This window comes from Sphingobacterium bovistauri (genome assembly GCF_020295405.1).
Taxonomy (GTDB): domain Bacteria; phylum Bacteroidota; class Bacteroidia; order Sphingobacteriales; family Sphingobacteriaceae; genus Sphingobacterium; species Sphingobacterium bovistauri.
This window is the reverse complement of the sequence record NZ_JADEYP010000016.1, coordinates 1-57671: the sequence shown is the minus strand read 5'-3', so window position 1 is coordinate 57671 and position 57671 is coordinate 1. Positions and strand designations below refer to the sequence as shown.

Genomic DNA, 57671 nt, shown 5'->3' with positions numbered 1-57671 from the left:
AGCATAATTAAGACGATAAATCAACATTGGTGTGCCATTTCTCTTACTGAAATAAGTAAAAATACGTTCTCTACCTAATGTACTTTGTGCATATTCACCTATAGGTTCTGGTGTAACCGATTCGTCTACACCTCCACTTGTTACTGGAACAAAAGGCAATACATTGCCTGATGATAAAGCTACAATTCTTGAATCTTTGAATTTTTCAGCCACACGACCTGGCAAATAAGAATTCATCGCCCATGTAAAATCTTCCTTTCCTGTAGCACCAAATTTAAACCCTGCCAAATAAATAACATTCTTTACTTCGGGCAACTGTTGTAATGCATCATCATCTAATAAATCACAAGCAATAGTTTCTACCCCTATATTATCTAAGTATGATCTCCCTTCAACATCTGAGAACCTTGAAACTCCGTACACTTTACGTTGTATACCAAGCTCGTTCAAACCATCCATCAACAGCTTTGCCATACTAGGCCCCATTTTACCTCCTATTCCTAGAAATATAAAATCACCATCTATATTTTTTAAGTCTTCCAAAAATGCACTAGAAGGTCTAGTGTATTTTAGCTCTAATTCGTTCAAAAATTTATTCTCCATAATTACTTCAAAAACATATCGTAAACATTACTAAACATCAAGATAAATATCACAGCAAGCCCCAATGCCCCTATCACTTTATAAAAAGTATTGTTCGCATGCTCTCCCATTATCTTTTTACTATTCGCTATTACAAAAATTGATATTCCGATAAAAGGCACTAAGAAAATAGTTACACTTTGTGCCAACACAATCAGCTCTAATGGTAATCTACCAAATGAAATTGCGACGATACATCCCAAAACCATAACGATAGAAATAAGTATTTTTACCTTTTTAGAATTTAGACTACTACTATACCCTAATGCATCTCCCAACAATGCTCCGCCAACTGTAGCATTTCCAACTAACGATGAAAATGATGCGCCAAATAGTCCAATAAAAAACAAAGAGCTTGCATATGAACCAAATAAAGGCTCCAAAGCTTTTCCCATCTCAGCTGCACTACCTACATGGATTCCCTTTGGATTCAATACAGCAGCAGCACAAATAAGTACTGACGCACTCATAAATCCCAATATTGCTACACCTGTAAATGCACCACGCTCTGAACTTTTAACATCTACAGACTGTTGACTCATTTTTTTTCGCTCTTGAATCAAATACGTTTGATAAAATGCGCCTACAAGAGAGAAGCATGATGCTGTAAACGCTATAATTAAACCGATAGAACCATCAGGAATACTTGGCACAAATCCAGTTAAAAAGTCTGCGAAATTAATATCTGTCAAAAATAAAGTTGCTATAAAACAACCCAACATTAACAACACCAATCCGATCATTAATTTCTCCATCACTTTATAAAATGAAGGAAAGAATAACAGTGCTATACCTAACACAGTAAAAGTCACAATCCAAATTGACATTGGTGTGCCTGTTGCCTCACCTATTGCGATACCTACACCAATACTATTTCCTGCTTGAAAAGATGTAGCGACCAAAAATATACCAATCCCTATTGCAAGGCCAATACCTTTACTAAAGTGCTCCTTAATTAAGGTTAATAATGATTTATCTTGCGTAGCACCAATTCTTGAACACATTGCTGTATAAGCACCCATAAAAAATAGAGCTACTATAACAATCCATAACAAAGAATAATAATAATCCGCCCCCATTTTGGAGGTAATAGTCATCTTACTGGGGCCAAAAACCAAAGCGGCTGTTATTATCCCAGGGCCTAATACATTTATGATTTTTTTCATTTCAAATTAATTCTTGGTTGTATTTTTTCTATTTATCATTACCTCTGTTTCTCCTATTGCTGATTGGGAGTTGCCAAAACTTGATCTCACATAGCTAGTAATTTTTGCGATATCTATATCCGACAAAAATTGAAATGATGGCATAGCTTGGTCATATTTTACTCCAGATACTTCAATTTCACCTGTTAATCCATATAGAATTGTATGAATTAACTTTTCTTTATTTCCAACAGTTTCTGTTTTTATAAGTGGTGGAAAAGTTCCGGAAATTCCTTTTCCATCTTCTTTGTGACACGATGCACAATACATATTATACAAGGTTTTTCCATCCTTTACTTGTGCAATATCCTCTACATACTCGTTCAAATAGGATTGTGGTGTAAAATTTACTTTTTCGATTTTTAGAATTTTATCATCACCCACCAATGGAAATCCCTTTTGTGGATTCCAATCCTTATTACTTGTTGCTATGTAAATATTCCCTTTACTATCTGTTGTAACCGCTCTTATCCTGCCATAATAGTCTTTCAAAAACACCTGCTCACCATTTATTTTAGTTTGTGATTGATCAAGTTTAAGTACGCGTAAACTTTGATTTTTTAGACTAACTAACAATAAACTATTATTCCATTCTGGAATAACACTATGACCATAATACTTGAGTCCAGCTGGTGCTATGACAGGTGTCCATGCCTTTATTGGTTCTGTACGTGGACTTTTGGACACAATCAACTTCTCCTTTTCCGTATCATGATAACCTTCAATATCAATCCAACCGTAATTATTCAAAGGTCTAACCCAATTGATTTCATCCTCAATAGCATCTCCGTGTTCTGAAGTCATCAAATTTCCTTTGGAGGTAATTGTCATTCCTTGAATGTTTCTGAACCCCCAGGCATAGACATAAGAATTCGAAATCGGATTATCTGGTGGAATTTGACCATCATCCGTCATACGCAATACTTTTCCATTTAAGGTCGTCGAATCTTGCGCATGCGTCAATGAATGTGCGTCACCTGTAGCCCAATACAAATAGCCTTTTGAATCAAAAATAAGTCTCGAACCATTATGTCCATTCGCTCCTTCGATTTTTAAAAGAGGTTTATTACTTATAATTTTCTTATCCTTATATTCTAATTTCGTAAGTTCTGCATATACACTATCTCCTTCCTTGATGGTATAACAAACATAAATAAAGGGCTTCTGATCAAAATCAGGATGCAACGCCATGCCCAATAACCCCGCTGTTCGGCGGTGAAAAACATTGGGCACATTGTACACCTTATTTATAGCGTTAGTGTTTAGGTCTATTTCTGATATTCCACCTTTGATCTCCGCAACAAAAATAGAATTGGTACTTTCGTTGAATTGAATATCCCAAGGCACCTCCAAGCCTTCTTGAACTTTAGATACACCTAAATAAGAATCTTCACCAATTTTGATATAATCAATAAAATCTTGATTTTTTGCTCCATCACAAGCTATTGCACTCACTAATAACCCTACAATAACTATATACAATCTACTTCTTCTCACGATGTTTAATGGTATTAGTATCCCTCTGGTGTATAACTCCACAAATCAGTTCCAATTCTAAAATAAACTTTATTATTCTTTCCTAAAATCATCAAACTAGGATCCTTTTTCAACATTTTTAATTCATCATTTTTGATATCATAACTATAAAAATGGTCAGATAATGTAAAATAAATCAATCCATTAGGATGTGAAACTGCAAGACCATTTCGCCAAATATGACTAGGGTATTGATTGTATTTGTATACTTCTTTCTTGAATACAACTTTGCGAGTGTGAATATCATACTTTACTAATGTTCCATCTGCAAAAGCCCACAAACCATTATCTGGTCCCTTGAAAAGTCCAGTAATCGACCAATGGTTATCAATAGAGTCTGTCCAAAGTACTTTTTGATTGATTGGATCCCATTCAAATATCTTACCGCGCTTCTCTACGGGAATCGCACCTAATCCTCCTGATATTGAAGTACCACCAATAATTTTACCATCTATTTCTATCAGTGATAGTACAGAATGATTCGGAATTATATTCTCATATGTTATGTATTTATCGGTTTTCACATCCAAATGTGTGATAGCACCTCCCAATCGTCCATACCCTGGTACTGTACCAAATAAGACCTCTTTACCATTTGCTAATGGTAACACAGCGAATGGTCTATCTTGATTTTTAATAGCTCCTATAAATTTCGGACTTCCTGTTCTCAAATTCCAAGGCTTGGTTACATCATATGCGAATAACTCCGCATGAGTATAGTTGCCGAAATAAATAGTGTTTCCTAAACTTGCCATTCCTTCGCTTTGGTGTAAGCCCATATAATCTTCGTGTTTACCTGTCACGGGATCAAAAGTACCATGATTACCTGCTAAGTACCCACCACTCCAAACTTTATTATCTGGTCCCCACATAATTGATTGAATACTTATTGGTGCTTTAGGTACGTCTAGTGTAATTTCTTTTTCAATAGCTCCAGTTCTAACATTAATGGTGTACACTTTGTGTGAAGCCGTTACAACATTATAATGACCGTTTTTGTCTATATATCCTGCTCTGCCACGACCTTCTATTTTAGCAATTTCTTTAGGTTCCAATTTGCTATTTCCAAAATCTAACACATACACCTTACCTGCTGCAGTATAGTATACTTCATTAGATTTATTCCTTTTAGCTATTGATTTAACTTCAATTGTCGAAAATCGCTTTTCGTACTCTTTGGTTTTTAAGTTATAAATTACTGTTTCTAGCTTATTGGCACTATTAAACCAACCAATAATTCGATCTCCTCCTTTGACATCAGCTATATGCTCCATATCATAAAGAAATTCATGATACTTATCTTGATCTGCTAATAATTGTGTTTTTGATTTGGATTTCAAATCAATTTCTACTAATCCGGCATGTGATCCGACACCAGCATATACTTTATCTGTCTTTGCGTCAAACACAACACTACGCACATAATTTTCCCCAGCTTGAACAGCGCCATTGGCTATATCTTTGAAACCTGTCTTTGGATCATATTCATATACTTGACAATCTGGATATGTACCACCATAAATTTTTCCATTTTTACCGGCTACTAAATCCCAAACCACCTTTTGATTTGGAAGTACTAATCCTAAATCTTTAGCTTCTTTATCTCCTAAATTATAAGCATACATTTTACCATTTCCAGAGATATAAACGGTATTATCGGTAGAAACCTCCATATCCCAAGACCCGTCTGTACCATTCAATGCGGAATTAACGATTAATTTTTGAGACGCCAATTCATAACCAACTAATCGTGCCGGAACACCACGTACTACTGTGAAAACATATTCTTTCCCTGCTTTATCTTGTAGAAAATGACTTCCTTGTATTGCAGCTGCAAAAACTTGAGGACCGTGGTTTGCAAATTGAGCCTTCGCCGTATACGAAAAACCGACCGTTAGTGCTAGTATGATATATTTTTTAAACATAAAATATTATGGTTAGTAATTTAAATCTTCTTTTGTCTGTCTTTTTATAATTATTTCAACTAAATCATCATAAGCCTTTCTTACTTCCGGGTCAGTAGATTTAAACATTCTTAACCATGCCCCTCCTCCTTCATAATAAGCTATTGGTTTTGTATCCCAAGACTTAGCATTTTGAAATGCCTCTATATAATCATAAAAACGCTTTCGATATTCGGGGTCTGTAATCTTGTCATCAAATTCCATCTCTAGCCCCATCTGATAACGGTTACTGTTATCAATTGCTTTCGCAAATAATGTCTTAGGCCTATCTAATTTGAAAAAGTAATTTGGCTGCTGATATGCTATATCAAAACCAGCTTCCTTCCATGTCTCAGCACCCAGTGCATACATATAAGGAATCCAATAAAACTTCAATCCTTTGCTTCTGATATAATTACCTATTTCAAATAAAATATTATCCGAATTCTTTTGTGTCTCTGCAACCCAGTAAAATCCATCTAGAGTTACATTATTGAAATTTTGCTTTTTCCATACTGCCAATACATAATCAATGTACCATTTACAAGCAGCAATCCTATCTGCATTATTTTTGAAATTTAACTTTTTAGAATCAGCTAACCCCCAATTTTCAAAATCCTTTATCGGTTCTGGGAGCGTTAGAACTACTTTTCTATCTCTTTTGGGTATTTCTTTACGCTTATATAATTTGCCCAACGCATTATTAAGTGCTGAAACACCTTTTCCCTTCTCAAAATTTCTTGCCAATAGCCACATCCATTCATTTTTACCCGCAGGTTTACCTCCGTATCCTTCGGCATACATTGACCCTCTATTATCTTTAAATTCAATAAATAAAAAGCCATCGTACAACCAATTTCTTTTTCCTTGATACATTAAAGATATGTATGGAGTTAATTCCTCTTCTGTATAATCTAGTCTATGTGTCCCCCCTTGATATAGAAGTACCAAATCAGAAACATAATTAGTTTTAACCGGGTATTTACCAGCAGTATTAACAGAGTCATTAGATGTAAGACTAGGGTTTGGCAGTTGTTCTTTCACAGAACAACTAACCATTCCCAAATATGCTATGACAATATACTTTAACACTGTTAATATTTAACCGGTATAATTGCTAATGGTGCATAAAATGTATCTATCGCCGCTGTATCAGGCTTAAACAAAGTTTTATATTCCATATTGATATTGTTTTCTACTCGCGTAAAAGAACTTTCAGCTTCTGTGGCAGGCCTAATAGGTAACCGTGGTAAACTTCCGGTAGCAGCTGTAGTCACATAAAAAACTTGCATGCCAATTGTTGTTGCATCTCTAACTCCCCAGCTAATCTTTACCCCTTGATTTGATGGTGTAAATGTAACTGATTGTACGCGCCTATTAATCAACGTAGACTCATAACTTGCCCCATATGAATTAGAACTTACATTTGCGGCTAAAGAACGAGATCCATCCGTATGATAATGCACAACATCAAAACTATATGAGCCCTCACGTAATGGTATTATCGTATTAATAGTATCAATACCTGCGGTACGATTAATAACTACTTCAGTAGAATCTGATTTATTACGCCAATAAATTTTAGCTTTTACAATATTTTGATCGGATAAAATACGCCATTGTAGTTTTATACGCTCTCGACCTGGAAAAGCTTTAAGATCTTCAGGTTTTGCGGCATATCTAATTTCTCCTGAGGCTAAATGCTTCTTATAATCATCTGATTTTACGCAACTTACAAACAGAAGAATAATTGATAAGCACGAATAATTTAATATCTTTTTCATAATTAATAACCCTCCTAATTACTTCCCCAAAATGTGATTTCGTGCAATGCAAAGTTTGCAGTACCCGACCAATTAGACAATACTTTTAAACGAATATATCTTACTGGACCTACATCAGTTTGTAGATTTAACATATCTCCATCCAACCAATAACGTTTATCCGCCTCTGTTGCAGGAGATATTCCTGCACCTGCACCTGATGGTTTAAATTGCTCATGTTCACCAAGCTTCACCCAACCATCCCAACTTCCATTGGCTGGAGGTGGACCAGAATGACCCCATATTTCATACTTTTTAGGATTTCTGTCCATGAATCGATAATAATTATTCAATCTAAATCTCGAAAGATGATATTGAGCACCTAAATCAACCGTAATGTGTTGTGGAAGAGACGCTGAATTAGAGGTAACAAAATATCTCGAATAAAATGATGATGAATAAGGGTTATCATAACTAACTAGTACAACATCATCCCACAAAAAATGCCACTGAACATAACTTAAGCCTGGCCAAATAGGTGTATCACCAGGCAAAAGAACTGCCTTGAACTTAGACTTAGGAATTAGTTCTTCAAATAAAGGAGTTATATTAGCGTATAATGTATCCGAGATGTTACCAAATCGATCTTTTACAAAAATGCCAAATCTATTTTCTTCTGACTTCATTCCACGGAAAGAATGACTTAAATTAATTCTTGTTGAATATTCTGCACCATATTGTACAAAATCCCCCAATGAATCATTGTGCATTATCACTACACCCAAACGTGCTTCTGTACTATTATCATTCCATTTTACATTCACACCACCAAAATCTGGAGCTAATCTCAATGATTCAAAAACCTGTTGATAAGGAGGTTTCAGACATCTAAATGTTGTTTCGACACTTTCCGATTTTTGGTTACTTTTATTAACAGCATATACTTTTACAGTATAAGTATCTTCATTCGGTAAACCTAGCACTTCAATCGTAGTTGTATATTGAGAGGATACAAATTCTTTTACGACCCCGCTAGGATAAGTTACTTCAGCAAGAACGTATAACAACGATTTACTATTTGGTAAAGTATACGTAATATTCCCCCCACCAGGTGTAGGTTCTATTGTCACATTTTCAACAGGAGCAATTGGTCCAGCATCCTGCTCCACAGGAGTATGTTTTTCCTCTGAGCATCCAATTACAAAAGAACTTGTTGCAATCAGAAATACTAGATATATTAAAATCTTTTTCATATTATAATAATTTAATATTGTTTCTACCATCCTGGGTTTTGGACTAAATTTGGATTTGTTAACAAGTTAGACTCTCTAATAGGCCAAAAATAATCTCTCGGCGCATTGAATGTCATATTGTGTATAGTGCGGACACGGTAATAATCACCTTCCGTACTTCCATTAATATCCCATCCTCGAATTGGTTGATTCTGCAATGTTTCCGCTGTTTTCCATCTTCTCAAATCCCAAATTCTATGACCTTCAAAAGCCAATTCTATACCACGCTCTTGCATAATAATAGATCTTAATCCTTCTTTAGTATTAGGCTTATTCGGATTATTAGAATAATTGGTCCAAGACTCTTTAACGCCGAATAGTCCAGCACGTTCACGTACGATATTCAAGTATTGTATTGCTTCATCTCGTCTATCTGTTTCATTACATGCTTCAGCGAATAACAAATACAAATCTGCTAAACGCATTTCAGGTCTTGGATACTTCTCCGTAGTATATTTCAATGTACCGGTACCAATTTGTACGTACCTCCAATTTACTAACTTTTTAGCCCAATAACCTGTCACGTTATAGTAATCACCTCTTAACTTTCCTCCTATTTGACCATTTTTACCTTGAACATATAACACGGATTGTTCGTCTGTATTTCCTGGCGCATTTGACATAAACCACTTAGCCCCATCAAATGCTACTGAACCATAAAATCTATTTTCACGATTAAAATTTAGAACAGCTGTTCTACGATTAGGAACAATATTAAACCGATCTGCATTTGTCGCTGTTTTAAGTTCAAATCTATTGGTATAGTCATATGTAATATCCTCATTAATAGGAACTCCTTTATCTGAATAGAACAATTCTGCCATGCGCATAGTTACAGACAAATAAGATGTCCAATCTGTAGGTACAGTAATTCGGGTATCTATCTGACCTGCCATATTTGCATTTTGAATATCTCCAATTACATTTTCATTATGATTCGTTAATCCCCAAATTAACTCTGTATTCCACTTTTCAGTAATTGCACCACGAGTATTCATTTGGTAAGTTGTCGAATCAGACAATCTATAACCAAAATTATTGAAGTAATATAATTCATGTCCTCCCAACTGAGCAGCTTCTATAGCTTCCTTGCCTGCGACATATGCCCTTTCCCATTTTGTCTGGTCAAAACTGGGATTGAATAATTGAATTCCACTTTTATCTTTGAAGTTTGCATAATCAGGATTCCCATTAAACAATGGACTAGCCGCCATTACCCATAGTTTAGTTTTTAGAGTTAAAGCTGCGGTCCTACTTACACGTCCAGCTTCGGTCGTCATATTTACTATTGAATTAGGTAAATTCTGTGCTGATCGATCAAGTAAACCTGATATGTAATTTACGACTTCATCTACTGGTTGACGTTTTACGCGCATCTCTTCTGGTGATGCTCCAATAGGAAGTGCTGTATCCATAATTGGAATAGGCCCATACATGCGCAGTAAACAAAAATGAAAATATGCTTTAAGAAATTCAACCTCACCAATCCAACGCTCACGCTCTTCAAGTTTCAAATCCAAGACTTTCGTCTCATCTTTGATATTATCCAAAAATATATTACACTCTCTTATCGCTTGCCAAAAATCACTTCCATGTTTATCACCATCCCAAAAGTTTACAAATGGTCTGGTTACATTTTGCTTACCAAGTGCTATCATCCATGGAGAATCAAGCTCAGGATTTGACAAATTATTATATGTCCAAAATTCATCTCCGCCAGTGAACATAATATTAGCAACTGCAGCACCTGAATGTCCTTGACTAAATGTATAAGAATAGCATTTGTGTAAAAACTTTTCTGCTTCTAATCTATTTGTAAAAGCGTGATCTATAGTTACCACACCATCTGGTACTACATCTAGATAGTTTTTACAACTCCCAGTTAAGAAGAGTATACTAGCTATTGCAATTGAATTAAACCCTCGTTTAGTTAATTTATTAATTTTCATAACCTTATCTCTTAAAAACCAACACTAACACCAACATTAAAAACGCGCTGAATAGGATAACCTAATCCATTACCTCCCATTTCAACATCCCATAATTTGAATCTGCTCCAAGACAATAAATTAGCTCCATTAGCGTAAACTCGTAAATTACTTACCTTGTATTTGTTCAACAACTTGTCAGAGAAATTGTACCCCAACTCTATAGACTTAAGCCTCAAAAAAGCACCATCTCTCATCCACCATGTAGAGGTTTGTGTGTTATTTGTTACTAAATCAGTAGATAACCTTGGAAAGAATGCATAAACATCTTTATTTGATTCCGACCAATGAGAATCAGCTATCACTTGTAATAAACCATTCTGCGTACCTGTGTATGCTGTATTGACATCATTAGCAAATGGAGTAATATTAGTTGGGTTGATAAAGAATGAAGAACCTAAAGATCCTTGAAAAAAGGAACTTAAATCAAAATTATTGTAGCCAAATGTGAATCCAAAACCATAAATAGCTTCCGGTGTTGTAGGTTTTCCGATTGGCACTCGATCCAAAGTAGTGATAACACCATCACCATTTACATCTCTGTATTTAATATCACCACCTAAATACGATCCAAACTGAGTTGGAGAGTTCGCTACCTCATAATCATCAATAAACAAGCGCTCAGCAATATATCCCAAAGTTTGACTTATAGGTGTACCTTTTCTTGTCAAATGGCTATTTTCAGGTAGGTAGTCTGGCTCCTCGAATTCTTCATAAATAGTAGTTGCATAGGTGAAATTACCACGAAGTGTTAAAAACATATCATTTTGAAAAGATTTTGTATAATCTGTTGCAACCTCAAATCCCTGTGCCTTAGCTTTACCAACATTCGCCTGAATAGCCGCTGTTAGACCAATTTCACTTGGAATATAGGATCTAGTCATCAAAATATTTGTTCTTAACTCTCTATATACGTCAAACTCTATATTCCAATTATTATTGACACCTAATTCAAAGCCAAGATTAGATTTATACGATTTTTCCCAGGTGATATCTTTGTTCTCATAGCGTGTTACTGCCACCCCTGGCCTTGTGTAATCATAATTATATCCAAAGGAATATCCTGTAGAGTTCAAATTCACATTTGATAAAAAGAAAAACCTATTTTCATCATTTCCAATTTGATCATTACCAACCAAACCATAAGTACCCCTTAATTTCAATTTATTTATTGTAGATGATAATGAGTTGAAGAATGGCTCATTATGAATATTCCATGCTAATCCTACCGAAGGGAAAAAACCATACTTTTGATCATCCCAAAAACGCTCTGACCCATTATATCCGAAATTAAATTCTGCTAAATAACGGGAATCATACCCATATGTAAATCTACCTGAGATCCCTTGATTACGCTTTGGCAGCGAATTCTGAAGGCTTCCCGCATTAGCAGTTTGGTAATGTGAAGCTAAATAAATCAATGTAGCACCCAAATTGTTTTTTCCAATTTCAGTGTTATAATTTAGTGCAGCCTCAACATAATTAAACTTATCTACAATTTTTTTACCCTCTGAATAATTAAGGTATTCGGTACCTACTCCTTCATTTAATAATTGTAATCCAGTATATCCTAATTCACGATCTATTACTGCAGCATAATAAAATGGATTATATCGTCTAGTCAATGCATGCTCTGAATTTCTACGTGTATACCCCATAATACGACCAGTAAGTCCTTTCACTAAAAATTCAAGATCTTGTTTTATTTCTCCTTGAACTGTCACATATGAGCGCTCATTCAATTGATAGCCTGAAACAGCATTTGCATAAGGGTTATTGTAAAACGAATTATCATTTCTGCGTGCATTACCAAAAGAAACATGCTTGGCCAATGGATTCATTTCTTTTGGAAAATAAGCAGGAAATACTACAGGATTGGACCATATAGCTTGGTTAAATATAGCACTACCTCCACCAATAGGACCATTATATTCGTAAAATTGACCCTGTGTACGTACAGCAGCATCTGTTGTTGGTGACAATTTGAAATTGACATTAGAACGCATTTCATAATTAGAAGCTTTCACATTACTATTAAAATTTTGTGTTTCCACCTTTCTAATTACACCATTATCAATGTTTGCTGTGCCTGATATGTAATATTGTGCTTTAGCGCCACCTCCACTGATATTTCCATTATAGCGCATATTGTTCGTGTAATCGCGAACTAACATATCTATCCAATTGTTATTAGGATACAAATAAGGGTCACGCCCCAACTCGGTCATATCAATCTTACTTTGAGCATACGGTTCATCGTAATCACGTGTTCGAGCCCCTTCATTCGCTAGCGTCATATAAGTAATATTATCAGCTAACTTGAAATTTTTCGTATTTCCAGATATTGAGTTTTCAACTCTAACATTGAATTTTGTAGGTCCCTCTTTGCCTTTCTTTGTTGTAACCAAAATAACACCATTAGCTCCCCTTGCACCATAAAGCGCAGCGGCTGAGGCATCCTTCAATATAGAAAAGCCTTCAATATCATCAGGCTGTATACGTGCTAATTCATTCGATGAGATCTCCATACCATTTAATAAAATTAGTGGATCAACCTTCCCTGTTCCAAAACTAGTAACTCCACGAATAAAAAACTGAGCATTGTCTTGACCTGGCTCACCTGAACGTTGATAAGCAATAACCCCAGCTACTCGACCAGCTAACATTGTGGTTAAGTTTGAAGTAGGACCTTTTAATTCCTTTGGATTAACACTAGTAATTGAACCTACTAAAGTTTCTTTCTTTTGTTGTCCAAAAGCGACCACTACGACTTCCCCAATTTCGTTAGGATCTTCTTTTAACACTATTTTCAAATAATCTACCTCTCCAACAACTATATCTTCAGAAAGATATCCCGTAAACGTAACCGTTAATACGAAGTTTTTAGCTAAAGTGGGAAAACTAAATTCTCCTTTAGCATTAGTTTGAGTACTTACAGATGAACCTTTTATTGTGAGCGTCGCTCCGACCAAAGGAACACCTAGTGAGTCCTGCACCACTCCCTTAACACTTGATTGCTGAATTTCTGTAGCAAAATTTTTAGCCTCTGTTAACGTTACCGAAAAGACAGCTAAAAAAAGAACTAAGAAAATCTTACATCCTTGCTTAGGGAAATGACTTAAATCTAAAAATAGATTTTGTTTCATAATCTAGGATTTTATAGGATTAAAAATTAATTTTATATACGTTTTTCATAGGTGAAATACGTAAACATAATGCAAGCTAGAAAAAAATATTTTGATATCAAAATATTTTTAATTTTCATAAAAAGCATAATTCTCTTTAGTCAAAATATCAATTGGCATAGATTTAAACTCAATACTTCCCTCCTTTAAGAGAAAATAACGGTACAAATGATTTAGCGCCATATATCCTTGCTTATCTGGACGTTGACAGATTAGAAAATCAACATAGCCTTTAGACAAATAATCTACATTAGCACTTAGAAAATCGAATCCAATAATGTAAGGCTTGTTTAACTCTTGATGTTCATAGAAAAATTTAGCTACAACCGAAACACGAGAATTCGTAACAAACACTATATCTGGTTCAATTTCAAAATTCAGCCTCAACAATTCTGGTTCTATTTCATCATAATTATTAAATGGAATGTCTTTTACCTTCATGAGGTAAGATTTACCCATAGCATTTAAATAGTTTTTATAACCATCAATTTTAGTATTCAAATACTTATAATTCTCCAATCCCTTTGCAACATTAAGTATTAGCACTTTAGAACTATCTTTAACAAGATAGGAAGTAAGATTCCCAGCTAACTTCCCTGTACTATACAAATCTGGACCAATATAGCCCATCGAAGAGTATCCTGGAATATCGGAATTGATGAAAATTGTATGAATATTTCTTGATCTGCATTCCTGAACAAATATTTTAGTTTCTTCAATGAAGATTGGAGCTATAATAACAGCATTAAATTTTTTACTTAATATCTTTTCTGTAGCATCTAGAAAAGTATCTTCTTGCTCCTGATCAAATAAAAATACTTCAATGACAATTCCAAAAGAGCTGAATTCTGAAATCCCCTTATTTATACCGTCTAAACATAGCTGCCAATATCCTGTCTCCAAAGAAGTTCGTGGGATTAATACGGCAAAGCTCAAATTATTCTTAACAGACAATGATCGAGCATAAAGGTTTGGTTGATAATTATTTTCTTTGATTATCTGTTTAATTTTTTCTCTTGTACTATCAGAGACATCCTTGCGATTGTTCAATACCCGATCGACCGTAGCAATAGAAACATTTGCAATCCGTGCAATATCTTTAATACCAAATTTTTTCTTTTCCTCGTGGTCACTCATAATTATTAGCCTACCAAAATATTTAACTACTAATGTATTAATAAATATTCATAACGTATAATTTCAATATTGATTAAAACAAAAGTTGCTTTCAGCATTTATTCTTTGCATTAGCTCTATAAACAAAGAAAGGGAACTCTCACGAGTTCCCTTTATATCTAACAAATTGATAGCGGTTTAAAAACTAAATTATTTTACTGCGTCAATAACTGCTTTGAAAGCATCTGGGTTATTCATTGCTAAGTCAGCTAATACCTTACGGTTTAAGCCAATGCTTTTAGCATTTAATTTACCAATCAATTGAGAATATGAAATTCCGTGTTGACGAGCACCAGCATTGATACGTTGAATCCATAAAGCTCTAAACTCGCGTTTTTTAGTTTTACGATCGCGGTAAGCGTATTGTAAACCTTTTTCTACTGTATTTTTAGCAATAGTATATACTTTGCTACGTGAACCGAAATAGCCTTTAGCTAATTTCAAAATTCTTTTTCTTCTTCTTCTCGAAGCTACTGCGTTAACCGAACGTGGCATATTTTTAAAAATTAAATTTGGTATGAGGCGCTGTGTATTTCAACAAGCTTACAACCTAATACCCGGTTATAAAATATTGTTAATTTTGCTGAAAACGATTATTTACCAATCGCTAACATGCGTTTTACGTTACCTGTATCTCCGTCAGAAACTAAAGCTGCGTGAGTCAAGTTACGTTTTTGTTTTGTAGTTTTCTTAGTCAAGATGTGGCTTTTGTAAGCACTTTTTCTCTTGATTTTACCTGTTCCAGTCAATTTGAAACGTTTCTTAGCGCTGGAATTGGTTTTTACTTTTGGCATAATACTTATTATTTTATATCAATCTGTTAGAATATCTTTTTATTTCTTAGTTCCTTTAGGAGCTAATGTCAAAAACATACGCTTACCTTCCAATTTTGGCAACAATTCAACTTTACCATAATCTTCTAGCGCTTGCGCAAAACGTAACAACAAGATTTCTCCTTGCTCTTTGAATACGATAGCACGACCTTTGAAATGTACGTATGCACGTACTTTTTCACCTGCCTCTAAGAAGCGCATCGCATGCTTAAGTTTGAAATCAAAATCATGCTCACTTGTATTAGGTCCGAAACGAATCTCCTTAATAATAGTTTGCTTGGCATTTGCCTTGATTTCCTTTTGTTTTTTCTTTTGTTCGTAAATGAATTTACTATAATCCACGATTTTACAAACAGGCGGCACAGCATTTGGCGAAATCTCTACTAAATCTAACTCCAACTCATCAGCCATTTCCAATGCCTTACGCGTAGGATATACCCCTGGCTCAACATTATCACCCACTAAACGTACTTCAGGCACACGAATAAACTCGTTAATACGGTGCTCTGGTTCTTTCTTTTTCATCGGTGGTCTTGGACCACTAGGTCTTTTTAATGCCAAATGTTTAAATTTTTAAACGGTTATTTCTTTTATTAATAAATCTCTAAATTCGTCTGCTGTCATAGACCCCAAGTCTACTGACCCATGTTTGCGAACAGAAACTGTGCCACTTTCCATCTCTTTTTCCCCTACAATCAGCATGTAAGGCAATTTTTTAACTTCTGCGTCACGAATTTTGCGTCCTACCTTCTCGTCTCTAAGATCGATCAGACCGCGAATATCGGAATTATTTAGCGAATCTAAAAGATTTTGAGCATATTCTTCATATTTTTCTGACACTGGTAAGACTATAAATTGCTCAGGCGCAAGCCATAATGGGAATTGCCCAGCACAGTGCTCAATTAATACTGCAACAAAACGCTCCATCGAACCAAAAGGTGCACGGTGAATCATCACAGGACGGTGTTTTTGATTGTCTGAACCTGTGTATTCTAGCTCAAAACGCTCAGGCAAATTGTAATCAACTTGAATAGTTCCTAACTGCCATTTACGTCCCAAGGCATCTTTAACCATGAAATCCAATTTCGGACCATAAAATGCAGCTTCACCATATTCCACAACAGTTGGCAAACCTTTTTCAGCAGTCGCTTCGATAATTGAATTTTCAGCTAATGCCCAATTTTCATCACTACCAATATATTTAGTTTTGTTTTCTGGATCTCTCAACGATACTTGTGCAGTATATTCTTGGAATCCCAATGCACCAAAAACGTATAAAACTAAATCAATTACTTTCTTAAATTCTTCTTTAACTTGATCTGGACGACAGAATAAGTGAGCATCATCTTGTGTAAACCCACGTACACGAGTCAATCCATGCAATTCACCTGATTGTTCATAACGATATACTGTACCAAATTCCGCAAAACGAACAGGTAAATCTTTATACGAACGAGGTTTTGTTTTATATATCTCACAGTGGTGAGGACAGTTCATTGGTTTTAACAAGAACTCTTCACCTTCTACAGGTGTATGAATTGGTTGAAAGGAATCCGCACCATATTTTTCATAGTGACCAGAAGTGATATATAGTTGCTTATGTCCAATATGCGGTGTCATCACTGGCTCGTAACCAGCTTTTAACTGTGCCTTTTGTAAAAAATCTTGTAACTTTTGACGCAACGCAGTTCCTTTTGGCAACCATAATGGTAAACCTGCCCCTACTTTTTCAGAAAAAGCAAACAACTCCAATTCCTTACCCAACTTACGGTGATCACGTTTTTTTGCTTCTTCGATGAATTTCAAATAATCTGTCAATTCAGAAGCTTTAGGGAATGTCACCCCATAGATACGAGTCAACTGTTTACGCGACTCATCCCCTCTCCAATACGCACCCGCTACATTTGTTAATTTGATAGCTTTGATGAATCCTGTATTTGGAATATGTGGACCACGGCACAAATCCGTGAAATTTCCTTGTGAGTAAAATGTGATTGAGCCATCTTCTAGATCTTTGATCAAATCCAATTTGTACTCATCTCCCTTTTCTGTGAAATACGCTAATGCGTCAGCTTTGGATACCGATTTGCGGTCGAAAACTTCTTTTTGCTTTGCCAGTTCCAACATCTTGTCTTCGATTTGTTTGAAATCATCAGACGAGAATTCTCTATCACCAAAGTCTACATCGTAGTAAAAACCTGTTTCAATATTTGGACCAATACCAAATTTGATACCTGGATAAAGTGCTTCTAATGCTTCGGCTAGTAAGTGCGCTGATGAATGCCAAAAAGTGGATTTACCTTTATCATCATTCCAAGTCAACAATTTCACCGCTGAATCTTGTTCAATCGCACGAGAAGCATCCCACACTTCACCGTTTACTTCTGCAGCTAATACATTTCTAGCTAATCCTTCAGAAATAGACAACGCGATTTGCATTGCTGTTGTCCCTTTTTCAAACTGACGAACCGAACCGTCAGGTAATGTAATGTTAATCATCAACAATTATGATTTAAAATTTTGAATTTATCTAAGCTAAACCTTAGCTACAATGCGTACAAATACATTGCATACCTACTAAAATTAGCGAAGTGCAAATTTACTAATATTTTAATCAAATAGAGAAGGATATGAAAAATGAAAAGGTTCTGACCAGCAATTGTAATAATAAGAGTACCTTTGATGTGAAAATACAGAATACATGCATAAAAGAAATAAGCACTTACATGGATATGATTTGAAAAAGCTCAAAGCAACCTACAAAGGATTGAGCAGTCATATCATACAATTGAATGAAAAAGATACTATCGACTTTTCGAATCCAAAATCTGTTTTGGAATTAAATAAAGCACTATTAATTGCTGATTATAAATTAAAATATTGGCAACCTACGCCGAATAGTCTTTGCCCAGCTGTACCAGGAAGAGCCGATTATATACACCATTTAGCAGATTTACTAGCGACGACTAATCAAGGTGTAATTCCGACAGGTAAGGATGTTAAAATATTAGATATAGGAACTGGTTCAAGCATTGTATATCCAGTCATAGGCGCACAAGAATACAATTGGGATTTCGTAGGTACTGAAATAGACCGTAGCTCTGTACAACAGGCGGAGGTTAATGTGAACAAGAACATTTGGTTGAAGAAAAAAATCAAATTGCGTTACCAAGATGAGCGTGAAAGAATTCTAGACGGAATTATGTTTCCAGAAGACAAATTTGATGCAATCATGTGTAACCCCCCTTTTTTCACATCCAGAGAAGACAATTGGTCAAAAAGCACTAAGAAATTTCAAAATCTAAAAAAAGGAGCTGAATTACCAACTGTGCAAAATTTCGCTGGACACCCCAACGAACTGTGGTGCCCCGGAGGAGAAAAAGCATTTATCACTCAATTGATATATGACAGTCAGAAATACAAAAAACAAATTAAGTGGACGACATCTTTAGTATCAAGCAAAGATCATTTAAAACCACTAATAGCAGTATTAGAATACCATAAGGCTGCTCAAATCGAAATCATCGATATGGAACAAGGGCAAAAGAAAATGAGAATCCTTGCTTGGCGTTGGGAATAAAACGAAAAAGCTTTCAGACAAACTCTGAAAGCTTTTTTATTTTCTGATTTATATTATTCATAACATCCTATTGTAAATCCGCAAAAGAAGATTTATTTCACAACGCATATTTCTTCAATTATTTTAAAAAAGCTCCTTCGTAAACTTAACCCGTATACGGGACTGGAACCCTTCTATAGTCTTGAAGATTTCTTTGAGTGTAACCTGTTCGATTTTTGTTAAACTCGTTGGGTCAATAAAATTGTCAGGCTCTGTATTATCCTGTATAATGTGATTAGCCTGCCTTTGCAGACGCAAAGCCATAAGATAATAATAAGAATGAAGGAGTTCCTGAGTCGCTGATTCTGTAAATACACCGATTTTTTGGAGTGCCTTCAACCTTTCTCCGGTATTCACGCTGAATATACGGTGCTTTAGCGCATACACCCGTACCAGATCCACGATAGGCGTCATCGCTTTCTTAATATCAAACACTTCCCGATCTCCCACATTGATAGTACGTATTTTCTTAAGGAAAGATGTCAGAGGTGGTTGGTACTGCAAAGCATTCTTTGCCATCTGGAAAAACAGTTTTTCCATGGGCTGTTTTAATTTTTCATCCAGAAACTCATGAAGTTCATCCATGATTGACGGATCTCCATATATGTAACGGCAGTCAAAGAAAGTAGAAAATTTAATAGTCGACTCAGGTATAGATTCTTGTAGCCACTGCTCATAGTTATTTTTCCAATGAGACAGGGAATGCGTCCATTTGGGGTTTTTCGCCATAAAACCACCCGTACAGAAACTAAACCCAACAAAATCAAGATGCCCAGAGACCATATCGGCAAACTTAAGAAAGTATTCTCTAACTTCCTCACGATGCTCGTTCGCCTTATCTTCATAGATAATCGCGTTATCTTGGTCTGTTTTTAAAGTTTGCTCTTTTCGCCCTTCGCTCCCCAGCACCATAAAGACAAATTTGGCTGGAGGCTTACCTATATCAGCTATTACGCTATCTATTATCTTTATCAAGATGGTGTCTGCTATCGATGTGATAATCTGATTCACGATCTCTGCATTCACTCCTCTCCCAATCAACTGCTTGATCATGTGGGGTACATTCTCCCATTTCCCTTTTAGTTCATCTACGGATAATGCCAATTTTACAGATTGAATAAATACCAATGGCGACTGTGCCTGCTCACTCAGTAGACGGTTTCGGCTAATAATCCCCTCAAGAAGTCCTTTGTTCTCCACCAGGAGGTAGCGTGTCTTTGACCGAAACATCATTAATATCGCTTCATATACATACGCCTGATTATCGATGGTCACTACAGGTATGTCCATGATTTCCCTCGCGGAAATGTTGTTATCCATTCCTGAATGAGCAACGATTTTGTCTCGCAAGGTAATATCGGTAATAAATCCTACAGCCTGTAAAGATGCATCCCTAACGATAATACAACTTCTTTTATGATCCGCCATAAGTATAGCAACCTGCCATGCCGGGGTGTTTTCTTCACAATACAATATATCTTTGGCATCTACACTTTCTATCCGCCTCGAATACAACTGTTCGGATGCAATATAGCTTTGTTCGAAGGTAGGGGGAGCTTTAGTAAAATGAGCAAAATCGTCATTCAACATCAGCCGTCCATACTCGGCAGTGAAGTATTGAAAAAAAGCATCGTTAGACTGACAAAGTCCAGCAAAATATTTACGTTTTAACGAAAGAACAACGGTACCCTTAGTAGCAATGACCGTACGCAACGATTTCTTTCTATTCAAAAGTATGGAAATACCCCCATAGCAAAATCCCGCTTCATGTGATTCGGGCAATCGTTTATTCTGCTCATTATCGTAAAAAAATGATTCGTATACTCCCTTAACAATAACATCAACACCTTTCATTTTAGTGACTTCTTGTTGATATATCAATGTGTCCTTACTATATTTTGTTTCGGTAAAAAGATCCGCAAAGTCATCGAGCACTTCAGGAGACAACAAATTGAATGGGGGATTATTTTTTAGGAATTCAACTCTGTTCATCGTAAAATATTGATTAGAAAACTACTTTAATATGATCGTCATCTTTCTTTCGTTAATCTGCTCCAAAATGGATTGCTCGTTAATATATCCACTTTTGGATAATTCAAAAAAACATTCTGCAGTAGCCAATGTATCGCAAAGGGCATCATGATAATTTTGGAGCGTTTTATAGAAAAGTATCGCGTATAATTGAGACAAAGTAAGAGATCTCCCTTTCGCTGTACCCGCAAGATACCTTGTCGCCATCAGAGTACAGAATGCTGGAATTTGGTCCAGATTATACTTTATTGCTGCTCGCTCCAACTCGAATTTGAGCAAATTAAGGTCAAATTTCAAAAAGTGACAAACTAATAAGGGATCATACATCTGCAAATCCATGAGTAGCCGATTCAGTACATCTTTACGTGAAGAACCGTGTTGCTGCCTAAACACATCCGTAATCTTATGTATTTTTAGTGCAGAAGAAGTGCTTTTAAAATCTCGCTCGTCAATATAAAGTTTCTCCCGCTTGATTTCATCTCCATCAATGGTATAGATTACCCATGAAATCTGAACTAAATAAGGCCAGTCACGGCAGTCGACTGAAGATACATCCCAACTTACTGGTTCTCCAGAAGCTTCTGTATCCAAAAACATATAATGCGATTTTATCATTTATTCAGCCTCAGATTAATCGACAAGGCAATCGTTCCACAAGATTTAACCTTATAAAAAAGAAAACAAGCAATCTATTGAACTTTAGAAATAAAACATACCCCTCTTACACACAAATGACCACTTATTAAGAACAAACTTAAATAAAGTTGATGGTATCATCAATATTATTTACTTTGTCCTCAGGCTATAAGACTGATGCATAAAAATTAAAAGCAATCAGAATTTGGACTGAAAGCTTTTTGTTTCATGTAGCACTTTTATAATTATTTTCGTTTTCACTACACACTATTCAAAACTAAAATTATGCGCACCCTATTTTTACTCACCTTAAGTGTATTACTTTTTGGCTGCAAAAAGGCAAACGAAAACAGTTCAAACAATCCATGCCATCAAGAGATGAAAGAGCGATTTAAAACTGAACTTAAATGCACCGAAAGAGGCGTAATGGAAGTGAATTTGTATTCAGGTATTTATGATGGAAAACAGATTTATTTTGCAATGACAATGTGTCCCGCCTGCAATACTATGCCACCTCAATTTGGATATAACTGCGAGGGTACAAAAATTAACATTTCAACCTTCAACACGAAAGTTTCAGAAATAAAAGAAATTTATAATAGCTGTACGAATAGTTTCGTAAATGAATAAAAGCAAAAAAGCCTTTAGAAATCTAAAGGCTTTAATTTTGCTCTTCCTCTTGGGCTCGAACCAAGGACCCTCTGATTAACAGTCAGATGCTCTAACCAGCTGAGCTAAGGAAGAATTTGAAACTTTACAGTTTCTGGTTAAATCATGATGTCAAGTTTTCACACTTGAAAGTCCTTACGACATTGGACTTTTTTTTGCTCTCCCTCTTGGGCTCGAACCAAGGACCCTCTGATTAACAGTCAGATGCTCTAACCAGCTGAGCTAAGGAAGAATTCAACCTACTTCGTTTCCGTTTCGGTGATGCAATTATCGGAAGTTTTTGAGAGTTCTGCAAACATTTTTTTAAGGTTTTTTACAACTCACTCATTCCCAACAAGAATATTTTACAACAAAACGCCTTTTAAAAGCAATGTAGCAAAGGTAAAGTAAATAATCAAGCCTGTCACATCTACTAAAGTTGATACAAACGGTGCAGATGAGCTCGCTGGATCCGCACCTAGCTTTCTTAATAAAAACGGAAGCATAGAGCCTGTCAAAGATCCCCATAGTACAACCCCAATTAGTGAGAAGCTAATTACTAATCCGATCAGAACCCAATATTCGCCATAGGTATCAGCAAACATTTGCCAGGTAGCAATTCGAATAAAACCTAACGCACCAAGTATCAAACCTAAAATAAATCCAGTCAAAATCTCTCTGCGCATCACGCGCCACCAATCTCCTAATGTAACCTCTCCCATAGCCATTGCCTGTATAATCAATGTCGACGCCTGTGAGCCACTATTCCCTCCACTTGACATAATCAATGGCATCAACGCAAACAACACAATAGCGCTCGCCAATTGGCTTTCAAAATGCCCAATTACCGTCGCCGTCAACAATTGACCTAAGAACAACACAACCAGCCAGCCAGCCCGTTTTTTGACAAGATGCATTATCGACACATCAAGATAAGGCTCATCCAAAGCCTCTGTACCCCCAAAGCGCTGCATATCCTCTGTGTACTCCTCATTCGCGACCCAAAGGATATCATCTATCGTCACAATACCCAACATGATTCCCTGTTCGTCTACTACGGGTAGAGCCACACGGTTATTCATACGGAAGATCGTCACGGCTTCTTCCTGCGGATCATTCGCGTTTAAAGATATCATCCGATTATCAATCAACGAGCCTACCTGAGTATCTGGTGATGCTAATAAAATATCCTTGATACGAATATCATCTATTAGCTTTCCATCAGTGTCAATCACATACAATACATCGATCGTTTCTGAACCACTTCCATAGCGACGAATATGATCTAGTATTCGAGTCATAGTCCAATGCTCTTTGACTGTAATATAATCCGGAGTCATTAAACGACCTACACTATCCTCAGGATACCCAAGTAATGACAAAGCTTCTTTGCGTTCATCAGGCGTCAATAAGGTAATCAGTCTTTTTACGACATCACCCTTCAAATCTCCAAAAAAAGATGTGCGGTCATCGGGAGGCATTGTGTTCAATATCTCTCTGACTTTGTTCGCTGAAATTTTTTTGAAAATACGCTCTTGCGTAGGAAAGTCTAAAATCCGAAATACATTGACCGCTCGGTTTAGGTCTAGGGTTTCAATAAAGAGAGGGCCATGTTCCGGAAGCTCATCAATCAACTCCTCAACATCAGAAATATTTAACTCATTTAAATAATCCGCCAACCCTTGATGATTACCATCTTCGATTAGCTGTTCGAGTGTTACAACATGCATTTCCAATTCTTCCATTTTTCTCCTCCGATTATAATTTCCCTACATTGGTATCTCACTTTAGTTTGATGCAAAAGTCGTCTTTTTATTGCAAAAAATATAATATTTTTTCATGTATTCAGCAAGTTTAATAATTAAAAAAAATAAACATTATGTCATAATCAAAAACACTAAATTAACCAAACCTAAAAGTCGCTATCCTGCCAGTTTAAAACAATCCCTTTGAAATAAACATTTGCAGAATTAAGATGTAGCTGCATTTATTTATTTGACCTTAGCAGATCTATATTCAAACCATAAAAAACAATCAGTTTAATTGATTACACGTATGAGAAAAATCACAAGCCAACAATAACTACAGTCCCTCATACGATATACGTAAATTGTAAAATTTCAAAAAAATAATGTACTTTAGTGAATGTAATTCCAATGGTTAAAAACAAAGGTCAAAAACAATAAAAACCTAATAAAAATTCAATTTAATAATCTAATAGAAATTTATTAAAATAATTATAAAACAGAAACTTACATAACCAAACTAAACAATCAGATTAAATAAAATTAGTTATTATTACTAAATAAATTAGCAAAACATCAGTATGAAGCTAAAAACAAAAAACAAAAACCTATTTTTCAACACATTAATATTAATCATATCAACATTTAATTCAAATATAATTTTTGCACAAATATTCGACAACTCTCAAGCACATTACAAAGTAAAATGGCATCAGATAGATACTGATAATTTTAGGTTAATATTCCCTTCAACATTCAAAACTTCTGCTCCTTCCCTATCACAACAAATCGAAAACTACATTAAATATAGTCAGAAAAGTTTAACAGATAATCCTAGAAAAATAAGTATAATAGTCCAACAAAATCATATTCTTCAAAATGGATTTGTACAGTTAGCTCCTCGTAAATCTGAAATATTTTCGACGCCATCAGGGATAGCGGACAATCAAGAATGGTTACCAAATTTAGCTCTCCACGAACTTCAGCACGTTACTCAATTTGACAAATTGACAGGCAACATAAAGCGTCCATTTGGCGAATTATTAGCCTTAGGTTTCTTCGGAATTAACCTTCCCTCTTGGTATTATGAGGGGGATGCAACTCTTCATGAAACACTATTTTCCAATGGAGGCAGAGGCAGATTAAGCTCGTGGAACATGGAACTACGAACTAATATTTTATCTAAAAAACACTACAGTTTTAGTAAATATATACACGGATCATTCAAAGATATTGTACCCAGCTATTATACTATTGGCTATTTTATGAATAGTGAAATGTATGAAAAAGACAATAAAATAAATGCGAATATCTATGAAGAAATGAATGGAAAATTACTTAGGCCATTCAATTTTCAACGTGCCTTAAAAAAATATTACGGCACAAAACCTAATCAATTGTTTGAAAATACCATAGCAAAACTAGATCAAAAATGGACCTCAAACACATCCACAAGTCTTCCTGACCCTATCGAATTTAAGGACAAATACCCTACGGACTACCTATTACCTCAAGTAGAAAATGGATCCATCTATAGCATCCAAAAAAATAACCAACGCACACAACGTATAGTTAAATTTGATAAAAATAACCCTGAGAATTATACAGAAATTGTGAAAACAGGAGCTCAATTAATGCCCTATTTTCATATCAAAAAGCACCTTATTGTGTGGGACGAATATAGAAAAGATGCACGTTTTTCTAAGCAAACATACAATGTTATCACTGTATACAACACCCAGAATAATATCAAAACAACTATAACGAAAGATAGTAGATACTACACTCCACTCCTTTCAAATGACCTGAAACACATCGTATGCATTGAAGTCGATCTTGACAATAAAAGTTCAATAGCTATATTAGACACATACACAGGACATAAAATTGATAGCATCCCTTTAGCCAATGGCACACACATACAACAACCCCATTTGAATGAAAAATCAACCAAAATCATCGCGATTGCTATAAGTCAAAGAGGAACAAATCTAATAGAAATAAGCAGAGATACCAAGCAGACCAAGACAATACTAGAATGGTCAAACTTACAGTTTGAGCGCCCCGTGTATGCAGGAAATGACATTATTTTCAAAGTAAACCAAAATGGGAAAGACGATATTTTTCTACTGAAATCTGGTATTATACAACAACTAACTGATAGTAAATTCGGCGCATTTAATCCATCTATCAACAACGATACACTTTGGTTTAACGATTTCACTTTAAAAGGACATAAAATCAATCTTATATCTTTAAATAATATTAACAGCAAAAAAATAAGCTTATCAGCTGCGGAAACACTTTTTGAAACGCAAAACAACTTCAAATTTGACAGTATTAGCCACTCTACAGTCGATTATTCAGCTCTCATCAAACCTTACTCTGTAATCAAAAACAGCGTCAATTTTCACAGCTTAACACTTAGTGCTAATGATTTTGAAAGTTTTGACAACTATAAACCCGGAATTTACTGGGTTTCAAATGACTTATTAAACATAACAAATATTAAACTAGGCTATGAAAGAGAAGTTGAATTGAGAAAGAATTCATATTTAGCCGAATTATCTTACCAACGCTATCATCCTAAATTCAATATTAGCTACAAAAACTCTGGGAATTATGGCATTGCTAAGACCAGAACAGGAAAGGATAGCCTGAGATTCGACTTCAGATATCACCAAATAACAGCAGATATTCAATTGCCATTTAGCATATATAGAGGTAATAATGTTTATTCATACGGAGCAAACTTCGGCACATACTATATCAAACGTTACGATTTAAGTATACAATCATTGAGAAACTTTGTAGATCAGATTAAATTTCCATTAAACTACCAAGTTTACTTTAACAAAAATTCAATGATGGCACGTATGGATTTAGCCCCTCGATGGGGTCAAAATTTCAATTTTATTTACAGGCATATGCCATTTGAAAACAACCAAAGTCAATCTTGGGCATTCAGGTCAAATTTTTACTTTCCAGGATTTGTTCTAAACCACAGCTTTCAAACAAGATTCAACATCCAACACTCAAAAGGCGTATTCGAGGGCTCTTATGACATACCACTAATTGATGGATTTTCATTTTTACCTAACTATTTAGTAAAAAACACGCTTTTATTTGATTACAAATTACCCCTGTTATACCCTGATCTGTCGATAGGACAACTCGCCTATATCAAGCGTATTCACGGACAATTATCAGCAGACTATTTAAATATTCATAATACAGATCTTGCTCCTAAGTCACTCAGCGCAGGACTTAATTTTGATTTTAATCTATTTAAATACAATGAACCGTTGTTTACCTTTAGTGTTTTAGGAACATATTTAAATGATAGTAGAATTAACAAAAAATTCAGTCCAACCTTCAGCTTGAGTTACAGTTATTAGCCAAACGTTTAAAAACCAACAATATATAAAAACAATTTTAATCGTTATATTGTTTAACATTTTACACATTAAACTTTTGAGACATGGCAATAATCTCTAAAGACGCTGAGGTTCAAGAAGAATTAATTACAATATATGAACTTCTCTTACGCAAAAGATCTACCATTCAAAATGAGCTAAAATCTATACGGAAGCAATTTGAAAAACAATGTGATCTTTTTATATTAAATGGATATAATGATGAAAAATCACCTATTATTACCAATAAAATATACCATAAGAAATTCATTGAATACGATACACACTGCCACATCATCGACATCATCAATGATTTCAAAGATGTTTACGGGTATTTTCCAGAATATTGTGAAATGTATTACACACTACATCAAACAATGTTACAATTTGCTGATAACGAAGACTATGAATGTGCAGCATTTGTAAAATCATGGGTTGATCAAATTAGTCAAATCATTCGTATAAAATCTTAATTTGATGTCCCCTTAAAGTGTAAAAGAGAAAATAAAATGTACAACAAAAAGATTATTGGGATTGCCAAAATTTTTAACCATAAGACTAAGACAATCGAAACAATCAAAAACAAGTATTTATACTTATTAAGTTCCCATTTCAATGAATTAAGTTTCATAGAAAACAGCTTCAATTCAGAAACTAAAAGTGCACTGGTTATAAGCGTGATTCCCACTAACAAATACACGTTATAAATATATTGTGGATAAACATTCCCAATAAATGGTAATGATACAATCAAAAATGTATTCATCGGTGTATTTACACCAATGAAATCAGAAGTTTGACGTTCATCAATATTAAATTTAGCTAATCGCAAAGCTGAAAACACCGTCACTACAAAACCTAAATATGGCAAATATTCAGAAGTAGAAACCTCCTTTAACATCATATAAAGAATTGTACCTGGCAAAAATCCAAAGCTAATTACATCTGCAAGCGAATCCAACTCCTTACCTATTAAAGACTTCACATTGAGCAATCGAGCTACTAATCCGTCAAAAAAATCAAAAATACCTGAAGCAAGAACACAATAAAATGCCGATAAATAATCGCCTTTCAACACAAATAAAATGCCTAAACATCCACTAAACAAATTCAACGATGTAATCGTATTCGGTATATATTTCTTCATTATAAAAATAAAAAGCCGTCTAATAACTAGACGGCTTAAAAATATCAATTTAATATGAATTATCCATTCATACTCATCAAAAACTCTTCATTTGAGCGTGTTCCACGCAATTGTTGTAACAAGAATTCCATAGCTTCTGTAGAATTCATGTCTGACAAGTGATTTCTCAACACCCATAGACGTTGTAATGCTTCTCTATCCATCAATAGATCATCACGACGTGTTGAAGACGCAGTCAAATCGATAGCTGGGAATAAACGTTTGTTCGCCAACTTACGATCTAATTGAAGCTCCATATTACCAGTACCTTTGAATTCTTCAAAGATCACATCATCCATTTTTGAACCTGTATCAGTTAATGCTGTAGCCAAAATCGTCAATGAACCACCATTTTCAATGTTACGTGCCGCACCAAAAAAACGTTTTGGTTTATGTAATGCATTAGCATCAACACCACCCGATAAAATTTTACCAGAAGCTGGCGCAACCGTATTATAAGCCCTAGCCAAACGAGTAATAGAATCCAATAAAATCACTACATCGTGACCACATTCTACCATACGTTTTGCCTTTTCTAATACAATATTGGCGATTTTCACGTGTCTATCAGCTGGCTCATCAAATGTTGACGACACCACCTCAGCACGAACAGATCTTGCCATATCAGTCACCTCTTCTGGACGCTCATCGATTAATAAAATAATCAAATAAACTTCAGGGTGATTCTTAGCAATAGCATTAGCTACTTCTTTCAGTAAGTTTGTTTTACCCGTTTTTGGTTGAGCAACGATAAGTCCACGTTGACCTTTACCAATTGGTGTAAACAAATCCATGATACGTGTTGAGTAATTATTCGAACCTAAATCTAAATTTAATTTTTCATCAGGGAATAATGGCGTTAAGAAGTCAAAAGGAACACGGTCTCTTATTTCCGCAGGATTTTGACCATTTATAGACTCAATACGTACTAACGGAAAGTATTTTTCTCCTTCCTTTGGAGGACGAATAGAACCTCTTACGTTATCACCCGTTTTCAAACCAAATAATTTGATTTGTGATTGCGATACGTAAATATCATCTGGAGATGTTAAATAATTGTAATCAGAAGAACGTAAAAAACCATAACCATCAGGCATAATTTCTAATACACCTTCGTTTACAATTACATTATCAAAATCAGTATTCGTAGAAGTATCTTTTTTCGGTTCTACTGACTGCTCAGACTTTGCCGCTACTACTTCAGCTACTTTTGGAGTTGACTCTGAAGGTGAACTTGCAAATAAAGTAGGCTCATCTTCAGTTCTAACACGCTTAGTTATAGCTACTGGCTCAGTTTTGATTGTTCTTGTTCTTTTTCTTGGAGCATTGTCATCTGACTCTACAGCTACAGGTGCTGCTTCTACTTTTTCAGTATCAGATTGTTGAGCAATCGCTGAAATTTTATCGATTAGTTCTTGCTTGCGTAATTTATCTACGTCTACAATACCTAACACCTTTCCTATCTCGCGCAATTCGGACACGAGCTTTGAATTCAATTCGTTGATATTCATTAATATTGAATTATGATTATATCTTTTTGGATTTTCAATTTGAAATCTAACCTACTTATTCACAATGCCTTTATAACTTAAGGTTTGAAAATTTGACTTGTTCTCGTTCACTATTTCTGATTTTTGAAACAACAAACTATGAACTAGGATAAATTTGAGAATGCACAAAGAAAACCATTCCAAATGAATTTTCAAAAAAAAATTAACAAAATTATCTTGACATTAAAAAAAATGTGCATTTTTGTGTGTACTAAATTGTTTTACCAATTATAAAAACAAACTTTTTTTCGTACGTTTATAACTTTATAAAGTATAATGAAACCTTCAAATTATGAATGAAAGTAACAAGCCAACAAACTATCCCGCCCTCTATACACTAATCGTAGTGTTTTTTTTCTGGGGTTTTATTGCTGCAGGCAATAGTATTTTTATACCATTTTGTAAAAACTATTTCCATCTTGATCAGTTCCAATCTCAATTAATCGATTTTGCTTTCTACAGCGCATATTATATTGGCGCACTAGGCTTATTTATATTTGGCACATTATCAGGTCGAGATTTAGTTGGCAAATGGGGCTACAAGAAAAGTATAGTATATGGATTACTATTTTCAGCATTCGGCGCAGCTGCAATGATAGTTGCTGTTGAGGTGAATGTGTATCTAGGAATGTTGATCGGATTATTTATTGTGGCATTAGGCTTTTCTTTACAGCAAACCGCAGCAAATCCATTTGCTGTATTATTAGGAGACCCTAAAACAGGAGCTTCACGAGTAAATCTTGGAGGCGCTGTAAACTCCTTTGGAACAACTATAGGCCCTTTGGTAATTGGATATGCCCTATTCGGTACGTTCGAACCTATGTCTGACTCTGAAATTTCTAGCTTACCACTTAATAAGGTAGTATATCTGTATATTGCAGTTGGCTTACTATTTATATTTGCAGCCGCTTTATTTAACTTTTCAAAAAAAGTACCTCCAGGAATCAATAACGAGCCAATGGAAGAAGCTTCTAAAGCTAAAAATATCCTTATTGTTATGACTGTTCTTTTAGCTGTAATGTTTACACCTGTTTTTTTAAGCTATAAAAGTGAAACGGCTCTACAGATTGAAAAAATGAACGCGCAAATAAAAGCTACCACAGATATCACAACCATAGATAATATCAAAGCCCAAATCAAAGAAATCGCACACCCTCTTGAACTTAAGCGTATGGCTTTATTATTTGGAGCATTGATCGCAGTCGTAGGATCTTTACTATTTGCTTATCGCAAAGCTCAACATACTCCACAGGGATGGGGCGCTATGAAATACCCACAATTAGTTTTGGGTATGTTAGCACTATTCGTTTACGTTGGAATTGAGGTAGCTATAGGAAGTAACTTAGGTGAATTGCTTACATTACCAGAATTTGGAAGTTTACAATCCTCAGAAATTACACCTTATATATCTATGTACTGGGGAGGTATGATGATTGGCCGTTGGGCAGGTGCTATTACAGCGTTTAATTTTGCTAATTCTACTAAGAAAATCTTAACTGCGACAGTTCCTTTTATAGCATTCATTATCGTTTTAGCAGTAAATTCCATTGCGGGCTTCAATATGTCACATTTGTACTTCTTTGGAATTTGTATTGCTATTCAAGTGATTGCCTTTTTCATAAGTAAAGAAAAACCGGTAACAACATTAGTGGTTTTTGGGACATTAGGTTTAGCTGCTATGATTGTTGGATTATTATCATCAGGGACTATCGCTATCTATGCATTTCTGACCGGGGGGCTTGCCTGTTCTATTATGTGGGGATCAATATTCGCCCTGTCAATAGTTGGTATTGGAAAATATACAGAACAAGGGTCTGCTTTCTTAGTTATGATGATTCTTGGCGGGGGTATCATTCCCCCAATTCAAGGTAAGTTAGCAGATATCATAGGTATACATAATTCTTACATAATCCCTGTGATTGGATTTATTTACATTATACTTTTTGCTGTATTAGTCAAAGGATTCTTAAAAAAGCAAAACATAGATATTGAACACATTGATGGCTCATCTAGTCATTAAGAAATTAAGCTAATTGTACTTTTTACACTAAGCATAAAACACAAAAAACAGCGTTCAATGCAAATTGAGGCTGTTTTTTGTGTTTTAAAAGAAAGTTATTTAAAATAAAATTTTTAAATACTATTGTTTTTATAAATAATAATGTATCTTCGGAACAGATAATTTTGAATAACTATACTAAAATAAACTAATAATGATCATTATTGCAGATGGAGGATCTACCAAAACCAATTGGTGCCTATTAGACGATAATCAAAAGAAGATCTATTTCAACACAGAAGGTTACAATCCTTACTTTGTGGACAGTGACTATATCGTGAGTTCTTTGAAAAAAGGATTACCAAATGATTTACCTTTAGATAAAATTCAAGAAGTAAATTATTATGGTGCCGGAGTACACAACGACGAAAAAGCTAAAATTGTATCAGACGCTTTTCGCGTATTATTCCCTAACGCAAAAATTGAAATCGGTCATGACTTATTAGCTGCAGCTAGAGCGCTTTTAGGTAAAGAAACTGGATTTGCTGCAATTCTGGGTACAGGTACTAATACATGTATCTACGATGGTGACAAAATTACTCATAATATTAGTTCGGCGGCATACATTTTAGGTGATGAAGGCTCAGGTTCTTTCATTGGTAAAAAACTTCTGACTGATTTCGTTCGTGATTTAATGCCTGTAGACGTTGCAAAAGCATTCTACGATACATACAAATTGTCAAAGGATGAAATCATGGACAGCGTATATACTAAACCATTAGCAAATCGTTTTTGTGCTAGCTTTAGTAAATTTGTATATGACAATAATGTAAACATCGAATATACACGCAAAATTGTTGATGATGCTTTCGAAGCTTTTTTTGCCAACCTAGTAAGCAAATACCCTAACTATCAAAGCTATACGTTCAACTGTATAGGTTCTGTAGGTTATAATTTCCGCAATGTATTGGAAGAAAAAGCAAATCAATATGGCATGAATGTAGGTAAAATCTTACGTTCACCAATTGACGATTTAGTTCAATTCCATATTGACAGATATTCAAACAAATAATCTTTACATAAGACTACTATATTAAAAAAGTCCATTCATCGAATGGACTTTTTTAGTAAATATGAAGTTAAGATTTACTATAATTCAATTGATTCCCCCAACTTCAGCAGGCTAAGATTAAGATTCGCTTTTGAAAACACCTTTTTAGCCTCAATCGTATCAATAGTGACAGGAGAAAATGTATCATAATGCATTCCAATCACATTCTTACAATTTATGAAATCCGCAGCCTTCACCGCATCATACATATCCATCGTATAGTGACCTCCAATTGGTAAGAATGCCCAATCTAAATTCAGTCCTTCCAACAATTTCATCTCTAGGGTTAATGCAGTATCCCCTGCAAAATATATTTTTTTGTCGCCTACAAAGAAGATAAAACCACAAGGAGCTCCTCCATATGCGCCATCTGGTGTAGAATTAGTATGTAATGCATACACCATTTTTACCTTACCAAAAGGCAAGGACAAAGTTCCTCCAAAATTAAACTCTAAAACTTTGTCATCCGCAACACCTTGCTTACGCACCCAACCTGCTGTCTCCACTATAGCTGCTACAGTAGCGTTCGACTGCGATTGAATTGTAGGTAAATCAGCAACATGATCTTCATGTGCATGTGATAAAAAAATGTAATCAGGATTTAAAGTGGATACATTAATATCTTTAGCTAAAGGATTATAAGTCACAAAAGGATCTAATAAAACCTTAGTTCCATTGAAATTAAATTCAAAACAGGCATGTCCTAAATAACGTACTGAAATTTGATTTGCCATAATTATTATTTACCAAATAGATTCCCTAGACCACCTAATCCGCTTAACATATCTTGTGAGGCAGCAGCCATTTCAGTCTGACTAACATTTTCAGCTTGAGCTAATGCTTTATTAAGTGCAACCATTAATAAATCCTCAATTTGCTCTTTGTCTCCTTCAGCAAATAATTCATCACTTATACTCACTTCTTTTATTTCTTTGTTTGCTGTAGCAATTACACGTACTTTACCACCTTCAGCCTCACCAGAAACTGATATATTATCTAATCTTGCTTTGATCTCTTGCGCCTTTTGTTGCGCTTGGAATAATTTGTCAAACATAGTATCTTCTAATTTATTTAGACCAAAATACGAAATCATGTTTTCCGTTCAAAATAAGTAACAGAATAAGCTTATTTAATTAAATTTGTACCATGACAAAATTCCAAGAAATTATTTCAAATCTTCAACATATTAACCCTTCTAAAGCAGAACTTTTAGAAGAAGAAATTGATATAATACAACACAAACTAAAGTTTTTATCTAAAGAAAACTTACCCAAAACACTTGTGTTAGATCAAAAGAGTAATTTTCATTCATTAGAATCTGTTGTTTTAGCAGAAAAAATTAATACAGCTGGGGGAGTATATATTGAATCTTTGGATGGCAACCCAGATTGTATCATTATATTACAAGAAAATGAAAATTTGTATAGCCAATTATCTAACGTATTGGATCAAGAAAAAATAAAAGCTACAAATGCTTATATGAGTAACAATATATACATTATCCAATTTGCTGCTTTTAACACACTGGATGAAGAATACTTAAAGGATACAGAAATACTAGCAGAAATATTACAGCCGAAGTATTTTGTTTATGGGCATGACGGAATTTCTTGGGTAAAATTTGAAATATAAAAATAAATCCTGTAGGAGAATTACAGGATTTATTTTAAACTGAACTATACTTCAAATTTCTTTTGTAATAACGTATAAAACTTATCAACTGTTTGTGGTTTATCAGCCCAACCATTTTTAACAGCATAATTTGTTTGTAGGAAAGCATCTGCCTCAGCAAATGAATCAAATCGATTTAATAACTCTACTGCTTCACTATACGCCAAACTATAACCATTAAACAAATCTTTTATATACAATAGTTTATCATTCAAACTGACAGCAGTTTTCAAATCAACAACTTTTTCTTTGGCTGCAGACGTTTGAAACTGCTGAGTGACATTCACACCAGCTTGTTTCTGTTGATGAATTAATTCATTTATCGTTAAAGGACGAGCAACAGTTTCTTCAACAACAGAAGTTGCTTGTTGAACAGGCAATTCCACCTCCTTTGCAGGTAGTGTAACAGGAACAACTACTTCTTCCTGTTCTTCAACAAATAGAGTTTGCTCTATCTCATCATCAACAGATTCAACTATTTCTTCTTTTTTCGCAACAACTTGTGTTACATCGTTGTTACTAAAAGAAAATTCAGTTTGTTTTATTTCATCTGACTTTTCATTAAACGCCGGGAATTCCTCCTTAATTTCTTCAAAGACCTCTTGCTTATCAGCAGGTTTTAAAATCTCTGTAGCGGGAGTAAAAATATTCTTATTAGCTGGTTCTAGTTGTTTTGTTGACAACATATTATTTTGAATCTTCAACGCTTCAAAATATTTAGTCAATGAAGCTAAATTTGCTTCAAGTAAAGTCACCTCAACTGAGTCAATTTCAGTAGATTTTTTAATTTCAGTATATTGAGATTGTATATCTGCAAATAGATAGTCAATTTTTGAAAGTAATTGTCCTTTAGTTTTTGCCATGGATCTTTTATTTTGATTACGTAGTTAAACGGAAGACAACGTGGGAAACAAAAACTACTGATAATGATATAGTTTTGAAATCACGCTGCTTTTTATATATCAAAAATAAGATATAATTTCGATATTCGTATCGTCAAACGATGGATGATGTACAATTCTTTCAAGAATTATGCAATCTTCCTATACATTCAAAACTATGCTTTTTTCAGAAAATTATTTCAGCCAAAGAGACAGACAAGTGGGTAGCATTGAGGTGATTTGCGGGTCAATGTTTTCTGGTAAGACAGAAGAACTAATTCGTCGCATGAAAAGAGCACAATTCGCAAAATTACCTGTCGAAATTTTCAAGCCCGCTATTGATATCCGTTACGCCGAAAAAGAAGTCGTATCTCATGATAGTAATAGCATTCCTTCTACTCCTGTCGAACACTCATCGGCTATTTTGCTATTAGGTGGGGAAGCAAAAGTAATAGGCATTGATGAAGCTCAATTTTTTGATGATGAATTACCAAATGTGTGCATACAACTTGCTAACAAAGGAGTACGTGTCATAGTTGCTGGACTCGACATGGATTACCAAGGAAGGCCATTTGGACCAATGCCAAACATTATGGCTGTAGCAGAAGATGTATACAAAGTGCATGCTGTCTGTGTCAAATGTGGAGCACCGGCCAACTATTCGTATAGATTTACTAAAAATGATAACGTAGTGCTATTAGGCGAAAAAGAAAGTTACGAACCTAGATGTCGTCACTGCTATTTTCACAAAATAGATGAATAAACAAAAAAGACTTCGAATATTCGAAGTCTTTTTTGTTATAGTTGATTTACAATAAGTGGATCTAATGGCTTAATTTTAGAGCGGTAGCGATGTATTAATTTTCCATTTTCATCAATCAAAAATTTCTCAAAATTCCAGTTAATATCTCCCGAAAAATCAGGATTTGGCTGGCTTGTTAAGTATTTAAATAATGGATGTATATTATCTCCCTTTACATCTACTTTTTCAGCAATCAAAAATGTAACCCCATAGTTTTTTTCACAAAACTCAGCAATATCTTCATTACTGCCTGGCTCTTGATTACCAAAGTTATTGGCAGGAAATCCGATAACGACCAAATTCTTACCGTACTGCTTATGCAACTGTTCTAAATCTTTATACTGCGTCGTAAAACCACATTTTGAGGCTGTATTTACCAACAATATCTTTTTGCCTTTGAATTTTGAAAGTTTTACTTGTTCTCCATCTATAGATTTAAAAGAAAAATCATATACAGACGATGTTGGTAAAATCATATTCAGAATCATTAATAAAGTAATCATGAGCTAAAATTTAAATTGAAAAATTAGATGTTTCACGTTCGATTACATAATCGAACAAATCATAGATTGGACTCGCAAGAATTTTGCCAACAGTGACTCCATGAATCTGACATACTTGTCGTATATTCATATCAAATGTATAAGCCACTCTTCCGACAAAATTGCAAGAAAATTCCCAATAATTGGGATAAGTCATAATATTTGTGCGGACAAACTCATCAAACCCCTCGTTCAATAATTTGTCTATATATGGATGTGTGCGATGCTCAGACATAAAAGGAATAAAAGAAGCCAAATATGAATTAGGCCGCTCCTTTTGGTATACATTCTTAATTACACTATCCTTTGAAATTCGGTATTTTTCGGAGAATGCTTTAGCAATATCTCTTGGCATTTTACCATACAAAAAATGAGTTATTAACTTTTTACCAAACCAAGCTCCTGAGCCTTCATCACCCAGAACATATCCAATTCCGTGATGGCTTTGAAAAAGATTCTTACCGTCATAAAAACTAATATCCGATCCAGTACCTAATGTAGCAATAAGACCTTTGTCATTTTGCAATGTTGCATATGCAGCCCCCAACAAATCTGATTCTACTGAAATAAATGAATTAGGGAATAAAGTGGTTAATGCATTAGAAACTATCTCCCTACGATCTGGCGTAATACTGCCTGCTCCAAAAAAATAAACTTCTTTGATTTCTTCCGAATATGGAATAATCTCAGGCACGTCCTTCATTACCTTCTCAATTTCTTTTTCACTGACAAAGAAAGGATTCAATCCCTTTGTTTTAAAAAATAAAGGTTTGCTATCTGGAAGATTTAACATCCAATCCGAACTTGACGAACCACTATCCGCAACTAGTATCATTATCCTTAATTAGTTAATCTTTTGCTATTTCAAATATAAGAAATCCGTTGTTAGTTTTATGGGAATGTAATTGTATTATTATTAATATTTTGAACTCCATTGCATTAGTTCTACCTTTGGTTAAATTTATTTAAGCATACAAACATGGCAAAATCTATACATTTTGAATTATCTTTCTCTGAGCCACAAGCACATTATGTAGATGTCGAGATGCAAATACAGGGATTTAATGATCAAGCGTATATAGATGTTAAAATGCCTGTATGGGCTCCAGGTTCCTACCTTGTTCGGGAATATTCAAAAAACGTAGAGCGTTTAATAGCAAGGGATGATAATGGCAATATAATTCAATGCCAAAAAATCTCCAAAAATACTTGGCGTATTTCAAATCCTAAAGAAAAACTAAAGCTTTGCTATTCTGTCTATGGATTTGAAGTATCAGTACGAACTTCTTTCATAGATGATTCCAAGGCGTTTTTGAGTCCCGTTGGAACATTTATGTATATTGATGGTTATCTTCAGCACGAATCAACTGTCAAAGTGAACCTGTATAAGGATTGGAATAAAGTCTCAACAGGGTTAGAAAAGATTGGTGATAATCATACTTATTATGCACCTAATTTTGATATTTTATTCGATACACCATTTCAAATTGGAAATCAAGATACATGGTCTTTCGATGTAGATGGTATAATTCATGAATGCGCAATGGTTGGTCTAGCGGATTATGATAAAGTGCAATTAACCGAAGATATTACAAAAATTGTTCGCGAAGAAAATAAAATTTGGGGTTCAAATCCAAATAATTATTATCTATTTGTAACACACAACTACCAGAATGGTAGCGGCGGCTTAGAACATCTAAATTCAACAATACTGGCTGCTTCAAGATTTAGTTATTCACAAACTACATCCTATAAGAATTATTTAAGCCTTGTCGCTCATGAATATTTTCATTTGTGGCACGTGAAACGCCTACGTCCTAAAGAACTTGGACCTTTTGATTACGAAAGTGAAAACTACACAACCGGACTATGGATTATTGAGGGGTTCACTTCATATTATGATAACCTAATTATTCGTCGTTGTGGAATTTTTGATGAGACTGAATATTTGCAAAAATTAGCCTTTGAATTCAATAATGTTTATAATCGACCAGGCTATTTGTATCAAAGCGCTGCCGCATCAAGTTTTGACACCTGGATTAAGCAGTATCGACCTGATGAAAATTCTCAAAATGTAGCTATCTCTTATTACAATAAAGGGGCTATGCACGCTGTCTCGATGGATATTCTAATTATTGCTAAGACGAATGGTGTTAAGCGTCTTGATGATGTAATGAAAGCAGCCTACGAACATTTCTATCTGATTGAAAATAGAGGTTTTGAAGAAGATGAATTCCAAAATTTATCCGAAGAAGTAACAGGTGTAAAGCTTGACGATATTTTCAAAGCAGCGCATAGTACTGAAGATATTGACTATAATCAATATTTTAATCTAGTAGGATACGAACTTGTAGATAGAGCCGAAGATCAAGACCATCAATCGTTGGGAATTAAGATTGGTAGCAATGAAGGACATACGGTAATCAAAAATGTAGACCGCGATTCTGCGGCTTGGATTTCAGGACTTAATGCTGGTGATGAACTGATTGCAATAAATAATCACCGAATTGAAATCAACGGCAAAGCATTAGATTATGTATTATCAAATGCCAAAGAAGGTGAAAGCGTACAGATTTTGATTTCAAGAGATGGATTAATTAAAGAAATTCAAGTAAAATTAATTGCTTCTGCTAAAAAATCTTACAGTATTCAACGATTAAAAAACGCATCAGCTGAACAAAGGCTACTCGGAGATATTTGGTTATCTCTAAATATTTTATAAAAAGTAAAGGGTTTTCAAATTTGAAAACCCTTTACTTTTTATATTTTAAAATTTGTATCGAATAGAAAAACCAATAGGATCAAATACTCGTATTGTAGACTCCTGCACGAAATCAAAATATGGTTTGACATCTAATGATAATGAAATTGGCGCCGTAGGCAAACTATACTCCACTCCCACTATACCATCTATACTTAAAGACAATTCAGTAGTTTTTGGAATATGTACCCCCTCATTACTTGTAAATGCTTTATACGTATAATTACCAATACTACCTCCAAAACCATAATACCAACTAAAATTTTCCAATGGCAATTCTTTATGGTATTGATATAAACCTACCAATCTAAAAGTACTAGAAGTGGAATTACTTCTCATACTTAAGATTCCTTCCAATGCTCTATTTTCAGCAAGCGTATAGCGATAGTTGACACCAGATGCTGAGCCAAAACGTAGACCGACAGCATGTTGACTTGACAATTGCGCAGACGCTTCCTTCCCCATTAGGATAGCTGCGGCTATTAAAAAAATATTACGAAGTGTTTTTTGCATATTTATATAGAATTGTATTTCATCAAAAATACTATTATTTAAGTTTTATAGCTAAATAATAATTGTAAAGGAATGTTAATTCGTATTTTTCATAATAGTTTCTTTGTTTCTAAATAAAAAACACTTAAATTTATTATGCTAACATAGCTTTATAATAACCACTTATAAAAATAAATTCTTTTACCATGAGTAAACCTACGAGATTATTCGACTTTATTAAAAATGACATTGACACGGCTGGTCGTAACTTAAAACTTGCAAAACGAGTTAATGGCGGCTGGAAAATGTATGATAAGACTGAAATTTTAGATATCATTGACAATCTCAGTAAAGGTCTTATTTTGAAAGGAGTAAAAAAAGGTGATAAAATAGCATTAATGTCAGGAAATAGGCCTGAATGGAATTTTATAGACTTTGCCTGTAATCAATTAGGTGTAGCTCTGATTCCATTATACCCCACTCTATCGGCACAAGATCTATCGTATATCGTCAAAGATGCTGAAGCTAAGTTATTATTTGTGAGCAATCAAGATCTTATCACGAAAGTCGAAAAAGCTGTATCGGATAACAATTTGGACATAGATATATATACACTGGACGAAGTCCCAAATCATAAGCAGTACATCCAATTAATAAATGAGGGCAAGGAGCAAAATATTGATTTAAAGGTATATAATGACGCTGTTGACCCAAATGACTTATTAACATTAATTTATACTTCAGGAACGACTGGTAAACCAAAAGGGGTATATTTGACTCATAAAAATCTTATAAGCAATGTCAGTGCATGTTCCCCCTTGTTAACTGACGATATCAATAAAGCATTAAGTTTTCTACCGTTATGTCATATCTTCGAGCGTATGGTTGTTTATATGTACATTTCAAAAGGAGTACATGTATACTATGCCGAAAATTTGGATAACATAGTAGCAGATATTAATGAGGTAAAACCTGAAGTATTCACGACTGTACCACGCGTGTTAGAAAAAGTATACGATAAAATTATTGAGAAAGGCAAAGCATTAACGGGAATAAAAAAATCTCTATTCTTTTGGGCTGTAGCATTAGGACATCAATTTCAAGAGCCCAAACAAAATGGCGTATGGTATAATATAAAACTAGGAATAGCACGCAAACTCATTTTTTCGAAGTGGCAGCAAGCATTAGGTGGAAACATAAAATTTATTATTTCGGGTGGAGCTGCATTGCAGCAACGACTAGCAAGAATATTCTGGGCCGCAGACATAAAGATATTAGAAGGCTATGGTCTGACGGAGACATCTCCGGTAATTGCAGTCAATTCTTGGGATGAAAATGATGTTAAGTTTGGATCTGTAGGTCGTGTGTTGAAAAACTTGGATGTTAAAATTGCAGAAGATGGTGAAATATTGGTAAAAGGTCCGTCAATTACTGCAGGATATTATAAAAATGATGAGGCGACTAAAGAAACTATCGATGAAAATGGCTATTTACATACAGGAGATATTGGAGAATTGACATCGGATGGCTTTTTGAAAATTACAGATCGTAAAAAAGAAATTTTCAAAACAGCAGGAGGAAAATATATTGCCCCACAGGTAATGGAAAACAAATTGATGGAATCTGTACTAATTGGTCAGGTCATGATTATAGGTGAAAACAAAAAATTCCCTGCTGCATTAATTGTTCCTGCTTATGAGGAGCTTGAAAAATATTGCAAAATAAAAGGCATAAATTTTGATTCACGAGATTCTATTCTTAATAACCCTCAAGTTCTTGAAAAGTATCAACAAGAAATCGACAAGGCAAATGAAAACTTTGGACACTGGGAAATGGTTAAAAAATTTGTATTATTGCCTAAAGAATGGACTATTGATAATGGTGAACTAACACCAAAATTATCATTGAAAAGAAAGATTATTCTTCAAAAGAATGAAGAAGAAATCAATAAAATATATGCAGAATAGAAACGCAAATAAAATACAAAAAGAGTCCTTTATAGAAAAAATAAAAGGTTTTGGTAAATTATTGATTAATGCTGCAATAGGATTTGACGAAGACAGGTGTATGAAACTTGCTGCTTCATTGGCTTATTATACCGTTTTTTCTATTGGCCCGCTTATAATTATTTTGATATGGGCTTTAGGTTTTTTCTATGGTGGTCAAATTGAAGGTCCTGATGGCGCTCAAGGTAAAGTTATTAGTGAACTAAATGGCATCTTTGGCCAAGAAATCGCTAAACTTTTGGACAATGCTGTAAAACAAATCTCTTTGGAAAATAAATCAAGTATAGGCTTGATCATTGGTATCGTTACACTTGTGATAACATCAACAACTATTTTTGTAGATATCCAGAATTCCATAAATATGATTTGGAAAGTAAAAGCTAAGCCTAAGAAAGGATGGCTGAAACTTATCATCAACAGATTAATTTCATTTTCAATGATTTTAGGACTAAGTTTTTTATTAATGGCATCATTATTAATAAGTAGTATTATAGGGATCATTACTAAAAATATAGAGCTCGTCTTTGATAAATGGAATCTTCAACATTTTGATATAGCATTTTGGAATTTGATAAACAATGGCGTAACATTTTTAGTAATCGCAACGCTATTTGGATTTATCTTTGCTTTTCTTCCTGACGCCAAAGTTCGTTTTAAAGATATTTTAGGAGGATCGATTTTTACAACACTTTTATTTATGTTGGGAAAATATGGAATCTCATTATATCTATCGATAAACGCTACAGCTACAGCCTATGGCGCAGCCGGTTCAATTATCATCCTTTTAGCTTTTGTCTATTATTCAGCAGCGATACTCTATTACGGAGCCGAATTTACCAAAGAATATGCTATAAAATATGGCAATGGAATTATGCCAAATTCTTATGCAGTCTTGGTGAAACAAACTGAATTAGAGATTGATCCAGACACAGGAATACGTGAGTTAGTAAAAAAACATAACGAGCCTATTCAATAGTGAAGGATCAAGGTGTTAATTATATGTTATTGGCAGGATTTTTCTTTGCCATTATGAATGTATGCGTCAAATTGGTCACTCACCTTCCGACATTAGAGGTTGTATTATTTCGAAGTCTATTTAGCTTCGTTGTCACTTATTATTATCTACGTAAGAATAATATACCAGTTTTTGGCAACAATATCCCCGTATTAACCATGCGTGGTATTGCTGGATGCTTAGGGTTAATAGGCTCCTTTTACACTTTACAACATATACCATTAGCTTCAGCTGTAACAATCAATTATCTATCACCATTTTTCACAGCTATATTGGGGATATTTATTGTAAAACAAAAAATCCGATCTATTCAATTTCTCTATTTCGCAATATCAATTTTTGGTGTGTTCTTACTTAAAGGTTTTGATTTTAGAATCACGACCTTAGATCTTACCATCGGCTTGGGTGCAGCATTATTTGCAGGACTTGCATATAATATGATCTCCAAAAGCAAAGGTAGTGAGCATCCATTGGTGGTTATTTTTTACTTCCCTCTACTCACTATACCTATAGTTGGTATCTACAGTATTTTCCATTGGAAAACTCCAATCGGTATAGACTGGCTATACCTTCTACTGATAGGCATTACTGCACAAGTTGCACAATACTATATGACACTATCCTACCAATCGGCAAATCTCTCAAAAGTAGCCAGTCTTAATTATTTAGGAGTCATTTATGCATTCGGATTCGGTTATATCTTTTTTGAAGAGGCTTTTGATAGCAAAACTTTATTGGCAATTGTAATTATTGCTATAGGAGTTATTTTAAACATACTGCATAATAATGCACAACAGGTTTCTGTAATAAAAACTAAATAAATCTATTAAATAAATTATTTTTTAATATTAAATTAATTTAATAAATTTAAGTTAAAATAACACAACCTAAAACAACAATGAAAAAATTATTATTAGGCATATTAATTCTATTCTCATTAGCCATCACAATTGTTTGCATAGAACAATGCACTGTTGAAAACCTGAAATCTATAGATGAAAAAAGCTCATTAAATGTTAAATAATATTTGAACAGATAATAAACATAGAAATTTCGAAGTCTAAGTGAATATATCTAATTTTTAAAATGAACAAGGAGTGAATCTTTCGACTCACTCCTTGTTCATTTTATACTTTCAATATGATCTAATTCACTTGATAATTAAATACTGTACGTCCAATACGTCCAGCGTTATCCATACCCTCTACCACCACCTTGTATTTACCATTACCATCAGCATTATAAAACTCTAACACAGCTTTTCCATTCTCATCCAATTCAACAGTTGGATTCCAATAGATCGTAGTTCTGTAATCATTTGTTGCCTTTTGTTGATCTGTCTCGTATTTAGGAGCATAGAACTTACGTTCCTTAATGTAACCCAACGGGAATAAATCAATCACATTTGATTTTGGCAGCATTGCTTCTATTTGAGCTAATGTCATTCGAGGACCTTTCGGCTTTTCCTTTTTTGTAATAATTGATACTACACCATCATTTTGGTATAATCTACTTACCGTACCCAAATCATCCCTAGTAAAAATTTCTATAGCTTCAATCTCTGTTGGAACAATAGAATTTAAAGTGTTTTCGTCAATAGGCATTCCATTTAAAAAGAATTGTACAGGAACACGGCTGCCTTGATTATAACCTCTTGTTAGGTAATATTTCAACGTGTTAGAATCATAAGTCACACCTGTCAACATCGTATTCAAACACATTGTCAGCACGTTGCACCCATTTAATCGCTCTCCCTCGATCCTATGATCTGCCATAGATAATCCTGATAGAGAAGAGAACTCTTTACTTGTTCTTTGCTCTTTACGAGTTGCTGTTACTGTTACTTCATCAATTAAAATTGAAGTTCTAAACTCATTTTTACTATTAGCCAAATAACTTGACATTTCCTTATCGATATTTAAGATGTCATTTGCTTTGTAAGGGTTGTTTTCATCAATTGACGGAAAAAACGATTGATCCATATTAATGACAATATTGCGGAAATTATCATTACTACGGGCATTTATAGTCACTTTCACAGAATCTGGAAAGTTTAGGTTTTCAAAAAGAAAGCGTCCGTTATTATCTGTATAAGTATCCTTTTTAAATCCACGTGCAGGAATTGACAATAATAATCCACCATTTGGATATGTACGACCTGTATTCAAACGTAATGTACCAGAAAGCACGATCCCTTGCTCAGGTAAAAAATTGATTTTGGGATATTTTTCTGCTACTAAATCATCGTACGAAAATCTACGGAAGCCTTGTGTCATCAGTAAAGCATCCAATGCGTCTTTTCGGTTGGCTACTTTTTCATCAAAATAATAATTTGGCTTTTCAACAAATCCAGCTAAATCTGATGTCAACAACAAATTACTTATAATGGTATTTTCTTGAAGTTCATCAAAAGGTACTTTTGCCTCATCAATAACAGAAATAGAAAGATTGGTAGCTACTTTTTCACGTGTTAAATTAGTTAGATCCAACACTACTTTATCCTTTCTTTGATAAGCTGATTTATCTGTTTTGACTTGAAGGTTCAAACGCTCACCAAATTCATTAAATACCAGACGCTCACTTATAGCCTTCCCCTGTGCGGTCATCAGCGTAAATTGAACAACACCACTTGGTAATTCAGCAATTGGGACATTGATGACAGAACTCGCGTTTTTAATACTGATCTGAGCACCGTAAATCAAGTTTCCATTCATTTGTCCGAAAATATAAAAAGGTTGAGCTTGAATTTTACTTAAATATGTATCATTTGTAATGATTTCAAGTTGTGTCGCTTCAGCTGTTAGGGCTTTTAAAGTTAAATTGATTCCCTCTGCTTTAACAGGCGGAAGATCATAGGTACGCTCTTTCCCATCAATAGTAACTACAGCTTTATATGTCTCTCCAGCAATTGGTGTAAAATTCACGTAACCCATTCCCAAGCCCAAATCTTCAAACTCTATGATTGAAGATTTTTTGGCATTGACAATCTTTCCTTTTACTCGTATTGATTTACCATTAGAATCAATAGCTTTAAATGCAATTCGCTTTTCCACGCCGGCTAGTAAATCACCTCCCTCCGGAAAAAACTGCATATCATATTCAGTCAAGGCATTTTTTAAAGGAAAATCCCCTACCATCGCAGTTTCCCCATCAATTTTAACGATCAAACGCCCCTTTTTAAAAAGTTCCTTTTCCTTTGCAGAAAAAGAAATATTTGCACGCCCCATATCATCGGTTTCACCTTTTCCTTTATCAAATGGATCCCATCCATCGATTGCCTCCCACGTCAATTTCTTTCTCGACAGCAATCCCCCATTACTATCTCGGAACTGAATAGTAGCTTTAGTCTTATTACCATCAGTAACATATGAAACTTCAGAACCTAATTTTTTATTAATAGCGTCACCAACTGTTATTATCTTATTAAAAAGATAATCTACATTGAAATTCATCATCCACTTGGTGTACGCTCTAAATCGGTAATTATCTTGTTTAATGACTTGTGGATCTAAAACAAAAAAACCTTCTCCTCCATTATTTTTTAAAGGCAATCGTAAGGTTTGAATTAATGAATCTCGACCGTTTACGATATCAACATAGGCAATTTTACTTGGTTGATATTCCAGTTGATTTGTATACAAATAAGTCTTGAACCATAAGGTGTCACCTACTGCATAATAGGGCTTATCAAAATGGAGATGAACCTTCTCTACGGGATAAACACCTAAATATTTTTGAACCCGCTCTACTACTGTATTTATAGGAATACGAGGTATTTCTTGTGCTTTTAACGAGTTGATTTGAATAATTAATAAAAAGAATACGGAAACTACAAGGTTTATCTTTTTCATCTATACATGCATTTAGCTAAAAATACAAATTTTAAAATTCTTTGAAACATAAAGAAGCTATTATAGTTTCTTTTTAACACTTTTTACAACAAAGGAGCTAATAATCGACATATAGAATCGGCTGCCCTCTTCCATTGAGGACGAGATTTCCACATACGAATAGTTAATAATTTTGAATCCTGTTTGTCGATTTCGAATTGATTAGATAGTTGTTCCGCAAATATAGGTTCAGAGACTACTGCAGCAATCTCATAATTGATGTAAAAACTACGTATATCTAGATTTACAGTACCCACAAAGGATAACTTATTGTCAATAACGGCTGTTTTAGCATGTAAAAATCCCTTATTATAAAGATACACTTTCACCCCTCGTTCCAACAGTGGTTTCAAAAAAGAAAATGATGCATGTTGCACAAAAAAGGAGTCTGATTCACTTGGCACCATTAATTCTACTTCAACTCCTGCTGCTGCTGCTACAATTAAGGCGCGCTCCAACTCTTCACTTGGTATATAATATGGAGTACATAATTGGATTTTTTCACTTGCCTCTCCAATTGCGATAAGCAGAGCTTCCATGTTAAAAGGTCCTAACGATGCTGGATCACTCGAAACAAACCCCACGCCAGCATTTCCATTCACTTCACTATTATCTTGTAACGCTTGCAAATAATCATCTTCTAAATAAAAAGTTTCACCATCAGTCTGATTCCAAGAATTCCAGAATGACACTTGCAATAAATTCACCGCTAAACCTTTCACTCTAAGCGATGTATCGCGCCAATACACTTTATTAGTAATATCTAAATTATTAATGTACTTATCTGAAATATTAATACCTCCTACATAACCAACACGACCGTCAATAACACAAACTTTACGATGATTTCGGTAATTAGAATTAGCAAGAGATGTAAACGTCACGGGTAGAAACGGATGAAAATCAATTTGAGAATCCTTCACCTTTCGCATATATTTCACTAAATCAGGAGACCCAAAGCTATCCACAACAAGTCTTACCCTCAAACCTAGACTTGCCTTCTCTTCTAATAGGTTTAATATCTCTAGACCAATGACGTCCAACTCAAAAATATAATATTCCATATGTATGGAATGTTTTGCTGAAGCCAAATCTTGCCTTAAGGAAGCAAATTTTTGTTCACCATTGATTAACAGCTTTACATCGTTATTCAAAGTCGGAGATGATAATCGCTCCTTTTTCATTAATCGATAAACTTTGGACAAATCGCCTATTTCATTATGGATATCTCTAATGAAAGATTCAATAATAGGATCTATTTCTTTCCATTTTTTTTCGAGACGTATGGCCTGTTGCCTATTAAGTCGTTTTATTTTCTTGACCTTAACAAACTTCTGCCCAAAAAAATAATATAAAATCAGACCGATAAAAGGGACGAATATAATTACCAAAATCCATGCTACAGTCTTCGTTGGATTTCTATTTTCGATTAGAATAGCACTGATTATCCCTACATAAAGAATAAGCAAGGGCACCCAATACCAATTGATGACAAAATCTAAAAAAGGTTTTAATTGTTCTATTTGCATACGTAATAGACTCTACTCTCTAAACTAAATATAGCATATAAAAAACAAAGCCTACAAAAAAATTGTAGGCTTTGTTTTTTATATGATTCTTTCTTTGTCCCATTTTTCTAAATAATCACCCACACGTCGTAAGAACATACCTCCCAATGCCCCATCAATCACTCGGTGATCATAAGACATCGTCAAATACATCATATGACGAATAGCAATCACATCGCCATCTTCAGTTTCAAGGACAGCAGGTTTTTTTGTAATTGAACCGACAGCAAGAATAGCTGCTTGCGGTTGATTGATAATTGGCATACCTAAAATATTACCAAATGCTCCAATATTCGTAAATGTAAAAGTACCTCCTTGTGTATCATCTGGATTCAACTTGTTCGCACGTGCTCGGTTTGCTAAATCATTGACAGACTTGCTCAATCCTACTAAACTCAATTGATCCGCATCTTTTATTACAGGAACAATTAAATTGCCTGAAGGTAAAGCTGCTGCCATACCAATATTAATATGTTTGCGCTTAATAATTTTATAACCATCCACTGAAACATTAACCATTGGAAAATCTTTCAATGCCTTACTAATAGCTTCAATTATAAGAGGGCTGAAAGTAATGTTTTCGCCTTCACGCTTTTTATAAGAATCTTTTACTTTATTTCTCCAATTCACCAAATTCGTCACGTCTGCCTCAACTACCGAAAAAACATGAGGGGAAGTATGAATACTTTGAACCATATGATCTGCGATTAGACGACGCATACGATCCATTTCTATAATTTCATCACCATTCATACTCTTCACGATTTGTGCGGGAGTAGACTGAGCATGAGATGGCTTTATGACCTGATCATGCAATATGTTTGATTGTTGTGGTGCTACAACATTATTTGAAATCGATCCACTCGAGCGGGCTGCAATAAAATCAAATACATCTTGTTTAGTAACTCTACCCTCAGATCCTGATCCTACAATAATGTCTAATTCAGCCTGCGACACATTTTCTTGCTGCGCTATACTACGAACCAAAGGGGAATAAAAACGGCCGTCAGAAGTTATTGCTTCTTTAACAGGAGTTTCTTGATCCGAAGATAATTTCGCTAAACCTGGAATTTCAAATTCATCAGAATTATTATTTATATTTTCTTTAGAAGTCGTCGAAGTAACGATTTTATCTTCTATAACATCTTCACTATCTCCCTCTATTTCTATCAAAGCAATTGCATCGCCAACCTGAGCAACAGTACCTTCTTCAAATAGAAATTCTTTCAATACGCCATTCACGGACGAAGGTACTTCAGAATCTACTTTATCAGTAGCAATCTCTGCAATAGTTTCATCTTCTTTAACAAAATCACCAATGGATTTTACCCATTTTGTGATTGTCGCTTCCGACACACTCTCACCCATTTTTGGAAGAATCAACTTGTATATTGCCATATTATTTTGCGATTTATGTTACTAAATTAAATAATTAGGAATAGAATCCCTAAAAACAAAATATAATTTTTTAAAACTAAAATTACACAGAAGTATATTTCTAATTACCTCTCTCTTTTATATACATATTCCAAAGCATAGCAAAGGCATTAGCTACAGTACGTTCAATATTTATCAAGCGATCATTATGAAATTGAAACAATCTTGTTTGTGTCTCAACACGACCACTAATAGCCACCCAGACAGTACCAATAGGTTTTTCTGGCGTACCTCCTCCTGGACCTGCTATTCCACTTGTAGCTATAGAATAATCAGCATTCGCTAACTTTTTCACACCTTCGGCCATCTCTATTACAGTCTGCTCACTTACTGCTCCGAATTTTTTTAAGGTCTCCTCTTTTACACCTAAAATTTGTTGTTTAATCGTATTTTGATAAGCCACAATTCCGCAATCAAACATAGCACTTGCACCGGATACCGCTGTAATTGCACTTGAAATCCGTCCACCAGTACAACTTTCTGCTGTAGCCAATTTAATGTTATCCTCTGCAAAATGTTCAACAATTGCTTCTTCAATTGTGACATCTTTTGTTGACACAACATGATTATCTAATCTTTCGATAAGCTTTTCATGAAATACATCAATCTTATCATCCGAATTACCATATTGGGTCAAACGTAATCGCACTAATCCCAATTTTGGTAAATATGCTAATTTAATAGTGGGTGGGAGTGAATTTTCGATATCTTCGATTTTGGCTGCAAGAAATGACTCTCCCAATCCGATCGTAATCAAATGACGGTGTTTAATAAGTAAATGTGTATCTAACTGCCCTAGTTTAGGTAGGATACGATTTGTCATTAGATATTTCATTTCAAACGGCACCCCTGGCATAAAAACAAATATCTTACCCTCTCGTTCAATCCACATTCCAGGAGCAGTACCAACGTCATTAAACAACACCTCACAACCTTCTATCACATCAGCTTGACGCATATTGACTTCTGGCATTTCCCTCCCCGATGCCACACGCGCAAATATCCCTTCTACATGTGTTAAAACACTTTGGTTTCTAACTAAAGGTTTTCCAAAAAAAGCAGAAATAGTTTCTTTTGTAACATCGTCTTTGGTAGGTCCAAGTCCACCTGTTACAATTACTAATTCAGCTCTACTTGCGGCCTGGACAAGTGTTTCAGTAATTTTTTCGGCTAAATCTGAAATAGAAGTAATCTGCACAACAGGAATATTGAGCAGATTCAATTGATTACCAATCCAAGCAGAATTAGAATCAACGATTTGTCCTATTAATATCTCGTCACCTATGGTTATGATTTCAGCATTCATAACACATAGTTAGTAAAAAAAAAATTAATAAGAATAATGACTGTTACGTTTTGTGAGTTTCAAATCTTGAAGCACCGATGCTTTTGCTCGGATTGTGATATTATAACTTTGAAATCTACCAAATGGAACCCAGCCAACGGACATATCCCAACAGTGTAAATCACGATAAATTGAAAAATTAGTCATCGCAATTTCATTCCTTCTAATATCGTAACCTGAGTTAAATTGAATTTTCCACTTCGGTGTTACATTTACATCTCCATGTAAGTTTACCGTAGCCGTATAATCACTTCGCTCACGTCTCACGTCTTGGTCAAAACGTGTAAAATATTGTAGACTAAATGAACCTGATAAATTCCATGGAATATTAAAATCAACAAATGCATTAGGATCCCTGCTGATTCTTGACAATGCCTCAGACTGTTCCTTGGTCATATTAGGCATTTGATTTCGCATTGAATCCAAATTATTATTACGACTCTTGTTCGCATCCGGGTTAAAGCTATAATCGAATGAAAGACCAAAATTAGTCAATCTTGCTAATTTCCCATCTTTCATCGTAAATCGATCAATACGTTGGCCTCTACTGTCCAATACATAGGGGTCAAATGTACCATTGAAATTTAGATTTATCTTTTCTTTAAACAAGCTTGTCCGCCCTGAAAAAGAAATTGTTGACAATTTCAATGAATCTGCAGCAAAATTATAATTTCCACTAAAAGTTAACCCTTGAATAATTGGGATCTTTTTAAAAGCTTCCTTGTCTGTGTCAGAACTATCACTTTTATTTCTAATTTTTGCTTCAATATTGTTATCTACTGAAAACCCTATACCCATTGATTTCCCTGAAGACGGCCCTCCGAAAATAGCTCCTTCGAAAATAGAATAATCAGCTAATCTACCATCCTTGTCTGTCCATTCTCTATAAAAACCATATTTAGGATCACCAAAGTCTGGTCTATAATTAAAGTTAATAGATGGTGTTATGACGTGACGAATTGCTTCAATTTTACCAATTTTTCGATCCATAATACCATATACTTTTGTAGACAAACCACTCGACATAGAATAATCATAAGCACGACGGAAACCACCAACGGTATCCTTTACATTGATATATCCATTTAACTCATTTGCTCTATAATTACGAATAGATTGCAGATACCATCTTTCCGTATAATTTACTGAAGTATTAAATTGAAAATGTTTGAACGCATTCAAACTCAAACTTACAGGAATGTTATGTTGAAAACCATTGGTAAACTGTTGTAAAGTTTGTTTGCTAAATATTGTTGAATCACCTGTAGACAATGAGTTTCTACCTTGTAAGCTATAACCAACTGTTATACGTTGATACCATTTCTGTTCACCTACACGATCTTTGGAATCAAAAGGGTTAAAAGTTGATACGTTCAATGCAAACTGAGGTAATTCTAAATCTACTTTACCCGTAGACATGTCTTGACGGTGTGTCGCACTTGAAGTAAAATTCACCTTACCGTCTGCAAACACTTTACCATAACTAATTGAAGATGACATATTGTTACGTGTCAACTGCTCATAATTATATGTACTTCCTGCTCCTGAATTTTGGAAGTATGATGAAGTACCAAAGTTGACTGAGGCAGAGAAAGACGTACCAGGATTAGCTTCCTGTCTTTGAGTATGCGTCCAAGTGACGTTAAAATCTTTAGCTCTTTTAAAACTTTCCGATCCTTCGACACCTGTCGGGGTAGAAGCAAATCGAAGATTAAAACCTCCGCTATATTTGTAGTTTACCAAATAATTAGTACGAATAGAAGACTCCCATGCACCTTTGGAATAAAAAGACCCTCTTAATTCAGAATCCCAATAATCATTAAAGGTTAAATACCATCCAAAATCACGCAAACCAAATCCCCTTGTCACATCATCACCAAACGAAGGAAATAAAAAACCAGATTGTTTTTTATTAGTCTTAGGAAAAAAACCAAAAGGTACTGTTAAAAATTTGAAAGGAATACCTTGAACAACCAAGTGCGGCCATTCAGCAATTACCTGCTTCGAGGTGATCAAACCTTTAGGTATGGCTATACCAAAATGTGTATGCGGAAATGGTAGATCACACGTACTGTACATCGCATGTTTGATAGACATCTCGTCATAAATATTTTTACGAAGCACACGTGCTTGAATATACCCCCCATCTTCCTCTGTCATAATACCGAAAGTTTTACCTTCTTGCGTCTTATAATTATATAACAGGGAGTCAACTGCCTTGGGGGTCTCATTTGGAAATAATACGACTGGTCGTCCCACATATTTCCCAGTATGATCCTTTACACCGCTGGCATAAAGCATATTTGTATTTCGATCCAAGCGGATATAATCTGCAGAAAGTTCAAATTCTTGATATTTAACCTTGGCACCACTATACAAATGAATTACATTTTTACTAACCTCATTCCATGCAGAATCATTTGCTACTATTGTGACCACAGTTTCAAGCCCACTATCATTTTTCATCACGACAGTATCTTTACCTATCGAAGCTTTTAAAAAATTAGTAGATGTATCCGCAACAGATTTCGTAGTATCTTGAACAGAAATATTTGAATTCTGCGAACGAATCATTTGCGAATAACTTACACCTATTCCCATAAAAAGGAATACCCAAACACATAAAATACTCGTTAGCGTCTTCAAATTGAATTTCTTATAATTATTTTAGCGCAAAAATAAACTATTAACATCAAAAATAGTCAAAAAAGACCTAGATAAAGGTGATATTTTTTTGAATAAAAATTTATACATTATCTTTGTCCGCGAACAGTTTTTGAATCATCACACAAAAATGTTAAAAAAACAAAAATGAAATTTATAAATAGTGTTAAATATATAAGTACCTCTTTATTAGCTGCCGTCTTAATTTGTACGTTATCTTCATCAAATGTAAGCCCACAAGAACCCAGCGATCCACCCAAGAAAACATTCACTGTCGTACTTGATCCAGGTCATGGTGGTGCTGCTTTGGGCGCTGTAGGTCGAAAATCAAAAGAAAAAGATATTGTATTAGATATATCATTAAAGCTAAAGAAAGATTTAGAAGAAAAATTAGGCATTAATGTGTTACTAACAAGAAGCACCGATGTCGATGTAGCATTCCGTACCCGTTCAGAAATAGCAAATAAAAATCACGCTGATTTATTTGTTTCTATTCATGCCAATTCTGCAAATAACGCAAGACGCAAAAACCCTCAGGTAACTGGAACAGAAACACTTGTACTAGGTTTCCATCGGATGAATGAGCAAGATGTGGCTATTCGAGAGAATGCTGACATGCTTTTAGAAGACAATTATGAAGAAAATAATGCCGATTTAATAGGATTTGACCCTAAAGACCCGTCATCATATATCGTTTTTAAAGTGATGAAACGTCAATACCGTGACCGCAGTATACGTTTAGCATCGTTAATTCAAAATGAATTTATCACCTCTAATAGACCTAATAGAGGTGTGAAGGAACAAGGCTTAGCTGTATTATCGCGTGCTAGTATGCCTGCTGTGTTAACAGAAATAGGCTTTATATCAAGCCCTACGGAAGAGGATTATATGCTTTCTGAAGAAGGACAGGCTGAAATAGTAAAAAACCTTACAGAAGCAATTAAGAACTATAAAGTCGCTGTAGCAAAATAATACTATTCAAATATATTATTTTTACAAATAAATTAATTCAATAAAAATAGATGAAGGTAACTGCAAGTAAACTCTTAATAGTAACATTTGGAATAAGCTTATTCACTTTAATAAGTAGCTTCACTATCTCATCTACCAATAGTATTTCTTCATCACCTCCCATTACAAAAGGCAGAATAATTGTACTTGATGCTGGTCATGGTGGAAAAGATCCTGGCGCAATAGGAAAACTTTCACGTGAAAAAGTAATTGCACTAGATATAGCTTTAAAACTTGGAAAAAAACTTGAGGCTGAAATTCCAGGCACTAAAGTGATCTATACACGCAAAACAGATATTTATCCAAACCTCTATGAGCGTCCAGCATTAGCCAATAAACAGCATGCGGACTTATTTGTTTCTATACACTTAAATTCAGGAGGTGAAACAACACGACGTGTCAAAAATAAGAGAGGCAAATGGGTAACACAAAAAGTAACGAACACATCAGCTAAAGGCACTGAAACATTTGTATTGGGATACAATAGCATGGTAAATCAAGATGTAGCAATTAGGGAAAATGCTTCAATACTATTGGAAGATAATCATGAAGAAAATTACGGTGGTTTTGACCCAAAAGACCCTTCATCATACATCGTCTTTAAAGTCCTAAAAAGAAAATACCGTGACCAGAGTATTCGATTGGCAAAGTTAATGCAAACTGAATATAGAAAGGCGGGTCGAGGTGACAGAGGAATTAAAGAGGGTCCATTTGCTGTTTTAAAGACAGCAGGAATGCCGGCCGTATTAACAGAAGTTGGATTTATCAGTAATTCTGAAGAAGAAAGGTATTTAATGTCTGATAAAGGACAACAGGAAATTGTTAATAGCTTATTCAACGCAATTAAAAAGTTCTAATTTTAATTCAATAACTAAACATTTTATATCTTTAAGGTGTTATATGTATATTCATATAGAATCTAAACAAGGTAAAATTGAAATTATCTAACGAAACTAAAGTTGGCGCACTGACGGCTATCGCTATAGCATTATTATTTATCGGATACAGTTTTTTAAAAGGGAACGATGTTTTTAGTTCAGAAAACATGTTTTATACTGACTATGACAATGTTGATGGATTGGCCGTATCAAATCCTGTCTTAGTAAATGGCTTTAAGATAGGTCGTGTCTCCAAAACCACATTATTAGACAACGGCAAAATACGTACAGAATTTAAAATTCAAGACGATTATAAAATTCCTTCAAACACAATAGCAAGAATCTCAAATGACGGATTTTTGGGCGGAAAAGTTATTGTATTTGATATTGGGAATAGTAAAACATATGCACAAGATGGCAGTCCACTACAATCAGATGTACAAGCTAATTTATTGCAAAAAGTAGAACCTTTGCAAAAGAAAGTTGAAGATTTGGTCGTAAAACTAGATTCAGTATTATCGGCAGTTAATACAGCATTAGATGATGAATTTCAACGAGATTTCAAATCTAGCTTACACAGTATATCTATTTCTTTGAAAAATGTAGAAAAAATTACCACAGATGTCGAAGGTTTGATGGGATCTGAAAGGGTTCGCTTGGCTAAGATCATGCAAAACCTAGAATCAATAACGAATAACTTTAAAAATAACAGTAGCCGTATCAATAAAATAATGGAAAACCTTGACAACCTGTCATCTGATCTGTCACAAACTGAAATAAAAGCAACTGTAGACAATGCCAATAAGGCAATGAAGGATTTACAAGCTATCACTGATAAGATTAATAAAGGCGAAGGCTCAATAGGATTACTAGTAAACGATGACAAATTGTACAATAATCTAAATAACGCTTCAGAAAACTTAGACCAACTGGTTCATGACCTCAAGACAAATCCAGGAAAGTATTTAAAAATATCCATTTTTGGCAAGAAAGACACAAAATAAAAAAGATCCCTGAGGTTACTCGAGGGCACTGAAAAAGTCCCCTTTTAGATTGGGCTAAAAAAAGGAGTGGAAAACAACAGTTTTCTGCTCCTTTTTTCGTATCTTAAAGTAGGTTTTAACGGACATCAGGATGCTTTCTACCCAACAAAAAATACATTTCAGTTCCTATTCAGGATTGTACGATATCATTGTTCCAAAAG

Annotated in this window: 45 protein-coding genes and 2 tRNA genes (1 of these 47 running past the window's edge); 15 read left to right on the top strand and 32 right to left on the bottom strand. The window is 34.6% G+C overall.

All coding sequences use genetic code 11. The features are described from left to right. From IPZ78_RS09920 to thrS, 14 genes are all read right to left on the bottom strand, one after another. Positions 1–603: the 5' portion of an NAD-dependent epimerase/dehydratase family protein gene (locus tag IPZ78_RS09920; RefSeq protein WP_225553218.1), read on the bottom strand. 420 nt of this gene lie to the left of the window's left edge; the window shows 603 of its 1023 coding nt (coding positions 1–603); its start codon is at positions 601–603; the stop codon falls past the left edge of the window. 2 nt (positions 604–605) lie between these two features. Beyond that, on the bottom strand, positions 606–1808 hold the full coding sequence (locus tag IPZ78_RS09915) for an NRAMP family divalent metal transporter (RefSeq protein ID WP_225553216.1): 1203 nt from the start codon (positions 1806–1808) through the stop codon (positions 606–608). Between the two features lie 6 nt (positions 1809–1814). Beyond that, complete coding sequence (locus IPZ78_RS09910; protein ID WP_225553214.1) at positions 1815–3344, bottom strand: PQQ-dependent sugar dehydrogenase; 1530 nt, start codon at positions 3342–3344, stop codon at positions 1815–1817. A 14-nt stretch (positions 3345–3358) separates the two neighbouring features. Next, complete coding sequence (locus IPZ78_RS09905; protein ID WP_225553212.1) at positions 3359–5308, bottom strand: ligand-binding sensor domain-containing protein; 1950 nt, start codon at positions 5306–5308, stop codon at positions 3359–3361. 12 nt (positions 5309–5320) lie between these two features. Beyond that, the gene (locus IPZ78_RS09900; protein WP_225553210.1) at positions 5321–6418 is read right to left on the bottom strand and encodes a DUF4855 domain-containing protein; all 1098 of its coding nucleotides are present in this window, start codon (positions 6416–6418) and stop codon (positions 5321–5323) included. Between the two features lie 2 nt (positions 6419–6420). Then, positions 6421–7110, bottom strand: a complete 690-nt coding sequence (locus IPZ78_RS09895; protein WP_225553208.1) for a DUF4998 domain-containing protein — start codon at positions 7108–7110, stop codon at positions 6421–6423. Positions 7111–7124: 14 nt separating this feature from the next. After that, the gene (locus tag IPZ78_RS09890) at positions 7125–8342 is read right to left on the bottom strand and encodes a DUF5000 domain-containing lipoprotein (RefSeq protein WP_225553205.1); all 1218 of its coding nucleotides are present in this window, start codon (positions 8340–8342) and stop codon (positions 7125–7127) included. Positions 8343–8365: 23 nt separating this feature from the next. Continuing rightward, complete coding sequence (locus IPZ78_RS09885) at positions 8366–10330, bottom strand: RagB/SusD family nutrient uptake outer membrane protein (RefSeq protein ID WP_225553203.1); 1965 nt, start codon at positions 10328–10330, stop codon at positions 8366–8368. A gap of 11 nt (positions 10331–10341) precedes the next feature. Then, positions 10342–13515, bottom strand: a complete 3174-nt coding sequence (locus IPZ78_RS09880) for a SusC/RagA family TonB-linked outer membrane protein (RefSeq protein ID WP_225553202.1) — start codon at positions 13513–13515, stop codon at positions 10342–10344. A gap of 108 nt (positions 13516–13623) precedes the next feature. After that, positions 13624–14691, bottom strand: coding sequence for a LacI family DNA-binding transcriptional regulator (locus IPZ78_RS09875; protein WP_225553200.1), 1068 nt, complete (start codon positions 14689–14691; stop codon positions 13624–13626). Between the two features lie 189 nt (positions 14692–14880). Continuing rightward, positions 14881–15225, bottom strand: a complete 345-nt coding sequence (rplT, locus tag IPZ78_RS09870; protein ID WP_225553198.1) for a 50S ribosomal protein L20 — start codon at positions 15223–15225, stop codon at positions 14881–14883. A gap of 98 nt (positions 15226–15323) precedes the next feature. Further along, a complete protein-coding gene (gene rpmI / locus IPZ78_RS09865) occupies positions 15324–15524 on the bottom strand; it encodes a 50S ribosomal protein L35 (RefSeq protein ID WP_225553196.1) in 201 nt (66 codons plus the stop codon). 39 nt (positions 15525–15563) lie between these two features. Further along, complete coding sequence (gene infC / locus IPZ78_RS09860) at positions 15564–16088, bottom strand: translation initiation factor IF-3 (RefSeq protein WP_394371241.1); 525 nt, start codon at positions 16086–16088, stop codon at positions 15564–15566. Positions 16089–16136: 48 nt separating this feature from the next. Further along, entirely contained in the window at positions 16137–18062 is a 1926-nt protein-coding gene (gene thrS / locus IPZ78_RS09855; RefSeq protein WP_225553192.1) for a threonine--tRNA ligase, read from the bottom strand. Positions 18063–18264: 202 nt separating this feature from the next. Between thrS and rlmF the strand changes: the two genes are divergently transcribed. Beyond that, positions 18265–19143, top strand: coding sequence for a 23S rRNA (adenine(1618)-N(6))-methyltransferase RlmF (rlmF, locus tag IPZ78_RS09850; protein WP_225553190.1), 879 nt, complete (start codon positions 18265–18267; stop codon positions 19141–19143). A gap of 123 nt (positions 19144–19266) precedes the next feature. Here the strand turns inward: rlmF and IPZ78_RS09845 are convergent, their stop codons facing one another. Beyond that, positions 19267–21174 (bottom strand): DUF294 nucleotidyltransferase-like domain-containing protein, encoded by a 1908-nt coding sequence (locus IPZ78_RS09845; RefSeq protein WP_225553188.1) that lies wholly within the window; start codon positions 21172–21174, stop codon positions 19267–19269. A 21-nt stretch (positions 21175–21195) separates the two neighbouring features. Further along, entirely contained in the window at positions 21196–21828 is a 633-nt protein-coding gene (locus tag IPZ78_RS09840) for a 3'-5' exonuclease (RefSeq protein WP_225553186.1), read from the bottom strand. Positions 21829–22134: 306 nt separating this feature from the next. On the opposite strand from IPZ78_RS09840, the gene IPZ78_RS09835 reads away from it, so the two are divergent. Further along, positions 22135–22479, top strand: a complete 345-nt coding sequence (locus IPZ78_RS09835; RefSeq protein ID WP_225553184.1) for a hypothetical protein — start codon at positions 22135–22137, stop codon at positions 22477–22479. A 40-nt stretch (positions 22480–22519) separates the two neighbouring features. Here IPZ78_RS09835 and IPZ78_RS09830 read toward each other — a convergent pair. From IPZ78_RS09830 to mgtE, 3 genes are all read right to left on the bottom strand, one after another. Continuing rightward, positions 22520–22593: transfer RNA gene (locus IPZ78_RS09830), tRNA-Asn, on the bottom strand. Between the two features lie 83 nt (positions 22594–22676). Beyond that, positions 22677–22750, bottom strand: a tRNA-Asn gene (locus IPZ78_RS09825). Between the two features lie 112 nt (positions 22751–22862). After that, positions 22863–24242, bottom strand: coding sequence for a magnesium transporter (gene mgtE, locus IPZ78_RS09820; RefSeq protein ID WP_225553182.1), 1380 nt, complete (start codon positions 24240–24242; stop codon positions 22863–22865). 581 nt (positions 24243–24823) lie between these two features. Between mgtE and IPZ78_RS09815 the strand changes: the two genes are divergently transcribed. Both IPZ78_RS09815 and IPZ78_RS09810 read left to right on the top strand, forming a co-directional pair. Beyond that, positions 24824–27640, top strand: a complete 2817-nt coding sequence (locus IPZ78_RS09815) for a hypothetical protein (protein ID WP_225553180.1) — start codon at positions 24824–24826, stop codon at positions 27638–27640. An 83-nt stretch (positions 27641–27723) separates the two neighbouring features. Next, complete coding sequence (locus IPZ78_RS09810; protein WP_225553178.1) at positions 27724–28131, top strand: hypothetical protein; 408 nt, start codon at positions 27724–27726, stop codon at positions 28129–28131. Here IPZ78_RS09810 and pssA read toward each other — a convergent pair. Both pssA and rho read right to left on the bottom strand, forming a co-directional pair. Further along, positions 28128–28805, bottom strand: coding sequence for a CDP-diacylglycerol--serine O-phosphatidyltransferase (pssA, locus tag IPZ78_RS09805; protein WP_225553176.1), 678 nt, complete (start codon positions 28803–28805; stop codon positions 28128–28130). The two genes, IPZ78_RS09810 and pssA, sit on opposite strands and share 4 nt — an antisense overlap. 59 nt (positions 28806–28864) lie before the next feature. Next, positions 28865–30355 (bottom strand): transcription termination factor Rho, encoded by a 1491-nt coding sequence (gene rho, locus IPZ78_RS09800; RefSeq protein WP_225553174.1) that lies wholly within the window; start codon positions 30353–30355, stop codon positions 28865–28867. Between the two features lie 331 nt (positions 30356–30686). On the opposite strand from rho, the gene IPZ78_RS09795 reads away from it, so the two are divergent. Both IPZ78_RS09795 and IPZ78_RS09790 read left to right on the top strand, forming a co-directional pair. Beyond that, positions 30687–32414, top strand: a complete 1728-nt coding sequence (locus IPZ78_RS09795; protein ID WP_225553172.1) for an MFS transporter — start codon at positions 30687–30689, stop codon at positions 32412–32414. Between the two features lie 193 nt (positions 32415–32607). Continuing rightward, positions 32608–33465, top strand: coding sequence for an N-acetylglucosamine kinase (locus IPZ78_RS09790; protein WP_225553170.1), 858 nt, complete (start codon positions 32608–32610; stop codon positions 33463–33465). A gap of 77 nt (positions 33466–33542) precedes the next feature. On the opposite strand, the gene IPZ78_RS09785 is transcribed toward IPZ78_RS09790, so the two are convergent. Together IPZ78_RS09785 and IPZ78_RS09780 are read right to left on the bottom strand one after the other, a co-directional pair. Continuing rightward, positions 33543–34238, bottom strand: a complete 696-nt coding sequence (locus tag IPZ78_RS09785) for a metal-dependent hydrolase (RefSeq protein WP_225553167.1) — start codon at positions 34236–34238, stop codon at positions 33543–33545. A gap of 5 nt (positions 34239–34243) precedes the next feature. Then, positions 34244–34597 carry a YbaB/EbfC family nucleoid-associated protein gene (locus IPZ78_RS09780; protein ID WP_394371240.1) on the bottom strand — a complete coding sequence of 118 codons (354 nt, stop codon included), beginning with the start codon at positions 34595–34597 and terminating at the stop codon, positions 34244–34246. A 53-nt stretch (positions 34598–34650) separates the two neighbouring features. On the opposite strand from IPZ78_RS09780, the gene IPZ78_RS09775 reads away from it, so the two are divergent. After that, positions 34651–35136 carry an ABC transporter substrate-binding protein gene (locus IPZ78_RS09775; protein WP_225553165.1) on the top strand — a complete coding sequence of 162 codons (486 nt, stop codon included), beginning with the start codon at positions 34651–34653 and terminating at the stop codon, positions 35134–35136. A 44-nt stretch (positions 35137–35180) separates the two neighbouring features. Here IPZ78_RS09775 and IPZ78_RS09770 read toward each other — a convergent pair whose 3' ends face one another. Further along, on the bottom strand, positions 35181–36038 hold the full coding sequence (locus IPZ78_RS09770; protein ID WP_225553164.1) for a hypothetical protein: 858 nt from the start codon (positions 36036–36038) through the stop codon (positions 35181–35183). Positions 36039–36234: 196 nt separating this feature from the next. On the opposite strand from IPZ78_RS09770, the gene IPZ78_RS09765 reads away from it, so the two are divergent. Beyond that, the gene (locus tag IPZ78_RS09765) at positions 36235–36819 is read left to right on the top strand and encodes a thymidine kinase (protein WP_225553162.1); all 585 of its coding nucleotides are present in this window, start codon (positions 36235–36237) and stop codon (positions 36817–36819) included. A gap of 35 nt (positions 36820–36854) precedes the next feature. On the opposite strand, the gene IPZ78_RS09760 is transcribed toward IPZ78_RS09765, so the two are convergent. Then, positions 36855–37361 (bottom strand): glutathione peroxidase, encoded by a 507-nt coding sequence (locus tag IPZ78_RS09760; RefSeq protein WP_225553160.1) that lies wholly within the window; start codon positions 37359–37361, stop codon positions 36855–36857. A 10-nt stretch (positions 37362–37371) separates the two neighbouring features. After that, positions 37372–38235, bottom strand: coding sequence for an N-acetylglucosamine kinase (locus IPZ78_RS09755; RefSeq protein ID WP_225553159.1), 864 nt, complete (start codon positions 38233–38235; stop codon positions 37372–37374). 144 nt (positions 38236–38379) lie between these two features. Between IPZ78_RS09755 and IPZ78_RS09750 the strand changes: the two genes are divergently transcribed. After that, positions 38380–40122 carry a M61 family metallopeptidase gene (locus IPZ78_RS09750; protein ID WP_225553157.1) on the top strand — a complete coding sequence of 581 codons (1743 nt, stop codon included), beginning with the start codon at positions 38380–38382 and terminating at the stop codon, positions 40120–40122. Between the two features lie 45 nt (positions 40123–40167). Here IPZ78_RS09750 and IPZ78_RS09745 read toward each other — a convergent pair whose 3' ends face one another. Continuing rightward, positions 40168–40674: a hypothetical protein gene (locus IPZ78_RS09745; protein WP_225553154.1), complete on the bottom strand. Its 507-nt coding sequence runs from the start codon at positions 40672–40674 to the stop codon at positions 40168–40170. A gap of 185 nt (positions 40675–40859) precedes the next feature. On the opposite strand from IPZ78_RS09745, the gene IPZ78_RS09740 reads away from it, so the two are divergent. From IPZ78_RS09740 to IPZ78_RS09730, 3 genes are read left to right on the top strand one after another with little or no spacing between them, the layout of a single operon-like run. Then, positions 40860–42620, top strand: a complete 1761-nt coding sequence (locus IPZ78_RS09740; protein ID WP_225553153.1) for an AMP-dependent synthetase/ligase — start codon at positions 40860–40862, stop codon at positions 42618–42620. Further along, the gene (locus IPZ78_RS09735; protein WP_225553151.1) at positions 42586–43635 is read left to right on the top strand and encodes a YihY/virulence factor BrkB family protein; all 1050 of its coding nucleotides are present in this window, start codon (positions 42586–42588) and stop codon (positions 43633–43635) included. The genes IPZ78_RS09740 and IPZ78_RS09735 overlap by 35 nt, the downstream gene beginning before the upstream one ends. Beyond that, complete coding sequence (locus IPZ78_RS09730; protein WP_225553149.1) at positions 43635–44495, top strand: DMT family transporter; 861 nt, start codon at positions 43635–43637, stop codon at positions 44493–44495. The genes IPZ78_RS09735 and IPZ78_RS09730 overlap by 1 nt, the downstream gene beginning before the upstream one ends. Positions 44496–44819: 324 nt before the next feature. Here the strand turns inward: IPZ78_RS09730 and IPZ78_RS09725 are convergent, their stop codons facing one another. The 5 genes from IPZ78_RS09725 to IPZ78_RS09705 all read right to left on the bottom strand — a co-directional run bounded on the left by IPZ78_RS09725 (position 44820) and on the right by IPZ78_RS09705 (position 54560). Beyond that, positions 44820–47525, bottom strand: a complete 2706-nt coding sequence (locus IPZ78_RS09725) for an alpha-2-macroglobulin family protein (protein ID WP_225553147.1) — start codon at positions 47523–47525, stop codon at positions 44820–44822. An 83-nt stretch (positions 47526–47608) separates the two neighbouring features. Continuing rightward, the gene (gene cls, locus IPZ78_RS09720; protein ID WP_225553144.1) at positions 47609–49093 is read right to left on the bottom strand and encodes a cardiolipin synthase; all 1485 of its coding nucleotides are present in this window, start codon (positions 49091–49093) and stop codon (positions 47609–47611) included. 78 nt (positions 49094–49171) lie between these two features. Continuing rightward, positions 49172–50530 (bottom strand): dihydrolipoamide acetyltransferase family protein, encoded by a 1359-nt coding sequence (locus IPZ78_RS09715; protein WP_225553142.1) that lies wholly within the window; start codon positions 50528–50530, stop codon positions 49172–49174. A 100-nt stretch (positions 50531–50630) separates the two neighbouring features. Continuing rightward, on the bottom strand, positions 50631–51875 hold the full coding sequence (locus IPZ78_RS09710; protein WP_225553141.1) for a competence/damage-inducible protein A: 1245 nt from the start codon (positions 51873–51875) through the stop codon (positions 50631–50633). Between the two features lie 24 nt (positions 51876–51899). Continuing rightward, positions 51900–54560: a putative LPS assembly protein LptD gene (locus IPZ78_RS09705; RefSeq protein WP_225553139.1), complete on the bottom strand. Its 2661-nt coding sequence runs from the start codon at positions 54558–54560 to the stop codon at positions 51900–51902. 165 nt (positions 54561–54725) lie between these two features. On the opposite strand from IPZ78_RS09705, the gene IPZ78_RS09700 reads away from it, so the two are divergent. The 3 genes from IPZ78_RS09700 to IPZ78_RS09690 all read left to right on the top strand — a co-directional run bounded on the left by IPZ78_RS09700 (position 54726) and on the right by IPZ78_RS09690 (position 57471). Next, the gene (locus IPZ78_RS09700) at positions 54726–55550 is read left to right on the top strand and encodes an N-acetylmuramoyl-L-alanine amidase family protein (protein WP_225553137.1); all 825 of its coding nucleotides are present in this window, start codon (positions 54726–54728) and stop codon (positions 55548–55550) included. A gap of 50 nt (positions 55551–55600) precedes the next feature. Next, entirely contained in the window at positions 55601–56446 is an 846-nt protein-coding gene (locus IPZ78_RS09695) for an N-acetylmuramoyl-L-alanine amidase family protein (protein ID WP_225553135.1), read from the top strand. Positions 56447–56523: 77 nt separating this feature from the next. Continuing rightward, positions 56524–57471, top strand: a complete 948-nt coding sequence (locus tag IPZ78_RS09690) for an MlaD family protein (RefSeq protein WP_225553132.1) — start codon at positions 56524–56526, stop codon at positions 57469–57471. Positions 57472–57671 lie beyond the last annotated feature (200 nt).

What these genes read in the sequence shown, in the direction of transcription:
- IPZ78_RS09915 (WP_225553216.1), bottom strand. Translation starts at nt 1,808, where the DNA reads ATGAAAAAAATCATAAATGTATTAGGCCCTGGGATAATAACAGCCGCT.
- IPZ78_RS09905 (WP_225553212.1), bottom strand. Translation starts at nt 5,308, where the DNA reads ATGTTTAAAAAATATATCATACTAGCACTAACGGTCGGTTTTTCGTAT.
- IPZ78_RS09895 (WP_225553208.1), bottom strand. Translation starts at nt 7,110, where the DNA reads ATGAAAAAGATATTAAATTATTCGTGCTTATCAATTATTCTTCTGTTT.
- IPZ78_RS09890 (WP_225553205.1), bottom strand. Translation starts at nt 8,342, where the DNA reads ATGAAAAAGATTTTAATATATCTAGTATTTCTGATTGCAACAAGTTCT.
- IPZ78_RS09885 (WP_225553203.1), bottom strand. Translation starts at nt 10,330, where the DNA reads ATGAAAATTAATAAATTAACTAAACGAGGGTTTAATTCAATTGCAATA.
- IPZ78_RS09880 (WP_225553202.1), bottom strand. Translation starts at nt 13,515, where the DNA reads ATGAAACAAAATCTATTTTTAGATTTAAGTCATTTCCCTAAGCAAGGA.
- IPZ78_RS09875 (WP_225553200.1), bottom strand. Translation starts at nt 14,691, where the DNA reads ATGAGTGACCACGAGGAAAAGAAAAAATTTGGTATTAAAGATATTGCA.
- rplT (WP_225553198.1), bottom strand. Translation starts at nt 15,225, where the DNA reads ATGCCACGTTCGGTTAACGCAGTAGCTTCGAGAAGAAGAAGAAAAAGA.
- rpmI (WP_225553196.1), bottom strand. Translation starts at nt 15,524, where the DNA reads ATGCCAAAAGTAAAAACCAATTCCAGCGCTAAGAAACGTTTCAAATTG.
- infC (WP_394371241.1), bottom strand. Translation starts at nt 16,088, where the DNA reads ATGAAAAAGAAAGAACCAGAGCACCGTATTAACGAGTTTATTCGTGTG.
- thrS (WP_225553192.1), bottom strand. Translation starts at nt 18,062, where the DNA reads ATGATTAACATTACATTACCTGACGGTTCGGTTCGTCAGTTTGAAAAA.
- rlmF (WP_225553190.1), top strand. Translation starts at nt 18,265, where the DNA reads ATGCATAAAAGAAATAAGCACTTACATGGATATGATTTGAAAAAGCTC.
- IPZ78_RS09845 (WP_225553188.1), bottom strand. Translation starts at nt 21,174, where the DNA reads ATGAACAGAGTTGAATTCCTAAAAAATAATCCCCCATTCAATTTGTTG.
- IPZ78_RS09840 (WP_225553186.1), bottom strand. Translation starts at nt 21,828, where the DNA reads ATGATAAAATCGCATTATATGTTTTTGGATACAGAAGCTTCTGGAGAA.
- IPZ78_RS09835 (WP_225553184.1), top strand. Translation starts at nt 22,135, where the DNA reads ATGCGCACCCTATTTTTACTCACCTTAAGTGTATTACTTTTTGGCTGC.
- mgtE (WP_225553182.1), bottom strand. Translation starts at nt 24,242, where the DNA reads ATGGAAGAATTGGAAATGCATGTTGTAACACTCGAACAGCTAATCGAA.
- IPZ78_RS09815 (WP_225553180.1), top strand. Translation starts at nt 24,824, where the DNA reads ATGAAGCTAAAAACAAAAAACAAAAACCTATTTTTCAACACATTAATA.
- IPZ78_RS09810 (WP_225553178.1), top strand. Translation starts at nt 27,724, where the DNA reads ATGGCAATAATCTCTAAAGACGCTGAGGTTCAAGAAGAATTAATTACA.
- pssA (WP_225553176.1), bottom strand. Translation starts at nt 28,805, where the DNA reads ATGAAGAAATATATACCGAATACGATTACATCGTTGAATTTGTTTAGT.
- rho (WP_225553174.1), bottom strand. Translation starts at nt 30,355, where the DNA reads ATGAATATCAACGAATTGAATTCAAAGCTCGTGTCCGAATTGCGCGAG.
- IPZ78_RS09795 (WP_225553172.1), top strand. Translation starts at nt 30,687, where the DNA reads ATGAATGAAAGTAACAAGCCAACAAACTATCCCGCCCTCTATACACTA.
- IPZ78_RS09790 (WP_225553170.1), top strand. Translation starts at nt 32,608, where the DNA reads ATGATCATTATTGCAGATGGAGGATCTACCAAAACCAATTGGTGCCTA.
- IPZ78_RS09785 (WP_225553167.1), bottom strand. Translation starts at nt 34,238, where the DNA reads ATGGCAAATCAAATTTCAGTACGTTATTTAGGACATGCCTGTTTTGAA.
- IPZ78_RS09780 (WP_394371240.1), bottom strand. Translation starts at nt 34,597, where the DNA reads ATGATTTCGTATTTTGGTCTAAATAAATTAGAAGATACTATGTTTGAC.
- IPZ78_RS09775 (WP_225553165.1), top strand. Translation starts at nt 34,651, where the DNA reads ATGACAAAATTCCAAGAAATTATTTCAAATCTTCAACATATTAACCCT.
- IPZ78_RS09770 (WP_225553164.1), bottom strand. Translation starts at nt 36,038, where the DNA reads ATGGCAAAAACTAAAGGACAATTACTTTCAAAAATTGACTATCTATTT.
- IPZ78_RS09765 (WP_225553162.1), top strand. Translation starts at nt 36,235, where the DNA reads ATGCTTTTTTCAGAAAATTATTTCAGCCAAAGAGACAGACAAGTGGGT.
- IPZ78_RS09760 (WP_225553160.1), bottom strand. Translation starts at nt 37,361, where the DNA reads ATGATTACTTTATTAATGATTCTGAATATGATTTTACCAACATCGTCT.
- IPZ78_RS09755 (WP_225553159.1), bottom strand. Translation starts at nt 38,235, where the DNA reads ATGATACTAGTTGCGGATAGTGGTTCGTCAAGTTCGGATTGGATGTTA.
- IPZ78_RS09750 (WP_225553157.1), top strand. Translation starts at nt 38,380, where the DNA reads ATGGCAAAATCTATACATTTTGAATTATCTTTCTCTGAGCCACAAGCA.
- IPZ78_RS09745 (WP_225553154.1), bottom strand. Translation starts at nt 40,674, where the DNA reads ATGCAAAAAACACTTCGTAATATTTTTTTAATAGCCGCAGCTATCCTA.
- IPZ78_RS09740 (WP_225553153.1), top strand. Translation starts at nt 40,860, where the DNA reads ATGAGTAAACCTACGAGATTATTCGACTTTATTAAAAATGACATTGAC.
- IPZ78_RS09735 (WP_225553151.1), top strand. Translation starts at nt 42,586, where the DNA reads ATGAAGAAGAAATCAATAAAATATATGCAGAATAGAAACGCAAATAAA.
- IPZ78_RS09725 (WP_225553147.1), bottom strand. Translation starts at nt 47,525, where the DNA reads ATGAAAAAGATAAACCTTGTAGTTTCCGTATTCTTTTTATTAATTATT.
- cls (WP_225553144.1), bottom strand. Translation starts at nt 49,093, where the DNA reads ATGCAAATAGAACAATTAAAACCTTTTTTAGATTTTGTCATCAATTGG.
- IPZ78_RS09715 (WP_225553142.1), bottom strand. Translation starts at nt 50,530, where the DNA reads ATGGCAATATACAAGTTGATTCTTCCAAAAATGGGTGAGAGTGTGTCG.
- IPZ78_RS09710 (WP_225553141.1), bottom strand. Translation starts at nt 51,875, where the DNA reads ATGAATGCTGAAATCATAACCATAGGTGACGAGATATTAATAGGACAA.
- IPZ78_RS09700 (WP_225553137.1), top strand. Translation starts at nt 54,726, where the DNA reads ATGAAATTTATAAATAGTGTTAAATATATAAGTACCTCTTTATTAGCT.
- IPZ78_RS09695 (WP_225553135.1), top strand. Translation starts at nt 55,601, where the DNA reads ATGAAGGTAACTGCAAGTAAACTCTTAATAGTAACATTTGGAATAAGC.